General features: G+C 40.3%; 56 protein-coding genes, 1 pseudogene and 1 riboswitch (1 of these 58 running past the window's edge). Of the genes and pseudogenes, 7 read left to right on the top strand and 50 right to left on the bottom strand.

The genetic code is table 11. The annotated features are described in order from the left end of the window. Window positions 1-929 carry the 5' portion of an MBL fold metallo-hydrolase gene (locus GPDM_RS06240; protein ID WP_008430019.1) on the bottom strand. Its footprint begins 19 nt before the window's first position, so only the first 929 of its 948 coding nucleotides appear in the window; the start codon lies at window positions 927-929; its stop codon lies off the left edge, out of view. Between the two features lie 365 nt (window positions 930-1,294). On the opposite strand from GPDM_RS06240, the gene proC reads away from it, so the two are divergent. Next, window positions 1,295-2,104, top strand: coding sequence for a pyrroline-5-carboxylate reductase (proC, locus tag GPDM_RS06235; protein WP_192806496.1), 810 nt, complete (start codon window positions 1,295-1,297; stop codon window positions 2,102-2,104). Between the two features lie 48 nt (window positions 2,105-2,152). Next, a complete protein-coding gene (gene namA, locus GPDM_RS06230) occupies window positions 2,153-3,169 on the top strand; it encodes an NADPH dehydrogenase NamA (RefSeq protein WP_008430017.1) in 1,017 nt (338 codons plus the stop codon). A gap of 403 nt (window positions 3,170-3,572) precedes the next feature. Here namA and rnz read toward each other — a convergent pair whose 3' ends face one another. Together rnz and GPDM_RS06220 are read right to left on the bottom strand one after the other, a co-directional pair. Beyond that, window positions 3,573-4,517, bottom strand: coding sequence for a ribonuclease Z (rnz, locus tag GPDM_RS06225; RefSeq protein WP_008430015.1), 945 nt, complete (start codon window positions 4,515-4,517; stop codon window positions 3,573-3,575). A 7-nt stretch (window positions 4,518-4,524) separates the two neighbouring features. Then, window positions 4,525-5,760 carry a DNA polymerase IV gene (locus GPDM_RS06220; RefSeq protein ID WP_039863015.1) on the bottom strand — a complete coding sequence of 412 codons (1,236 nt, stop codon included), beginning with the start codon at window positions 5,758-5,760 and terminating at the stop codon, window positions 4,525-4,527. Between the two features lie 197 nt (window positions 5,761-5,957). Between GPDM_RS06220 and GPDM_RS06215 the strand changes: the two genes are divergently transcribed. Then, on the top strand, window positions 5,958-6,323 hold the full coding sequence (locus tag GPDM_RS06215; RefSeq protein ID WP_008430012.1) for a DUF5412 domain-containing protein: 366 nt from the start codon (window positions 5,958-5,960) through the stop codon (window positions 6,321-6,323). 65 nt (window positions 6,324-6,388) lie between these two features. On the opposite strand, the gene GPDM_RS06210 is transcribed toward GPDM_RS06215, so the two are convergent. From GPDM_RS06210 to mce, 4 genes are all read right to left on the bottom strand, one after another. Beyond that, window positions 6,389-6,913: a hypothetical protein gene (locus GPDM_RS06210; RefSeq protein ID WP_008430011.1), complete on the bottom strand. Its 525-nt coding sequence runs from the start codon at window positions 6,911-6,913 to the stop codon at window positions 6,389-6,391. A 149-nt stretch (window positions 6,914-7,062) separates the two neighbouring features. Continuing rightward, window positions 7,063-8,181 (bottom strand): M20/M25/M40 family metallo-hydrolase, encoded by a 1,119-nt coding sequence (locus tag GPDM_RS06205; protein ID WP_008430010.1) that lies wholly within the window; start codon window positions 8,179-8,181, stop codon window positions 7,063-7,065. 21 nt (window positions 8,182-8,202) lie between these two features. After that, on the bottom strand, window positions 8,203-9,744 hold the full coding sequence (locus GPDM_RS06200; protein ID WP_008430009.1) for an acyl-CoA carboxylase subunit beta: 1,542 nt from the start codon (window positions 9,742-9,744) through the stop codon (window positions 8,203-8,205). A 15-nt stretch (window positions 9,745-9,759) separates the two neighbouring features. Further along, entirely contained in the window at window positions 9,760-10,158 is a 399-nt protein-coding gene (mce, locus tag GPDM_RS06195; protein WP_008430008.1) for a methylmalonyl-CoA epimerase, read from the bottom strand. Between the two features lie 167 nt (window positions 10,159-10,325). On the opposite strand from mce, the gene prli42 reads away from it, so the two are divergent. Continuing rightward, window positions 10,326-10,421, top strand: coding sequence for a stressosome-associated protein Prli42 (prli42, locus tag GPDM_RS16630; RefSeq protein WP_008430007.1), 96 nt, complete (start codon window positions 10,326-10,328; stop codon window positions 10,419-10,421). A gap of 104 nt (window positions 10,422-10,525) precedes the next feature. On the opposite strand, the gene GPDM_RS06190 is transcribed toward prli42, so the two are convergent. The 13 genes and pseudogenes from GPDM_RS06190 to GPDM_RS06130 all read right to left on the bottom strand — a co-directional run bounded on the left by GPDM_RS06190 (window position 10,526) and on the right by GPDM_RS06130 (window position 27,628). Continuing rightward, window positions 10,526-11,518: an aromatic acid exporter family protein gene (locus GPDM_RS06190; protein WP_008430006.1), complete on the bottom strand. Its 993-nt coding sequence runs from the start codon at window positions 11,516-11,518 to the stop codon at window positions 10,526-10,528. Window positions 11,519-11,573: 55 nt separating this feature from the next. After that, entirely contained in the window at window positions 11,574-12,014 is a 441-nt protein-coding gene (locus tag GPDM_RS06185; RefSeq protein ID WP_008430005.1) for a BrxA/BrxB family bacilliredoxin, read from the bottom strand. A 65-nt stretch (window positions 12,015-12,079) separates the two neighbouring features. Further along, window positions 12,080-13,147, bottom strand: a complete 1,068-nt coding sequence (meaB, locus tag GPDM_RS06180; RefSeq protein WP_008430004.1) for a methylmalonyl Co-A mutase-associated GTPase MeaB — start codon at window positions 13,145-13,147, stop codon at window positions 12,080-12,082. Continuing rightward, the gene (gene scpA / locus GPDM_RS06175; protein ID WP_008430003.1) at window positions 13,147-15,294 is read right to left on the bottom strand and encodes a methylmalonyl-CoA mutase; all 2,148 of its coding nucleotides are present in this window, start codon (window positions 15,292-15,294) and stop codon (window positions 13,147-13,149) included. The genes meaB and scpA overlap by 1 nt, the downstream gene beginning before the upstream one ends. Next, window positions 15,294-16,988, bottom strand: coding sequence for a methylmalonyl-CoA mutase family protein (locus GPDM_RS06170; protein ID WP_008430002.1), 1,695 nt, complete (start codon window positions 16,986-16,988; stop codon window positions 15,294-15,296). Before GPDM_RS06170 ends, scpA begins: the two co-directional genes overlap by 1 nt. 97 nt (window positions 16,989-17,085) lie before the next feature. Next, window positions 17,086-18,393, bottom strand: a complete 1,308-nt coding sequence (locus GPDM_RS06165) for a dihydrolipoamide acetyltransferase family protein (RefSeq protein WP_008430001.1) — start codon at window positions 18,391-18,393, stop codon at window positions 17,086-17,088. Window positions 18,394-18,718: 325 nt separating this feature from the next. Then, complete coding sequence (locus GPDM_RS06160) at window positions 18,719-19,702, bottom strand: alpha-ketoacid dehydrogenase subunit beta (protein ID WP_008430000.1); 984 nt, start codon at window positions 19,700-19,702, stop codon at window positions 18,719-18,721. Beyond that, window positions 19,702-20,706: a thiamine pyrophosphate-dependent dehydrogenase E1 component subunit alpha gene (locus tag GPDM_RS06155; protein ID WP_008429999.1), complete on the bottom strand. Its 1,005-nt coding sequence runs from the start codon at window positions 20,704-20,706 to the stop codon at window positions 19,702-19,704. The genes GPDM_RS06160 and GPDM_RS06155 overlap by 1 nt, the downstream gene beginning before the upstream one ends. A gap of 13 nt (window positions 20,707-20,719) precedes the next feature. After that, window positions 20,720-22,148: pseudogene (lpdA, locus tag GPDM_RS06150) on the bottom strand (dihydrolipoyl dehydrogenase). 30 nt (window positions 22,149-22,178) lie between these two features. Continuing rightward, window positions 22,179-23,261, bottom strand: a complete 1,083-nt coding sequence (buk, locus tag GPDM_RS06145; RefSeq protein WP_008429998.1) for a butyrate kinase — start codon at window positions 23,259-23,261, stop codon at window positions 22,179-22,181. Window positions 23,262-23,421: 160 nt separating this feature from the next. After that, the gene (locus GPDM_RS06140; RefSeq protein ID WP_008429997.1) at window positions 23,422-24,516 is read right to left on the bottom strand and encodes a Leu/Phe/Val dehydrogenase; all 1,095 of its coding nucleotides are present in this window, start codon (window positions 24,514-24,516) and stop codon (window positions 23,422-23,424) included. 25 nt (window positions 24,517-24,541) lie between these two features. Next, window positions 24,542-25,450, bottom strand: a complete 909-nt coding sequence (gene yqiS, locus GPDM_RS06135; RefSeq protein WP_008429995.1) for a phosphate butyryltransferase — start codon at window positions 25,448-25,450, stop codon at window positions 24,542-24,544. Between the two features lie 132 nt (window positions 25,451-25,582). Then, window positions 25,583-27,628 carry a sigma-54 interaction domain-containing protein gene (locus GPDM_RS06130; RefSeq protein WP_008429993.1) on the bottom strand — a complete coding sequence of 682 codons (2,046 nt, stop codon included), beginning with the start codon at window positions 27,626-27,628 and terminating at the stop codon, window positions 25,583-25,585. A gap of 125 nt (window positions 27,629-27,753) precedes the next feature. On the opposite strand from GPDM_RS06130, the gene GPDM_RS06125 reads away from it, so the two are divergent. Beyond that, the gene (locus GPDM_RS06125; protein ID WP_008499061.1) at window positions 27,754-27,987 is read left to right on the top strand and encodes a DUF2627 domain-containing protein; all 234 of its coding nucleotides are present in this window, start codon (window positions 27,754-27,756) and stop codon (window positions 27,985-27,987) included. 271 nt (window positions 27,988-28,258) lie between these two features. On the opposite strand, the gene GPDM_RS06120 is transcribed toward GPDM_RS06125, so the two are convergent. From GPDM_RS06120 to GPDM_RS06030, 20 genes are all read right to left on the bottom strand, one after another. After that, window positions 28,259-28,993 carry a glycerophosphodiester phosphodiesterase gene (locus GPDM_RS06120; RefSeq protein WP_039862986.1) on the bottom strand — a complete coding sequence of 245 codons (735 nt, stop codon included), beginning with the start codon at window positions 28,991-28,993 and terminating at the stop codon, window positions 28,259-28,261. Between the two features lie 267 nt (window positions 28,994-29,260). Continuing rightward, a complete protein-coding gene (locus GPDM_RS16935) occupies window positions 29,261-29,392 on the bottom strand; it encodes a hypothetical protein (protein WP_272941508.1) in 132 nt (43 codons plus the stop codon). A gap of 249 nt (window positions 29,393-29,641) precedes the next feature. Beyond that, window positions 29,642-30,421 (bottom strand): sporulation transcription factor Spo0A, encoded by a 780-nt coding sequence (spo0A, locus tag GPDM_RS06115; protein WP_008429987.1) that lies wholly within the window; start codon window positions 30,419-30,421, stop codon window positions 29,642-29,644. A 57-nt stretch (window positions 30,422-30,478) separates the two neighbouring features. Next, on the bottom strand, window positions 30,479-32,176 hold the full coding sequence (gene recN, locus GPDM_RS06110) for a DNA repair protein RecN (protein WP_008429985.1): 1,698 nt from the start codon (window positions 32,174-32,176) through the stop codon (window positions 30,479-30,481). A gap of 17 nt (window positions 32,177-32,193) precedes the next feature. After that, window positions 32,194-32,643, bottom strand: a complete 450-nt coding sequence (gene ahrC, locus GPDM_RS06105; protein WP_008429983.1) for a transcriptional regulator AhrC/ArgR — start codon at window positions 32,641-32,643, stop codon at window positions 32,194-32,196. Between the two features lie 190 nt (window positions 32,644-32,833). Continuing rightward, window positions 32,834-33,655 (bottom strand): TlyA family RNA methyltransferase, encoded by an 822-nt coding sequence (locus tag GPDM_RS06100; RefSeq protein ID WP_008429981.1) that lies wholly within the window; start codon window positions 33,653-33,655, stop codon window positions 32,834-32,836. Then, window positions 33,652-35,562, bottom strand: coding sequence for a 1-deoxy-D-xylulose-5-phosphate synthase (dxs, locus tag GPDM_RS06095; protein ID WP_407918604.1), 1,911 nt, complete (start codon window positions 35,560-35,562; stop codon window positions 33,652-33,654). The genes GPDM_RS06100 and dxs overlap by 4 nt, the downstream gene beginning before the upstream one ends. Before the next feature lie 85 nt (window positions 35,563-35,647). Then, a complete protein-coding gene (locus GPDM_RS06090; protein ID WP_008429977.1) occupies window positions 35,648-36,529 on the bottom strand; it encodes a polyprenyl synthetase family protein in 882 nt (293 codons plus the stop codon). Beyond that, complete coding sequence (gene xseB / locus GPDM_RS06085; RefSeq protein WP_008429975.1) at window positions 36,526-36,762, bottom strand: exodeoxyribonuclease VII small subunit; 237 nt, start codon at window positions 36,760-36,762, stop codon at window positions 36,526-36,528. The genes GPDM_RS06090 and xseB overlap by 4 nt, the downstream gene beginning before the upstream one ends. Beyond that, the gene (gene xseA / locus GPDM_RS06080) at window positions 36,755-38,116 is read right to left on the bottom strand and encodes an exodeoxyribonuclease VII large subunit (protein ID WP_008429974.1); all 1,362 of its coding nucleotides are present in this window, start codon (window positions 38,114-38,116) and stop codon (window positions 36,755-36,757) included. Before xseA ends, xseB begins: the two co-directional genes overlap by 8 nt. Before the next feature lie 78 nt (window positions 38,117-38,194). Beyond that, entirely contained in the window at window positions 38,195-39,061 is an 867-nt protein-coding gene (folD, locus tag GPDM_RS06075) for a bifunctional methylenetetrahydrofolate dehydrogenase/methenyltetrahydrofolate cyclohydrolase FolD (RefSeq protein ID WP_008429971.1), read from the bottom strand. A gap of 14 nt (window positions 39,062-39,075) precedes the next feature. Next, the gene (gene nusB, locus GPDM_RS06070) at window positions 39,076-39,465 is read right to left on the bottom strand and encodes a transcription antitermination factor NusB (protein WP_008429969.1); all 390 of its coding nucleotides are present in this window, start codon (window positions 39,463-39,465) and stop codon (window positions 39,076-39,078) included. 206 nt (window positions 39,466-39,671) lie between these two features. Further along, a complete protein-coding gene (locus tag GPDM_RS06065; RefSeq protein WP_008429967.1) occupies window positions 39,672-40,067 on the bottom strand; it encodes an Asp23/Gls24 family envelope stress response protein in 396 nt (131 codons plus the stop codon). Between the two features lie 15 nt (window positions 40,068-40,082). After that, complete coding sequence (accC, locus tag GPDM_RS06060; RefSeq protein ID WP_008429965.1) at window positions 40,083-41,432, bottom strand: acetyl-CoA carboxylase biotin carboxylase subunit; 1,350 nt, start codon at window positions 41,430-41,432, stop codon at window positions 40,083-40,085. Window positions 41,433-41,458: 26 nt separating this feature from the next. Next, window positions 41,459-41,962 carry an acetyl-CoA carboxylase biotin carboxyl carrier protein gene (gene accB / locus GPDM_RS06055; protein ID WP_008429963.1) on the bottom strand — a complete coding sequence of 168 codons (504 nt, stop codon included), beginning with the start codon at window positions 41,960-41,962 and terminating at the stop codon, window positions 41,459-41,461. A 125-nt stretch (window positions 41,963-42,087) separates the two neighbouring features. Beyond that, complete coding sequence (gene efp / locus GPDM_RS06050) at window positions 42,088-42,648, bottom strand: elongation factor P (RefSeq protein ID WP_008429961.1); 561 nt, start codon at window positions 42,646-42,648, stop codon at window positions 42,088-42,090. A gap of 18 nt (window positions 42,649-42,666) precedes the next feature. Further along, window positions 42,667-43,725, bottom strand: a complete 1,059-nt coding sequence (locus GPDM_RS06045; RefSeq protein ID WP_008429959.1) for a M24 family metallopeptidase — start codon at window positions 43,723-43,725, stop codon at window positions 42,667-42,669. Between the two features lie 5 nt (window positions 43,726-43,730). Next, on the bottom strand, window positions 43,731-44,171 hold the full coding sequence (gene aroQ / locus GPDM_RS06040; RefSeq protein ID WP_008429957.1) for a type II 3-dehydroquinate dehydratase: 441 nt from the start codon (window positions 44,169-44,171) through the stop codon (window positions 43,731-43,733). 135 nt (window positions 44,172-44,306) lie between these two features. Continuing rightward, a complete protein-coding gene (locus GPDM_RS06035; RefSeq protein ID WP_008429955.1) occupies window positions 44,307-46,865 on the bottom strand; it encodes a vitamin B12-dependent ribonucleotide reductase in 2,559 nt (852 codons plus the stop codon). A 186-nt stretch (window positions 46,866-47,051) separates the two neighbouring features. Next, window positions 47,052-47,831 carry a lipoate--protein ligase family protein gene (locus tag GPDM_RS06030; protein ID WP_050789204.1) on the bottom strand — a complete coding sequence of 260 codons (780 nt, stop codon included), beginning with the start codon at window positions 47,829-47,831 and terminating at the stop codon, window positions 47,052-47,054. A 156-nt stretch (window positions 47,832-47,987) separates the two neighbouring features. Between GPDM_RS06030 and GPDM_RS06025 the strand changes: the two genes are divergently transcribed. Continuing rightward, window positions 47,988-48,371: a rhodanese-like domain-containing protein gene (locus GPDM_RS06025; protein ID WP_008429951.1), complete on the top strand. Its 384-nt coding sequence runs from the start codon at window positions 47,988-47,990 to the stop codon at window positions 48,369-48,371. A gap of 156 nt (window positions 48,372-48,527) precedes the next feature. Here the strand turns inward: GPDM_RS06025 and gcvPB are convergent, their stop codons facing one another. The 10 genes from gcvPB to comGA all read right to left on the bottom strand — a co-directional run bounded on the left by gcvPB (window position 48,528) and on the right by comGA (window position 57,108). Then, a complete protein-coding gene (gene gcvPB / locus GPDM_RS06020; RefSeq protein ID WP_008429950.1) occupies window positions 48,528-49,991 on the bottom strand; it encodes an aminomethyl-transferring glycine dehydrogenase subunit GcvPB in 1,464 nt (487 codons plus the stop codon). Next, window positions 49,984-51,351: an aminomethyl-transferring glycine dehydrogenase subunit GcvPA gene (gene gcvPA, locus GPDM_RS06015; RefSeq protein WP_008429948.1), complete on the bottom strand. Its 1,368-nt coding sequence runs from the start codon at window positions 51,349-51,351 to the stop codon at window positions 49,984-49,986. The genes gcvPB and gcvPA overlap by 8 nt, the downstream gene beginning before the upstream one ends. Window positions 51,352-51,378: 27 nt before the next feature. Beyond that, window positions 51,379-52,479, bottom strand: a complete 1,101-nt coding sequence (gene gcvT, locus GPDM_RS06010; protein ID WP_008429946.1) for a glycine cleavage system aminomethyltransferase GcvT — start codon at window positions 52,477-52,479, stop codon at window positions 51,379-51,381. 172 nt (window positions 52,480-52,651) lie between these two features. Beyond that, window positions 52,652-52,743: riboswitch (glycine riboswitch) on the bottom strand. Window positions 52,744-52,870: 127 nt separating this feature from the next. After that, a complete protein-coding gene (locus GPDM_RS06005) occupies window positions 52,871-53,398 on the bottom strand; it encodes a shikimate kinase (protein ID WP_039862982.1) in 528 nt (175 codons plus the stop codon). A 199-nt stretch (window positions 53,399-53,597) separates the two neighbouring features. Continuing rightward, window positions 53,598-54,041 (bottom strand): competence type IV pilus minor pilin ComGF, encoded by a 444-nt coding sequence (comGF, locus tag GPDM_RS05995; RefSeq protein WP_050789203.1) that lies wholly within the window; start codon window positions 54,039-54,041, stop codon window positions 53,598-53,600. Next, window positions 54,029-54,292, bottom strand: a complete 264-nt coding sequence (locus GPDM_RS05990; protein WP_100069870.1) for a hypothetical protein — start codon at window positions 54,290-54,292, stop codon at window positions 54,029-54,031. Before GPDM_RS05990 ends, comGF begins: the two co-directional genes overlap by 13 nt. A gap of 25 nt (window positions 54,293-54,317) precedes the next feature. Beyond that, window positions 54,318-54,755, bottom strand: a complete 438-nt coding sequence (gene comGD / locus GPDM_RS05985) for a competence type IV pilus minor pilin ComGD (RefSeq protein WP_272941512.1) — start codon at window positions 54,753-54,755, stop codon at window positions 54,318-54,320. Next, window positions 54,742-55,056, bottom strand: a complete 315-nt coding sequence (comGC, locus tag GPDM_RS05980; RefSeq protein WP_008429935.1) for a competence type IV pilus major pilin ComGC — start codon at window positions 55,054-55,056, stop codon at window positions 54,742-54,744. Before comGC ends, comGD begins: the two co-directional genes overlap by 14 nt. Window positions 55,057-55,067: 11 nt before the next feature. Continuing rightward, window positions 55,068-56,111, bottom strand: a complete 1,044-nt coding sequence (comGB, locus tag GPDM_RS05975; protein WP_008429934.1) for a competence type IV pilus assembly protein ComGB — start codon at window positions 56,109-56,111, stop codon at window positions 55,068-55,070. After that, entirely contained in the window at window positions 56,065-57,108 is a 1,044-nt protein-coding gene (gene comGA / locus GPDM_RS05970; protein WP_008429932.1) for a competence type IV pilus ATPase ComGA, read from the bottom strand. Before comGA ends, comGB begins: the two co-directional genes overlap by 47 nt. A 311-nt stretch (window positions 57,109-57,419) precedes the next feature. Here comGA and GPDM_RS05965 point away from each other — a divergent pair, with 311 nt between their 5' ends. Then, window positions 57,420-57,662, top strand: coding sequence for a DUF2626 domain-containing protein (locus GPDM_RS05965; RefSeq protein WP_006830462.1), 243 nt, complete (start codon window positions 57,420-57,422; stop codon window positions 57,660-57,662). The last annotated feature ends 9 nt before the right edge of the window (window positions 57,663-57,671 follow it).

The following is a 57,671-nucleotide window of genomic DNA, read 5'->3' as shown; positions in this document are numbered from 1 at the left end:
AAAATGCCATCGTCACCCATTCGTTCAACAAGTAACCCGTCTTCTAATAAATAATCAATTTGACCAATTGTTTCAGATAAAGTTAAACCAAGTTCTTTTTCATAAGCGTGTGCAAACAAGTCTTTTGTTAGTTCATAAACAGTTCGCTCTTCTTCGCCTATTAAACCGAGTGCTTTCATTGCCCGTTGATGCTGTTTCGCTAAGCGCGTGGTGATCAATTCATGAGCATTGTATACTTCTTCACCGTGGCCACTATAAATCACGTCAACTGGCATTGTTAATAAACGACTGAGGGATGCATTGTATTGAAGCAAAGATTTTGGCCGTCCTGCTGTTGGATCTAATGGCGGTTCTATAAGCGGATTAGACGATACTTTTGCGATGACATGGTCCCCTCCAATCATTTCACCTGTTTTGCTGTTCCAAAACGATAGATGGCTTTGGGCATGTCCCAATGTCTCAAGAACTTGCCAATCTGGATGCCCTGGCAATACATCTCCTTCATTAATTGTCTTATCAAGTGGACGATTGCCCATTAAGTTTAACGGTCGTTTCATTTTCTTAACCCAAAATTGCAAATCGCCTGGAACTCCTTCTTCTTTTAACCGCTCCAAGTAAAATGCATCGTGATAGTCAAAGAATTGTTGGTCACGGCGCAGCCACGGATCGTTGTATGGATGACCGTATAGTTTGGCATTTTCAAAACCATCAATCCACCCTGCGTGATCTGGGTGATGATGCGTTAACACCACTTGTTCCACATCTTCAGGTTCGGCTCCAAATTCTTTTAATCCAGCTTTAATGGCGAGCCATGCTTCTGGCGTTTTAGGTCCAGCATCGATTAACGTCAGCATGTCTCCTTTTATTAAATACGAATTCACGTCTCCTACCGCAAAAGGTGTCGGAATAATAATCTTATGTAAACTCACACTATCAGCCCCTTAAAATGAATCACTATTCATCTATCATACATGGAAAATTCCGTGCCGTCACTTCTTGAGGTTATTTGACAAAGCCCTGCTTTATCCTCTATAATTTAATAACATATGTGAGCGAAGATAAAGATCAGTACACAAAGTGAAGGTGTAAAGAGAGTGTTGCTATAGCTGAAATGCGCACCCCCTCTCCTTTGTCGAACCTGCTTTTGAGCTGCCGTGAAAACACGGCCGTCTGTCCGCGTTATGGATATCGAGTGGTGTCTTTATGGCAAACTTAGGTGGTACCGCGGAAACAGAGCGTTTTCGTCCTTGTATAACAGGGACGAATGCGCTTTTTATTTTGAGGAAAGAGAGTGATGAATATGAAAATCGTTTGTGTAGGAGCCGGATCAATGGCCGAGTCTATGATTCATGGCTGGATTAATAAACGCATTATGAAACCAGAAGAAATTTCGGTGATGAACAAATCAGATCAAGACCGTCTAGAATTTTTAAGTGACGAATATGGCGTAAATATCGTTTGCCAAGAAAAAACCGAATTAAAAGATGCAAACTTCATTTTGTTGGCAATGAAGCCAAAAGATGTAGAGGTTGCACTTAGCGGGATAAAAGACAAATTAACTGGCAATACCGTAATCGTATCTGTTGCAGCAGGTGTCTCAATCGACACAATCCAAAAACATGTGGGTGATTTCCCCGTTGCGCGTGCGATGCCAAATACTTCTGCAAAAATCGGTAAATCTGCGACAGGTGTTGCCTGGAGCAAACATGTATCTCTTGAACAGCAACATGAACTGCGTAAGTTATTGTCTTCAATCGGTGGTGTCACAGTTGTTGAAGAAGAACAATTACATGCAGTAACCGGTGTTGCGGGAAGTGGACCTGCCTATATCTATTATTTTGCAGAAGCCATGACTGAAGCGGCTATCGCCAATGGTTTATCAAATGCGGATGCAAAAAAATTGGTGCGCCAAACTTTTGCTGGGGCAGCTGAAATGCTCCAACAAGAAGATTTCGCAGAATTGCGCCAAAAAGTGACAAGTCCAAATGGCACTACGGCTGCTGGCCTCAATTCTTTAGCAGAAAACAACTTTAAAGATATTGTTAATCAATGTGTAACAAGTGCTGCGGAGAGATCAAAAGAGCTTGGAAAAGAATTTAAATAAATCTTTCTGTATACTTTATAGTTGTATCTACTAGAAGGAGGACAGTACATGGCTAAGTTATTTGAACCATTCGAGATAAAAGAAACTGTTTTTAAAAACCGGATTGTTATGGCACCGATGTGCATGTATCAAAGTGACAAAGAAGATGGACAAGTAACTGACTGGCACCGTATCCACTACCCAACACGGGCAGTTGGAGGTATCGGTCTAATTATTACCGAAGCGACAGCAGTTCAACCTCAAGGCCGTATTTCTGCAAGAGATCTTGGCATTTGGGATGATGCTCATATTGAAGGTCAATCCGAAATAGTTCGTTTAATGAAACAAAGCGGAGCTAAAACAGGAATTCAATTGGCGCATGCCGGGAGAAAAGCTACTGTTGATGGCAATATCTATTCAGCAAGCGCGCTTGCTTTTGATGATAGTTATAAATTACCGAAAGAAATGTCTTCTCAAGACATTGAAGAAACCATAGAAGCTTTTCAACTTGGAGCAATTCGGGCAAAAAAAGCAGGATTTGATGTGATTGAACTTCACGGTGCACATGGCTATCTACTCAACCAGTTTTTATCTCCTTTAACGAATCAGCGAACAGATGAATATGGTGGCAGTGCTGAAAACCGCTACCGATTATTAGGAAAAGTGATTGATGCAGTAAATGAAGTTTGGGACGGCCCGTTATTTGTCCGTATCTCAGCTCATGACTACAGTGAAGGCGGCATGACTGCCGATCAATATGTAGAAATGTGTCAATGGATGAAACAACAAGGCGTCGACTTGGTTGATGTTAGCTCAGGAGCTGTTGTCCCCGCTCGCATTCCAGTATTCCCTGGCTATCAAGTGCCTTTTGCTGAAACCATCAAAAAAGAGACACCAATCGCAACAGGTGCCGTTGGTTTGATCACTAGTCCGTTGCATGCAGAAGAAATTCTTCAAAACGATCGTGCGGATATGGTCTTCCTAGCCCGCGAACTGCTTCGCGATCCTTATTGGGCATATACAGCTGCTAAAGAGCTAAACGCTGAAATAACCGCTCCAGAGCCGTATAAGCGCGGTTGGCTATAAGGCAGTTGCAAAATGCTTCAAATTTAGTATACTTAAGATAACGCAAAAAACCGAATGCTTTCGCATTCGGCCAGCTGTATGCCGCTACGAGAGCGGTTGGCTGGAATACAGGCTTAAAAAGTAACCGTCATTCCACGCCACATGGGACGGTTATTTTTTTTTGTTAATGACCAAAATCATGGAAACGACAAGTGTTAATGCGCTAATCGTTAATCCGATACTCGTAAATACGAGACCGAATGATTCGGCAATGGTCATGTTACCACCCCCTTTCCTCGGGAATGGCCAAACCGCCCTCATACAGCTGTAACTTTATTTTATCACAAAAGGAACATATGTTCTATTATTTCCAGAAATAATTTTGCTTTTATCCAAAAAAAGCCATCTATTTAAGATGACTTCCTCATTTTTTCCTTATTTTTTTCTCTTGTTGTAGCCATTCAAATTCTGCAAAATCATGTGCAATAAATCCTCTCGGATGTTTTTCTTTCATTTGCTTTAATAAAAACTTTTCATCTTCAGGTAAAAAACGAGCACTAATGTGATTCATGATTAACGTATTCGCTCCTGCTAGTCGAGCAGTTTCAGCAGCGTCATAGACAGTTGCATGACCATATTCTGCCGCCATTTTTTTAGCAGTTGCGTCAAAAGTTGCTTCGTGTACTAACACATCTGCACCGCGACCTAATTCTACTGCGGTTTTACAAAAACGCGTGTCGCCTAAAATCGTCATTACAAATCCGGGTTGTTCAGGTTCTGTTACGTCACCACTCCGCACCCACTGACCATCGGCAAGCTCGATGTCTTGTCCTGTTTTTAGCTTTGCCAATAACGGGCCTTTAGGGACACCAAGAGACAAGGCTTTGTTGATAAGCAGTTTTGGTGGTAATGGTTTTTGTGTAATACGAAATCCGTAAGATGGAATTACATGATCTAATAAACGCGTTTCCACTGTCATCAATTCGTCTTCAAATATCATTCCTTCAGATAGTTCGTGGTAAACAATCGGATACGTTAAATGAGTTCGACTAAGTGTTAACGTCATTTGGATATATTCTTTAATGCCTACAGGTCCATAAATTTCAAGTGGCTCTTCACCTGCTTGAAATGACCGAGATCCAAGCAAACCAGGTAAGCCAAAAATATGATCGCCGTGCATATGTGTAATAAAGATTTTTTCAATCTTGCGCGGTTTTACTGTAGTCCGAAGAATTTGATGTTGTGTTGCTTCGCCACAGTCAAACAACCAAACGGTTCCCCGTTCTTCAAGCAATTTCAGTACAAGTGCGGAAGTGTTCCGTTGTTTAGAAGGCATTCCCGCTCCAGTACCTAGAAATAATAACTGCATACTTTCCCTACTTTCTTTCGTGATCATCCAAAAAATCTTTACTAAAACTTGTTTTTGAATCGTAGTTGGTTTTTTTTATTTTGGTGCCTCGTGTCAAAACACTTTTTCCGAATCGACTTTCAAGTTTAGCCATTAAATCTAGAATCGGTTCTTCTTTTACATGATCTTGAAAATTAAAGATCGATAATTGTTCGGTCATATCGCCTTTACTTGCCACATTAGATACCGTTACTCCAATCAACCGTAACGCTTCCCCGTTCCAATGTTTAGTGAACAATTGCCATGCCGTTCGTTGTATGTCGTCAGCTTTCCAAACCGTATTGTTTAAAGTGATGCTGCGTGTTCTGTTTTTCCAATCCGAACTACGTGTTTGAATACTAACAGTGGACCCGGCTAATTCTTTCGCTTCTAAACGATTGGCCACTTTCTCACTAAGTTGACGAAACAATGCTCTTAAACTTTGTTCATTTGTTTCATCTACTGGCAAAGTAGTCGACGTTCCCACACTTTTTGTGTCGTAAATGGAATCTGGGTCTACTGGACGGTCGTCAATTCCATTTGCTCGCTCTCTGAGGCGCAAGCCGTTTTTTCCCATTTTTTCTTTGATCAAGCCTTCGTTGGCAGTAGCTAACTCACCAATTGTTTCGATTTTTAAGCTTTTTAAACGTGCAGCTGTACTGTCACCAATCCCGTGCATCTCGATGACGGACTTTGGCCACAGCAAATCTTGGATACTACGCTTACGCAATACAGTAATTCCCATTGGTTTTTTCATGTCAGATGCTGTTTTAGCCAAAAACTTATTCGGTGCAATGCCGATTGAGCAAGGCAAGTCCAAGTCCGCCAACAGCCGTTGCTGGATTTCATCCGCAATTTCCAATGCATGACGCGTTTCGATCAATTCGGTTACGTCGACATAGCCTTCATCAATAGACACCGGTTCCACTAAATCCGTATATGTACGTAAAATTTCAAACATCGCTTTTGATGCCGCTCGGTACCGTTCAAAATTTGGTGGCAGCAACAACAGCTCAGGAAATTTCCGTTTCGCTTCATGTACTTGCATCGTCGTATAAATGCCATGTGCTCTTGCTTCGTAAGAGCATGTGACAATAATCCCTTTTCGCTCTTTCGGATTTCCCGCAATGGCAATCGCTTTTCCTTTTAATTCTGGATTATGCGACTGTTCAACAGAAGCATAAAAACTATTCATATCAATATGAAATATCACTCTGCTTGCCATAGCACTGTCTCTCATTTCCTTTTCTTTTAGTGTATCAAAAAAAGAGAGAACATACATCCTGATGGATTCCATTTCCAATCGAAAAAGCATAAAGAAAGAATGGTTAAAAACCTAAAAAGCATTTTGGATTTTCTACGTATTTTAAAAAGAAAAGAACTTAACTTTGTTTTTATCGTTTTAATTAAAGAGGTGACAAAATGAAGAAGATTTTACTCATAAGTTTAAGTGGATTCTTAATTATTTTAGGGTTACTAGGATACGGAATTTATTGGGCCTTTTTTGATATGCAGAGATTGCCAGAAGGGCGTTTTCTAACGGAAGCCGTTTCGCCAGATGGCGACTACACAGTTCGAGCCTATGTTACGGATGGCGGAGGTGCAACGGTCGCTTTTTCGGTTCGAGCTGAGTTGGTTTTTAATGACGAAGATAAAAGAAAGAAAAATATTTACTGGGCATATAGAGAAGAAACAGCTACCATCAATTGGATCGACAATAACACTGTAGAAATTAATGGCCGTCATTTAAATGTTCCAACTGAAAAATACGATTTTAGAAATAACTAACACATAAAAAAGCGTATTGAAAAAAACCTTATGAAAGATTCTTTATCAATAACGCTTTTTGTGTGTTAATCTCCTGAACTTTGTTCTACTGTTTCGAACATTCTTGAAAACACCTCTTGGATATTTTCTTCGTTCTCTTCATCATTGTATAAACCGTACCGTCCTGTTCTTTGTTCATTATTAGGTGTGTGCAAAAAGCTTGTTGCATAGTAATCATGATCAGGAATTTCTTTTGCATCTTCATAACTTAAAGCTGCATCCGTAAAAGGATATGCACCTTTGTTATTTCCAATGAAAAAGAAAGGTTTGTGTGTTTCTGTATAAATTGACGCGTACTGACTTTCAGCAGCGTTTAACAGGCTTTCTTCCATAACAAAAACAGCATCATATTTTCTTAACTCTTTTTCATTAAACTCCTCAAATGTAATTTCCTGAAAATCCACTTGCTGTTCTTTAACTTCTGGTGCTTTTCCTAATACTGCAATGCTTAAAGCTTTTCCATCATACTGTTCAAATTCTGGTTTTGGCGAACATCCAACTATCAAGAAAACTAAACTTGCCACCAAAAAGACTTGTCTAATTGTGATCATAATCGTTTACCACTCCTAAATGTGTAAATTCTTCTTTTAATTATGTAAACTCAATTAGCGTATTAAAAAACCAACAAATCCATTTGCAATTTGTTGGTTTTTTGTAGTTTAACTATACACCCTGTTTTTTCCCATCATCACTCTATTATTTACTTATGTGTTGACTCTTTCACAATCTCAACCAATAATTCGGTCAATTTTTCGAGTTCTTCGATTGGCATACGTTCATTTTTAGTATGAATTTCTTCGTAGCCAACACAAAGATTGACGGTCGGAACCCCAAAACCGTTGAATATGTTTGCATCACTGCCTCCACCACTTGTCAAAATAGGAGACGGACGTCCAATATTAGCTGCAGCTTTTTGGGCAATTTCCACAACAGGATCCATATCATCAAAATGGAAACCTGGGTACATTAATTGCACTTTTGTTTCTGCACGTCCTCCCAAATTTTCAGCCACTTGTTCAAAAACTGATTCCATATGAATGGTTTGGGTTGCTAATTTGTCTTCGCTAATTGAACGAGCTTCCGATAAAATACGGACTTCGTCACAAACAATGTTCGTCGCGCCGCCACCTTCAAAATGTCCAATATTCGCAGTTGTTTCTTCATCGATCCGCCCTAGCGTCATTTTAGCGATAGCTTTTGCAGCGATACTGATTGCTGAAATGCCTTTTTCAGGTGCTACTCCTGCATGAGCTGTTTTGCCGTAAATGGTCGTCCACAGTTTTGCTTGGTTTGGGGCAGCTGTTACAATTCCGCCTACCTTGCCATCACTGTCTACTGCATAGCCATACTTGGCAATTAGTAAAGAAGAGTCTAACTCTTTTGCCCCAACTAAACCACTTTCTTCTCCAGCCGTAATAACCAATTGAATATCACCATGCGGAATTTCTTGCTCTTGGAGCACACGAATCATTTCAAATAAAGCAGCGATACCGGCTTTATCATCCGCTCCTAAAATAGTTGTTCCATCCGAATAAACATAGCCATCACGAATTTCAGGTTTAACGCCAACTCCCGGCGTTACTGTATCCATATGAACTGTAAAGTAGATAGCCGGAACTTCACTTAAGCTACCACGTAAGGTCGCAATAATATTTCCTGCGCCATGCCCAGTTACTGCAGCAGATTCATCAATTACTACATGAAAACCCATTGCTTCAAGTTTAGTTTGCAATATAGCCGAAATTGGCCCTTCATGTTTTGTTTCTGAATCGATTTGAACTAGTTCTAAAAATTCATTGATCAATCGTTCGTTATTCATCTAAAACACTCCTTCTATATCTTACAGTGGCATATTGCCGTGTTTTTTTGCAGGTCGTGTATCTTTTTTATTGCGCATCATTTCTAATGCTTGGATCAATTTAATCTGCGTTTCGCGTGGATCGATCACATCATCGACCATTCCTCTTGCAGCCGCAACATATGGATTCGCAAATTTCACACGGTATTCTTCAATTTTTGCTGCGCGTGTTTCTTCTGGGTTTTCGCTTGCGGCAATTTCACGTGCAAAAATAATATTGGCTGCTCCATTAGGTCCCATAACCGCGATTTCAGCATTTGGCCATGAATAAACCAAATCAGCTCCAATAGACTTAGAGTTTAACGCGACATAAGCTCCGCCATAAGCTTTTCGTAAAATAACCGTCATTTTAGGAACAGTTGCTTCTGAATAAGCATATAAGATTTTTGCCCCGTGACGAATAATTCCGCCATGTTCTTGTTTAATTCCAGGGAAGAATCCAGTCACATCTTCAAATGTGATCAATGGGATGTTAAACGAATCACAGAATCGGATAAAGCGCGCTGCCTTATCAGAAGAATCTATATCAAGTCCGCCCGCCATTACTTTTGGTTGGTTACACACTAATCCAACGGTTTCGCCTTTAATGCGAGCGAGACCAATGACAATGTTACGTGCAAACTCTGGTTGCACTTCCATAAAGCTATCTTTGTCCACTACTTGGTCGACTACTTTACGCACATCATAAGGACGAATTGCTTCAAAAGGCACGACATCTGCTAAATCAGGACGATAATCGTCTTCATCTCCACCTTCAAGACGAGGAGGCATTTCCGTATTATTTTGTGGCAAGTAGCTAATCAATTGACGAACCATTTCAAGCACTTTTTGTTCTGAGTCTCCTCGGAAATGTGCATTCCCGCTAATTGCTGTATGTACTCTTGACCCACCGAGATCTTCAGAAGATATTTTTTCGCCAGTTACTGTTTCGATAACTTTAGGTCCCGTAATAAACATTTGACTCGTTTTATCAACCATAAAGACAAAATCTGTAATCGCTGGTGAATAAACCGCTCCACCGGCAGAAGGCCCCATAATTACTGAGATTTGTGGGATAACGCCCGAATAAATCGAGTTGCGGTAAAAAATTTGACCATAGCCATCAAGTGATAAGACACCTTCTTGAATACGTGCGCCACCTGAATCGTTTAAGCCGATAAACGGTGCACCATTACGAGCTGCTAAATCCATAACATTGGCAATTTTTTTCGCATGCATTTCCCCTAAAGCTCCACCAAAAACCGTAAAGTCTTGAGAAAACAAGTAAATCGGTCTACCGTTTACTTTCCCGTATCCTGTAACAACCCCTTCACCAGGTCCTTTAGCCATGCCGAAATCAGTTGTGCGATGTTCTACAAATGGACTTAGCTCTACAAATGAACCTTCATCAAGCAATAAATCAATACGTTCACGTGCTGTTAGTTTGCCTTTTTCGTGTTGCTTGTCGATGCGTTCTTCGCCACCCCCAAGTTCAATCTCACGTTTGCGATCATATAACTCATTAATTCGTTCGTAAATATCCATTTTCCCCACTCCTAATCACTCTTTTTCACAAAGTTCGTATAATACCCCGTTCGATGATTTTGGATGCAAAAAGGCCACCATTGCTCCACCAGCTCCAGGTTTCGGCTTGTCGTTTAATAGTTGTACACCTTTTTCACGTAATTCTTCCATTCGCTCTTCAATGCCAACGACTCCAAAAGCAATATGATGAATGCCTTCGCCTTTTTTCTCTAAAAATTTGAAGATAGCGCTTTCTTCAGCCATTGGTTCGAGCAATTCCAATTTGACGTTGCCCGCATCAATAAATGCCACACGCACTTTTTGAGATTCTACTTCTTCAATTTTCATAAGTGGGAGGCCGAGCGTATCCGTGTAATAAGGAAGGACAGCATTCAAATCCCGTACAGCAATTCCGATATGATCTACTTTTTTCATCCCATTTTCACTTCCTTTTTTGACTTCTCTCTTATTGTACAGATTCGCCGCCAAAAACTCTAGCTGTTCGTGAATATTCGGAAACCTACAGCGTGTCTCTTCAATTTCCCACGAATCTATGATATGATTTGCTCAATAGATTTGTTTGATAAAGGAGTTTATCACTAATGAGAAACGCTGCATTCCGTAAGTTTATTGTTTATGCAATGATTGCTATTATGTTGTTATCAAGCTTTATGTTTGGCTTGAGCTTTGTACTTTAATAAGTAAAAAAAGGACATTCCGAAAAATTCGGAATGTCCTTTTTTAGTTTGTAACGGCTGCTTCCACTTTTCTAGTGGCTAGCTCCTCGGGTCATAAGTCAGAGCTAAACAGGCACTTCCGCTTTTCTTGTATGAAACCCTTTGTAGGATTGTTTGATTTCTAGATAGGCTTCCATTTCGTGAATGACTTGATATAACTCAGCCATTGCTAAGAATTTTTCGTGGCTATCAGGAAGAGGCAACTCGGCAAAGTTTTCTTTTACTTTATCCAGCTTTGAAATATAACGATAAGCGGTATTGCCTGAGTGTACATGTTCCGATAAATCTTCTAAAAAATCAGCGACTAAGTCGGTTTGATCGACAATAGCCGGCAAAGCCGTAATTTTTGGTAGGATGCGCTCGATAATTTCAAGCTGCTGTTCGCGCATTTCGAAATAATGATAGTATTTGTTATCGTGACGCGTAATGTGATTTTCTACATCTTGATAGGCAAGTGCTTTTGCTTTTTCTAATAACTTTCTCGCTTCCATCAATTCCTTGCCGCTCCACAACGAGTCTCTTTCACGTAAGTAAACGACAATTTCTCGGAAAATAGAGGCGTACAATCCTTCAATTTCATAGCGATAATTTTCCAGTTTTTTCTCGATACTCGGCATATACATATTCACCGCTAATGCAGTACCAAATCCAATCACCATTAAAGCTATTTCGTTAGTTAACAAGTCAAAACTTAGCTGTTTAGCATCGTAAATATGCATCAAAATAACGGAGCTCGAGACGAACCCATCTTGAAATCGTAAAGTAACCAGTAAAGGAATAAAAAGAACAATTAGCACACCAATAATAATTGGGTGATAGGCGATTCCTTCAAAAAAGATGAGTGCATAAACAATACCGATTAAACTGGCGATAAAACGAGAAAACGCCGCACGAATTGATTTTTTCTTTGTGGGTTGAATGCAAAGAATCGTCAAAATTCCGGCAGATACATAATAATCGAGTTGCAACAATTGCGCTAAATAAATAGCTATTGCTACACCTAACGCGGTTTTCATTGTGCGATACCCAATTGAAAATGGCTTTAAATTCAGTTTCATTGTCCCCTCCAACTATTGACATGAAAAAAATGCCCCTATTAAGAGGCATTTCTTGTTAAACTTCGTCGCAATGCTGTTCGAAAATTGCTTGAATATGTGTAATAACAGACATTGGATCATGACCTTCAATTTCGTGACGACCAATTTCATCAACCATTTTTCCATCTTTTAAGAAAACGAAAGACGGCGAAGATGGTAAGTGATCATCACCAAAAATTGCACGTGCTTGAGCAGTTGCTTCTTTATCTTGTCCGGCAAAAACCGTAAACAAGTTATCTGGGCGTTTGTCGTAATGAATCGAATGCAATGCAGCTGGACGAGCAATACCGCCGGCACATCCACATACAGAGTTAATCATTACTAAGCTCGTTCCTTCTTTAGTTAAAGCTTCGTTCACATCTTCAGCTGTTTCCAACTGTGTATATCCACCATCAATCAATTCCTGGCGCGCTTGTGTAGCTATATCATTCATCAGGAAGTTAAAGTCCATGCTCATCAAATACCACTCCTTATTAGTGCTTTCTTAATCATAGCAGGTGTTTAGCAGACTTGCAAAAAAGCCTACTCAAAAAGTCGCACAATCGCTTGAGCTACTGTCAACTCGTCATCAAGCACTTGTTTTTCTAGTACTTTAACCAGCTCTCTACGACTGGCATCATCAAAAAAGCGGCTATGAAGCTCATCTGTAATCATGGAGCGGAACCAATCTTTTGTCTGTTCCTGTCGGCGTTTTTTCCAGTATCCACTCGCTTTTACTGCCGTTTCAAACTCTTGAATCAGCTCCCAAACATCAGGTATGCCGGTACTATCAATAGAAGAAGCAGCAATCGGTTTAGTCGTCCAGCTTTCTGTCGCAGGTTGTAGAAAATGCAGCATTTGTTTGTATTCCGCAACGGTTTTTTTCGCTAAACGTGCGTTTTCGCCGTCTGCTTTATGAACTACAATCGCATCTGCTAATTCTAATATTCCTTTTTTCATGCCTTGCAGTTCGTCACCAGCTCCTGTTAAAACAAGCAACAGGAACATGTCGACCATACCACGTACTAAAGTTTCACTTTGACCGACACCTACTGTTTCCACCAAAATAATATCATATCCCGCTGCTTCACACAGCAACATTGTTTCACGCGTTTTCTTATGCACACCACCGAGTGTCCCGGCAGTTGGTGAGGGCCTGATAAAAGCTTTCGGGTTACGTGCAAGCTGCTCCATACGGGTTTTGTCGCCTAGTATACTGCCACCCGTTAGTGAAGAGCTTGGATCAATCGCTAGCACTGCTACCCGATGACCAAGACTCGTTAACATTTCACCAAAGGTTTCAATAAACGTACTTTTCCCCGCTCCTGGTACACCGGTTATACCAAGACGTAAACTATTACCCGTGTCAGGCAGTAATTGATTTAATAGTTCTTGGCCATTTTGTTTGTGTTCAGGATTTGAACTTTCTAGTAAAGTTATTGCTTTTCCCAGATATAAACGCGATCCACTTTTGACCCCTTTTGCAATTTCTTGAATATCCAGTTTACCGGAATCGGGTTTTTTAAACTTTTTCCGTGGCAAAGTTTTCATGCCATCATGCGCTTCATGAACACCTTCCATTACACGCCTGGAGTTTTTTTCGTGGCTCATCAGTCTGCCACTTCCTCATAACCAAGTTGCACATAGATTTCTTCAATTACTTTCTGTGCAGCAACGGGAATTACTGTACCTGGACCAAAAATAGCACTCGCTCCATTATTACGTAAAAACTCGTAGTCTTGTGCAGGAATAACCCCACCCACCACAATCAATATATCTTCTCGACCAATTTTTGCAAGTTCTGCTTTTAAGTCTGGCACTAGTGTCATGTGACCTGCCGCTAGTGAGCTCACGCCAATAACATGCACATCATTTTCCACTGCTTGCTGAGCTGTTTCTGCAGGTGTTTGGAACAACGGTCCAATATCCACGTCAAAGCCCAAGTCCGCAAATGCCGTCGCAATGACTTTTGCTCCGCGATCATGACCATCTTGACCCATTTTCGCAATCAAAATACGTGGACGACGTCCTTCGTTTTCGATAAAGTCTTCGGTCATTTCTTTCACGATTTCCATTTCTTGCTGATTAGAGAAATTCGAACTATAAACGCCACTCACTGAACGAATCACCGCCTTATGTCTTCCAGATGCTTTTTCAATAGCATCGGAGATTTCGCCAAGAGATGCTCGGAAACGGGCTGCTTCAATAGCATAAGCTAAAATATTATCTTTTCCACTTTGTGCGGCTTGTGTTAATTTTTCTAGCGCAGCTGCCACTTTTTCGTTATCTCGATTGGCTTTCATGTGCTCTAAGCGTTCGATTTGTGTTTTACGAACCATCGTATTATCAATATTTAAAATATCAATCGGATCTTCTTGATCTAAACGGTATCGGTTCACACCGATAATGGTTTCTTCATTTGAGTCGATTTGCGCTTGTTTTTTCGCTGCAGCTTCTTCAATACGCATTTTTGGTAAGCCCGTTTCAATTGCTTTTGCCATGCCGCCAAGTTCTTCAACTTCTTCGATCAATTCCCACGCTTTATCTACCAACTCTTTTGTTAGTGATTCGACATAATACGATCCACCCCACGGGTCAATCACATTCGTCATCATGGTTTCTTCTTGAAGAAATAATTGCGTGTTACGTGCAATTCGTGCTGAAAAATCAGTTGGCAACGCAATTGCTTCGTCAAGTGCATTGGTATGAAGTGATTGCGTATGACCCATAGCTGCTGCATTTGCTTCAATTAACGTGCGCGTAACGTTATTAAATGGATCTTGCTCGGTTAAACTCCAGCCCGATGTTTGTGAATGCGTTCGTAAAGCAAGGGCTTTGTCATTTTTCGGATCGAATGTCTTCATCATTTTCGCCCAAATTTCACGTCCTGCACGCATTTTGGCAACTTCCATGAAATAGTTCATCCCAATGCCCCAGAAGAACGATAAGCGCGGTGCAAAATGATCAATATCAATCCCTGCTGCAAGACCTGTTCGGACGTATTCTAAGCCATCTGCAAGTGTATAAGCTAACTCGAGGTCTGCTGTTGCTCCTGCTTCTTGAATATGGTAACCCGAAATTGAAATTGAGTTGAATTTCGGCATATGAGTGGATGTGTATTTAAAAATATCCGCAATGATTTGCATCGACATGGCCGGTGGATAAATATATGTGTTGCGAACCATATATTCTTTTAAAATATCGTTTTGAATTGTTCCTGCCAACTTGTCTGGAGATACTCCTTGTTCCTCAGCCGCTACGATAAAGAATGCCATAATTGGCACAACCGCACCGTTCATTGTCATAGAAACTGACATTTGATCTAACGGAATGCCATCAAACAAAATTTTCATATCTTCCACACTATCAATAGCAACGCCAGCTTTCCCAACATCGCCTACTACTCGTTCATGATCTGAATCATAGCCGCGATGCGTCGCTAAATCGAATGCCACGGACAAACCCTTTTGTCCCATCGCTAAATTGCGGCGATAAAAAGCGTTACTTTCTTCTGCTGTTGAAAATCCCGCATATTGGCGCACCGTCCATGGCCGTGATACGTACATTGTCGGATAAGGTCCACGTAAATTAGGCGCAAATCCTGGCATACTTTCTTCTAGAAATTCAGTATCGTCTTTTGTATAGATTTGCTTAATGTCGATGCCTTCATTTGTCGTGAAAGCATTTTTGTGTTCAAATGATTTTGTTGCAGTAGCTAAATCAGTTAACGTTATTTTGGAAAAATCGGGCTTAGTCATTATTGCGCCTCCTTTCCTAATGCAAGAATTTTCTCAAGCTTAGAAGTGATGTGTTTACCCGAATAGATTGTGTCTTTAATACCGAATTGTTGCCATTCGGCTAATTGTTCTTTCGGGTATTTACCGGCAAGATCAATGTTTACTTGCGTATTTAATTTTGGAACCAAGTTAGCGATAGCTTCTTTCGATCCGCATAGTACGGCATAGTCCAGGTTTTCATTTGCTAAAAACTGATTGATTTCTTCAGCTGTCTGCAAATGTCCACTTACTTTCGCTTCAACTCCGCCAACTGCAAGAAATCCAGATACAAAATCCACTTGAGCTTTTATATTTTTTAACGGTTCCACTAAAATAATTGCAGATTTTAAGTTTGTCGCTTTGCTTTGTGCACGAAGCTTTTCAAAAGGCGTCGCTAATCGTTTGGCTGTCATATATTCGATGTGACCATCATCTGTTTTAATATTTTTTACGGTTTCTTGTGGATTCGCATAAATATTTGTGCCAATAAGCGATTGTTTACGTGTTGCTACATTTTTTTCTCGCTCGATCCATTTTGCTTGAATATCGTCTGTCAGCCACCCAGATTTAACAGCTTCAGAATAGCCACCAATATTTTCGATTTCCAAGAAATAATTCCATGCTGCTTCAACATATTCTTTCGTTAATGTTTCGATAAAATAAGATCCTGCAGAAGGGTCTACTACATGCGATACATGTGCTTCTTCTTTTATCACGAGCTGCACATTACGCGCAATGCGTCGACTTGATAAATCGGGCTCTGTTAAAAAGTCATGCGGATGAACCGTATGCGCATCTGTCCCACCAAGAACTGCTGCAAACGTTGAGTTTCCTGCGCGTAACAAATTGACATAAGGATCAAGCTTCGAATATGAACGAACAGAGGTTTCTGTATATATTGGAAGCGTCGGCGTTTCACCTCCGTAGGCAGAACAAAAAGTTTGCCACAATACGCGGAATGCGCGCAATTTAGCAATTTCTTGGAAAAATTGCGTGTCTACTGCAAAACGAATCCATGTATTTTTAGCGCTTTCAGTAAAGTTCACATCAACCATTTGTTCTGACAAAATACTCAGTGCGACTCCTAGTTCATGTACCGCTGTTCCGCCAGCGTGATGTATCGGAATGGTATCTACTAGTTGTGTACGCACGTTTTCTGGTGCGTTAACGGGTTCTTCTGAAAAAATAACCCCTTGTAACTGGGCAAGTTTTTCTGGCGCGATAAAATCAAACACTCGCAGCACATCTTGGTCATCTCCCGACAATTTAAAGTAAAGTGGGTAGTCTACAAGGAGTTGAGCCAATTCATTTAGTTGTTCGTCTGTCCATTCAAATTTTCGGAAACCAGAATAAACGACAGTTTCATTTCCACGGGAAAGATCGTCTTTCATTAAGTTCAAGTATTCTGCTGCAGAGTCTGCTGTCACTTCTTGAGACACGAGCCAACTCGATTGATGCTTGCCATGTTGTATAGCTGCTACTTGAGCAGGTACATAGCTACCCAATCCATCGAGCATATCTTTTGTATATAAAGGTTCAAGCGTGACATCTTCAATTGTAGGCGTTTTCAAAGTTTCTTCAAAAGGCTTTCCTTTAATCGCTTTTTCAGCTGCTTGTTGCCATTCACTATATGTATGAGTTGGAAATTTTGTGTTTTTCATCGATTCGATTGTCAAACTATTCCCTCCTTAAAGGCTATCTACTTTCATTTTACCCGACTAGGCGCAGACATTAAAGAAAAAAAAGCTTGAAGTCCGAAGACTCCAGCTTTTCTTAATAAACAGATGTATTTTCTTTTGACATGTTTTCTAAAATTTCTTTAACACGTGCTAAAAACTGACCGCAAACAAGTCCGTCAAGAACACGGTGATCTAGTGATAAACAAAGGTTAACCATATCACGTGCAGCAATCATTCCGTTGTCCATAATGACAGGACGTTTAACGATTGACTCGACTTGCATAATGGCAGCTTGTGGATGATTGATAATCCCCATCGACTGAACAGAACCAAATGAGCCCGTGTTGTTAACCGTAAATGTTCCACCTTGCATATCCGCAGACTTCAATTTACCTGAACGTGCTTTAAGCGCCAGTTCGTTTACTTCTTTGCCGATTCCTTTTACTGATTTTTCATCAGAATTTTTGATAACCGGAACAAATAGTGCACTATCAGAAGCTACAGCGATTGAAATATTGATATCTTTTTTCTGGATAATTTTATCGCCAGCCCACATAGAATTCATCATTGGGAATTCTTTTAACGCTTGTGAAACAGCTTTAACGAAGAATGCGAAATACGTAATGTTAAAGCCTTCTTTTTTCTTGAATTCGCCTTTAATGGAATCACGGTATTGAACTAGGTTTGTTACATCTACTTCAATCATCATCCATGCATGCGGTGCTTCGTGTTTGCTTTTCAGCATGTTCGCCGCAATTGCTTTACGTACGCCAGAGACTGGAATTTCGATATCGCCAGGCGCGCTTTCAATTGGAGCAGAAGCAGCTTTTGGTGCAGCAGGAGCTGAAGTCTGAGCTGGTTGCTCTTGTTGAGCGGGAGCTGTATCTGCAGCCGGTGCATCTCCAGCTTTTGGTATGTTGCCGCTGTCGATCAATTTCATTAAATCTTTACGCGTGATGCGGCCTTCGTTTCCTGAGCCTTCTACTTGCGCTAAATCAATGTCGTTGTCTTGAGCTAGACGCAACACAGCTGGTGAGTAACGTCCTTTTGCTCCAGATGGTTTTGCAGGAGTTGAAGAAATTTTTGCCTCTTCTTTATTACTTGCTGGTGCTTTTTCTTCTGTCGCAGGCTTTTCTTCAGCTGCTGGCTTAGAACCGCCACCTTCAACTTCGATCGTACAAACGATTTCACCTACTGCTAACGTTTCACCTTCTGAAGCAATCAATTCTTTAATAATTCCTGTAAAAGAAGATGGAACTTCCGCTGTTACTTTATCTGTATTAACTTCAGCAAGCGGGTCGTATTTATTTACATGGTCGCCTGGCTGGACGAGCCACTTTTCAATTGTTCCTTCTGTAACACTTTCGCCCAACTGAGGCATTTTTATGTTTTCAATAGCCAAGGGATTTCCTCCTTTACTTGATCGAACGGTTTTGTAAGTGCGCCTTATGCCCGTCGAATCTACATGGGCGCTTACGCTTTTTTTGTCTAGCTTAACCGGCCAACTCCTCGGGTCATAAGCCTCCCTGGCTGGGCGGCAAAAAGCGCCGCTTCGCCAGTGCGTCTTATGCCTGTCGGAGCTGGGCGGCCGGTTCAACTTTCTTTTTGTCTAGCTTTACCGGCCAACTCCTCGGGTCATAAGCCACTCTGGCTGTGCGGCAAAGAGCGCCGCTTCGCCAGTGCGTCTTATGCCTGTCGGAGCTGAGCGGCCGGTTCAACTTTTCTTTTTAAAACTCTGCTAGTTCTTTCATTGCTTTTTCTACTTTGTCTGGGTTGATCATGAAGAATTTTTCCATAGTTGGTGCGTATGCCATTGCTGGAATATCGGGTCCAGCTAGACGTTTAATAGGAGCGTCTAAGTCGAATAGGCAGTTTTCAGCGATAATCGCTGCTACTTCTCCGATGATGCTTCCTTCTTTGTTATCTTCTGTCACTAAAAGCACTTTACCTGTTTTCTTCGCAGCTTCGATAATACCTTCTTTATCCAATGGATAAATTGTGCGTAAGTCTAAAACATGCGCAGAAATACCATCTTCAGCTAAACGTTCTGCTGCTTGAAGCGCAAAGTGAACTGCTAAACCGTAAGTGATAACTGTAATATCTTCACCTTCGCGTTTCACGTCTGCTTTACCGATTTCAATTGTGTAATCTTCTTCTGGCACTTCTCCTTTAATCAGACGATATGCACGTTTATGTTCAAAGAACATGACCGGATCTTCGTCGCGAATTGCTGCTTTTAGAAGACCTTTCGCATCATATGGTGTAGACGGGATTACAATTTTCAATCCAGGCTGGTTTGCAAATACCGCTTCTACAGACTGTGAATGATAAAGAGCCCCGTGAACACCGCCGCCAAATGGTGCGCGAAAAACAATAGGACAGCTCCAGTCGTTGTTTGAACGGTAACGAATACGGGAAGCTTCAGAAATAATTTGGTTTACAGCAGGCATAATAAAATCCGCAAATTGCATTTCTGCAATCGGACGTAAACCATACATCGCAGCTCCAATTCCGACACCAGCAATTGCTGATTCCGCAAGTGGTGTATCTAATACGCGATCTTCTCCAAATTGATCATACAGGCCTTGAGTCGCTTTAAAAACTCCACCTTTTTTACCAACGTCTTCTCCGAGAACAAAGACGTTTTCGTCACGCTCCATTTCTTCTTTCATGGCAAGCGTGATGGCATCTATATAAGACATAATAGCCATTATTCGTCTCCTCCTTCTTCGGCATAGACATATTTCATCGCATGTTCTGGTTCTGCATACGGTGCTTCTTCTGCATAATCCGTTGCTTCGTTGACAATCACCATGATGCGATCATTAATTTCTTTTTCAAGTTCATCGTTCATCACACCGTTTTCTTTCAAATAAGCACCAAATGTCAAAATTGGATCTGTTGACTTTTGCGCTGCCAATTCGTCTGCTGAACGGTATTGACGATGATCATCATCTGAAGAGTGAGCAGTCATTCGTTCAGAAACCGTTTCGATCAAGCTCGGGCCTTCACCGCGACGCGCACGATCAGCTGCTTCTTTAACATGCTTGTAAACTTCAATTGGATCGTTTCCGTCAATTGTCACACCTGGCATTCCGTAACCAATTGCACGATCAGAAACGTTTTTACAAGCTAGTTGACGTTCTACTGGAACTGAAATTGCGTATTTATTGTTTTCAACCATAATAATAACTGGCAATTTATGTACACCAGCAAAGTTCATGCCTTCATGGAAATCGCCTTGGTTAGAAGAACCTTCTCCAAGTGTTGTGAATGTAATGAAATCTTTTTTCTTCATTTTTCCTGCTAACGCAACGCCTACTGCATGTGGCAATTGTGTTGTTACAGGTGAAGAACCTGTCAAAATCCGGTTGCTTTTTTGACCAAAGTGACCAGGCATTTGACGGCCACCTGAGTTCGGGTCTTCTGCTTTAGCAAAAGCTGAAAGCATCAATTCTTTTGGCGTCATACCAAAATGAAGAACCACGCCGATATCACGGTAGTAAGGCGCGATATAATCTTTTGAGTTATCTAGTGCAAATGCTGCGCCAACTTGAGCCGCTTCTTGCCCTTGACAAGAAATTACGAAAGGAATTTTACCTGCTCGGTTTAATAACCACATGCGCTCATCTACGCGACGAGCCATTAACATCGTTTCATACATTTTTAAAACATCTTCATTTGTCAAACCAATTTCTTCGTGTTTTGTAGCCATTATATTTCCCCCTTTAACTGTGGATTGCTTTTCCGTCAACTGCCAATGCCGCTTCGCCCATTACTTCTGAAAGTGTCGGGTGCGGATGAATTGTTTCAGCGATTTCCCATGGAGTTGCGTCCAACACCATCGCTAGACCTGCTTCCGAAATCATATCTGTTACGTGCGGACCTATCATGTGCACGCCAAGAATATCATTCGTTTCTTTGTCTGCAATAATTTTAACAAATCCATCAGACTCTCCATACACCAATGCTTTACCAATTGCTTTAAAAGAAAATTTCCCAACTTTAACATCGTGTCCTTTTTCTTTTGCTTGGTCTTCTGTAATACCAACACTTGCTGCTTCTGGACTTGAATAAATGCAGCGAGACACTAAGTCATAATTCATCGCATGTGGATTGTTGCCTTTAATGTGCTCGATCGCTGTGATGCCTTCATGTGAAGCAACATGCGCCAATTGAAGGCCCCCAATCACATCACCGATTGCGTAAATATGAGACTCTTTCGTTTGGAAGGATTTTTTCACTTGAATAAAGCCTTTTTCAACAATAATATCTGTGTTTTCAATGCCGATATTTTCAACATTCGCTTGACGGCCTACAGAAACGAGCATTTTTTCAGCAGAAAAACTTTCGTTTTTTCCATTGATTTCAGCTTGAATCGTTACGCCATTTTCACCTGTTTCCAAAGTATCCGCCATTACTTTTGCACTTGTTGCAAACTTAATGCCTTTTTTCTTCAACAGTTTCAACATTTCTTTTGAAATGTCTTTGTCTTCTGTCGGAATAATACGATCTGCATATTCAATAACAGTTACATCTACACCGAAATCATTGAGCATGGATGCCCATTCAATTCCGATAACACCGCCACCCACAATTAAAATAGATTGTGGCAAAGTTTCCATTTTCAATGCTTCATCTGAAGTCATAACAAATTCGCCGTCAATTGTTAACCCTGGCAATGTGCGAGGGCGTGAACCTGTAGCGATAATCACGTTATTCGGGATCAGCATTTCGTTTTCTTCTCCATTTTTCATTTCAACAGAAATAGTTCCTGCATTTGGAGAAAAGATCGATGGTCCAAGAATTCTTCCAATGCCTTCGTATACATCAATTTTGCCTTTTTTTCATTAATCCTTGCACACCTGCATGCAATTGATCCACTATGCTTTGTTTACGCTGTTGGACACGCGAGAAATCTAGTGTTACTTCCCCAGTTTGCACGCCAAAGTCAGCTGCGTGATTTTTTGTTGTTGAATATACTTCCGCACTGCGAAGCAAAGCTTTACTTGGAATACACCCTCTATGTAAGCACGTTCCACCAAGTTCACTTTTTTCAACGATTGCTGTTTTTAATCCAAGTTGCGCTGAGCGAATTGCAGCTACATAACCGCCTGTTCCGCCACCTAAAATAACAACATCATAATTTTGAGCCATAGATTTATCCCCCTTTATCAATTTCATTGTTTAAAATGAATAGGTCTTCACTCGTTCTTCGCCGTTTAATACGCGAACTGCCCCTTCAGCTAAAGCTTGAAGTTCATTTTCGCCAGGCTGAATTTCAATATCGGCAATCCAGCTTATACGCTCGGATATCGCTTCTACAAAGCTATTACCGTGAGCTAATCCACCTGTCAAAATAATGGCATCGACTTTGCCTCTTAATACAGCACTAGCCGCACCAATTTCTTTGGCAATTTGATAAGCCATTGCGTGATAAATTAATGCTGCTTTTTTATCGCCTGCTAAAATTCGTTTTTCTACTTTAACAACATCATTTGTATCAAGATAGGCAACAAGTCCACTATTTCTGACGAGTTTTTTTAAAACTTCTTGACGGCTAAATTGTCCAGAAAAACATAATTCCACCAAATCGCCTGCCGGTACAGTTCCTGCTCGTTCAAGACTAAATGGACCATCGCCGTGTAAACCGTTATTGACATCAATTACCCGGCCACCTTGATGTACACCAACCGTTACCCCTGACCCCATATGAGCAACAATTAAATTGACGTCTTCATATGAACGACCAATTTTTTTGGCATAGTGACGGGCTACTGCTTTTTGATTGAGTGCGTGGAAAATAGATTTTCGTTCAATAGATGAAAATCCTGAAATACGCGCAACAGGATCTAATTCATCTATAACAACCGGATCTACGATAAATGCAGGGATATTCAAAGCATCTGCAATTTCATGTGCAAGAATACCACCTAAGTTAGAAGCATGCTGTCCGGAATACCCTACCTTCAGATCTTCTATCATTTTTTCATTGACCTCGTAAGTTCCACCTTCAATCGGTCGCAATAAACCACCTCTACCGCAAACCGCAGCCAAGTTGGAAATATTCATACCTTCTTCGTCTAAAGACTCCAAAATGGCGTTTTTTCTATACAAACGTTGATCGACAATGCTCGAAAAATCACTTAATTCTTTTGGCGAATGCTGTATGGTTTTTTCCATAATCAAAATATCGTTATCAAAAACTCCAATTTTAGTCGATGTGGAGGCCGGATTAATGACTAAGATACGATTTAATTGTCTTGGCACATTGTCCCCCTCCATTTCGCTTTATTGATCGAATTTGGAACCCGTATTTCGGCTAGATAAAACAAGAAGCCAGGCGTACTTTGCCTGACTTTCTACAGAGGCCATGCCGAGTACGGCTAAAGCGGTGCGGAAAAGATTCCACACACGCGAATTGGTCTTTTTATCTTCTGCTTAAAATATTATGTTCGTTTCTCAAAAATTGAGATCTTGATTTGCGGACGCGTTCAATGCGCTCTTCAGCCATACGGTCTGCTGCGATATAGCTTGGGATGTTATCGCGTTTAGCGATTTCAAAGATTTTTGTAATGCTGTCGTAAATTGTTTCAACGCGTTTCATCGCACGTTCGTTGTTGTATCCGTATAATTCGTCAGCTACGTTAATAACACCGCCTGAGTTGATTACAAAGTCAGGAGCGTAAACAATACCACGAGCTTCTAATTCATCACCGTGACGTTGTTCTTTTAATTGGTTGTTTGCAGATCCTGCAACAACTTTAACTTTCAATTGCGGAATTGTAATGTCGTTAATAATCGCGCCCATTGCACATGGTGCGAAAATGTCCGCTTCTTGTGAATAAATATCGTTTGGTGCAACTGCTGTTGCGCCAAATGCTTTTACTGCACGGTTTACAGCTTCTTCGTTAATATCCGTAACGATTAATTTTGCGCCTTCTTTGTGTAGGTATTCGCAAAGTGGGTAAGCTACGTTACCAACACCTTGAACAGCTACCGTTTTGCCTTCTAGAGAATCGTCGCCAAATGCTTCTAAAGCAGCAGCTTTCATCCCGATATATGCGCCGTAAGCTGTTACTGGAGATGGGTTACCTGATGAGCCGAATGCTGGTGAAATTCCTGTAACGAAATCAGTTTCATCATGGATTAAATCCATATCAGCAACTGTTGTTCCAACATCTTCAGCAGTTATGTAACGACCGTTTAGCCCTTGGATAAAGCGACCGAAGGCACGGAACATTTCTTCGTTTTTGTCTTTTAATGGATCTCCGATAATAACTGTTTTACCGCCACCTAAGTTAAGGCCCGCTGCTGCATTTTTATAAGTCATTCCGCGACCTAAACGAATCGCATCTTCAATTGCTTCTTCTTCTGTTGCATAATTCCACATACGCGTACCGCCAAGTGCTGGCCCTAAAGTTGTATCATGGATGCAAATAATTGCTTTTAGTCCTGAACTTTTATCTTGGCAAAATACTAATTGTTCGTAGTCATGTTCTTCCATCTTTTTGAAAATTTCCATTGTTAATTCCCCCTAATAATAGTTCCTAATTTAATGATGAATAAATGGCCAAAGCCAATGAATACAATTTACTTTCAGCACTGTCAGCACGTGACGACAAAACAATTGGCGCTTTCGCACCCGTCACTATACTGCCCACTTTTGCTTTAGAAAAAAAGACGAGTGATTTATACAAAATATTGCCTGATTCAATAGATGGAACAAGCAGAATGTCGGCTTTACCGGCATTGTTTCCTGCAATTTTTTTGTTTTTAGCCGCATCAACAGATATTGCATTGTCGAGTGCAAATGGCCCATCAACTATACAATTTTTGATTTGGCCGCGCTGATTCATGGTGGTAAGTGCTGCTGCATCAAGTGTTGCTTGCATGTTCGGATTAATAACTTCTACCCCTGCTAAAGGAGCCACAATCGGATTTTCAATACCGATTGAACGAGCAATGTGAACAGCGTTTTCGATAATTTGAACTTTCTGAGCTAAGTCAGGACTGATATTCATTCCTGCATCTGTCACAAAAATGAGTCGATCAAATCCAGCTACTTCAAATGCAGCAACGTGGGACATCACTGAACCTGTCCGCAATCCAAAATCGCGATTTAATACTGCCTTTAAGAGAACAGCGGTTGCGAGTTGCCCCTTCATCAAGATATCGCTTTCTTTCTTGAATACGGAAGTAACAGCTGCTTGAGCAGCAGATTCTTGACTGCTGACATGACAGAGCACAATATCCGGGTGATTGAGCAATTGCGGAAAATTGTTCTTCATCATGTTCGTCACTGCATTTTCATCGTCATATAATCGAAAGTACGCCATTTTCCGTTCTACAGCCATACTAATTGCTTCAAGCACAAACAAGTCAGCTGCCGCCGCAACTGCGACAGTATGATTTGTTCCACTCGGAATATTTTCGATTAACTGCTTTAATGTGGCCAATGTTACTCACCTCATTCTTCTTAATTAAAACAGAACGAAACGCCATATATAAGAGATGAAAGCGTTTTATTTTCGATTCCGGCTATGAAACATTGCAATTTATTGCAAAACCCTGCAAATTGTTGCAAAACATCACATTAAACCGTATTTCTCTAATTTGTAATACAAAGTCCTTAATGAAATCTCTAATTGTTTAGCCGTTTTCGATTTATTGCCCCCTGCTTGCTTTAACGCATGATGCAAAATTCCACGCTCTACTGTATCCAATTGTTCTTGCAAAGGCATCGACGATTGAATGAGCACTTCGTTTTTCGCTTCAGGTACTTTCAACATGTTAAGCGGAATATGTTCTTCTGTTAATATTCGGTCGTTCATCTGCATAAAAATCATCGACTGACTCAAAACGTTTTCGAGTTCACGTACATTGCCCGGCCAATCATAAACACGTAAATATTGAAGCGCTTTGTCTGAGATAGATTCAACATTGCGGCCATATTCTTGATTTAATTTTAATAGGAGGCGCTCTGATATTCTTGGAATATCTTGTTTACGGTTCCGCAAAGGGGGAATTAAAATCGGCATCCGATTTAAACGATAATAAAGATCTTCACGAAACTTCCCTTCAAGCAATGCTTTTTCCATATTGGCATTTGTCGAGGCAATTACCCGAACATTAACAGGGATTGGTTTGCTACCTCCAATACGTAAAGTTTCATGTTCTTGCAATACCCGCAGCAATTTACTTTGTAGCATAGGTGACAATTCACCGATTTCATCTAGAAAAATACTGCCGTTATTTGCTTCTTCAAATAATCCCCGCTTTTCTCCCGTCCTGCTCCCCGGGATCGTTCCTTCTTCGTATCCAAAAAGTTCACTATCTAACAACTCTTCAGAAAGTGCAGCACAGTTTACTCGGACAAACTTATTGTATTTTCGTTCACTAGCACTATGGATAGCATGAGCAAACAATTCTTTACCCGTACCAGACTCACCGCGCAGTAATACGGTAACCAATGTTTGCGCTGCAAGTTTGGCTTGTTGCAATGATAATTGCATCTCAGATGACAATCCGATAATGTCATCAAACGTATATTTGGATTCCAATGTTCGAATAATGCTTCGAGCTCGGTCTAATTCTTTCATTAAAGAGCGAATTTCTGTTGTGTCGTGAATAACGCCAACGCTACCTTTTAATTTGTTGTCAACAATAATCGGGGCAACATTCACGATGACTTCTCGATTTGCTGGTCCTACTTTTAAGTTGACGCCTCGAACCGGTTTCCGAGTTTGCAACGCTTTTAAGTGCATACTTTCGCCCTCAGATATATCAGCAGAAGCTGGATGACCGATAACATCTTTCATCTGCAGTCCGGTAATTCGCGTATAAGCTGGATTAACCAGTAAGCCATTGCCTTTTTCATCAACTACCGATATGGCATCATCACTCGATTGAATAATGGCTTCTAACATCGTCTGAATTTCTTTTAAATCCGTAATTTCTTCTGCTAGTGCAACGACTTCAGTAATATCTTTAAATACCGCAAACGCTCCGATGATTTGTCCATCATCTCCTATCATTGGAAAACGCGAAGTGACTATTCTCGAACCGTTTCTTAACTGCAACTCTTTATTTATTTCAACACGACCGGTTTCATAAGTTCTTGGCAATTCACTTAATGAAATAAATTCATGAATATGTTTGCCGATTGTTTCCTCAACGGTAACTTCTAACATTCTAGCGGCACTTTTGTTCATAAACGTAATATGACTTGTCTTATCTATGCCAATCATGCCTTCTTCAATCGAATTAAAAATGATTTTTTCTCGATGACTTTCTTTGCTAAGACGACTAATAAAATGCTCTTTTTCTTCTAATAGCCTGACCAATACATTCGCAAGACTACCAGGAATAATAACTGTTTTTTCAAGGAAATATTCTTTAAGTTCTTGGTAAAGAAACTCACTTCCTGTTACGTTAAACACGATATCAATGTCTGTCTTGTTAAATTCCCGAAAATCAGTTGCAACGGAAATTCCATGAGATTGTGCAGTTTTTATCGCAGGTGCATCTACTGTTAAATCGACTACACCTTGCACCCGTAAATAATCTGATTCCAAGAGTGTGTTTAATATAGCCGACCCGCCAACTCCGCCACCCACAATCAAGACGTTTTGCATATTATTTCAACCTCTTTTCTGCAGTCATGCAAATAATTGCATCAATATTTTAAGCGTACATCAGGAAGGTTTTCTTGACAACTTTAACCGAATTGGAAACAATAGATACAGAAGGATGTGGAAGTATGGGTCGTCTTGTGGCGTTTATTATTTTGCTGATTCCTGGAATCATGGCGGCGTATGGGATTAAGTTGATGCGCGATACTTTATTCAATAAATTATTAGAGCCTTATCCGGCTCTTTGGCTTCAATTTACGCTTGGTACTATTTTTGTCGTTCTCGGTATCGGATTTTTTGCAGGTTTCCTGTTAAACCGCGATCGAAAAAAAGGCAATGTATCAAAAAGATTCCAGAAATAAAAAGAAATACTGAAGAAAAGCCGCCTAATTTAGGCGGCTTTTTCCATTTACTGGCGATACTGTCGGGATTGCGTGAAATACTGTCCGAATTGGATAAAATACAGTCGAAAACGTGTCCAATACTGTCCAAAATCAAGAAATACTGTTCAATCCGAAATTTGATGATAGTTAGCAAGAGAATTTTTTATCGATACATATTCAATTTACGCTTTTACTTATTCAGCAGGACTACTAAGCAAGGAGACATCTCCCTTCTAAAGTTAAAATGGCATCACCCAATAAAGGGTGATGCCATTTTTCTTTTAACGCGATCTGGGTAATCAGTAATAATACCGATCATTTGAGGCTCTAAGAGACGCGTGAGCGACTCTGAACCAAGAATCCCGTATAAGCGTACTTTCTTGTTTAGTTTCAATATGTCCGTCCACATAGGCTTGCCTAACAGCCGTTTATGAAGGTGAATGCTGTCCACCCAGTCCATTTCCTTCGAATAAGCAAGTTGCTTATTTTTCTTAACAATCCACGCCATTTCAGTAGATGGCATTAATTGCTTCATCTCTTGAAGCAATTGTGAATTAAATGAAGATAAATGGATGTCTTCCATTCCTTCTAACATAGCAGCAAGAACTTGAGGTCCTTTTGGATTTTTCGCAAAAGATCCTTTCAGCTCTACATTTAGGGGGATTTTCTTTTTCTTCGCCCATTGAAATACTTCATAAGCTAACGGAATTTGATGCTGCTGAAATTTCCGCATCCATCTTCTACCGACACGCAACTCTTTTATATCTTCATAATCAAGCGTATCAATGTCTTCATTAATACCAGTTAAACGCCTTAAGTTATCATCATGGTATACGACCACGACACCGTCTTTAGTAATTTGTACATCAAGTTCGATACCCACACCTAATTCACATGCTTTGATAAAAGCATCCCATGTGTTTTCTAGTGCATATCCTGAAGCGCCTCGGTGTGCATACACTTTGACTTCAGACAATAAAATCATCCTCTTCCGTTTCTGAAATCTACTGAACCTGCAAAACGACTACTCTTTTTGTTTTACTGACCCTTTTTCTTCAGTTTCACTACCATGTTATCATCTCTTATCTAAAACTAAAAGCAATGCCGGTTGTTGATGGCGTTTTTGGTTTTGATTTTAAAAAAACCTTATGTAGAAGACTACATGGTAAGCTTTTAACAGCTTTGTCCAAAAAAAATCCAATGAGCGATTTGCTCATCGGCTTAGTAATCTATAAGTTGATCTTACCGTTTATTACATGGACATCATTGTGGAAAATGCGATAAGAAGGCTGACACAATAAACACCATAAAAATAAAGACGGTCAACGACAGTTCCTTCGTCATTGCCTAAAAAGTAGTCATCAATTTGCCTAATTAATTGCAATTGCGATCGCCTCTTTTCATTTCACTGGATTCGTCGTTTCTCACACCATTGCAGTTCTCTATTATCTCGTTGTGATAACTCTGTCTTATCCTTTTCCTTCTTTTCACCTTTTTCAAACCATAACTTTAATTTAAAATATCATTAAATTTCTGAAAAGTAAATTATTTTCAAAAAAGTTTTTATTCCCTATAAAAAATCCCTTGAACTTTCTCATCGTTTTTTAACGATAAGGAGGTTCAAGGGCTTTTATCAATGTGATTTTTCTCGTTTTTCTTGATTTTCTACTTGCAAACTGTCTGCCACCATGGCAATAAATTCCGAATTGGTTGGCTTGGATTCTAAATGCGCTACGCTATAGCCAAAGATTTCGGAAATATGATCCACGGTTTCATGTCGCGTCCAAGCTTGCTCAATAGCATGGCGAATAGATCGTTCAACTCTTGACGGGGTTGTATCAAATTTAGTCGCAATGCCAGGGTATAGTTCTTTTGTAATCTTGTTTAAAAATCCGGGTTGTTCTAATACCAATGAGACTGCTTCTTTTAAATAACTATAGCCTTTTAAATGAGGAGGTATGCCGATATCTTTAACCATATTCGTAATAATATCTTCTCTCGTCGGTTTAACCTCAGGTTCATCTGGTGTGTTGCTACGCTTATTCATAATGTGATTGATCTGCACTACTAAACGATCGGTCTCAAATGGTTTCATAATAAAGTAAGAAGCTCCGTAATCGGCAGCCTGACTCATAATTGATTCTTGCCCAAATGCCGACAGCATTATAACGTCAATTCCTTGTAACTTATCATTTTCCTTTATCGCATCTAATACGGCGATACCGTCAAGATAGGGCATAATGATGTCTAACAATAAAATGTCGATTTCTTCACTTTTCAACATTTCTATGCAAGTTTTTCCGTTATAGGCAACATTTACAACTTCCATATTCGGTTGTAAATTTAAATAATCTTTCATCAGCCCGACCAATTCGCGATTATCATCTGCAATTGCGATTTTTATTTTTTCCATTGGACTCTCTCTCCTTGGTGACTGACTCTAGTAGGTGTTTAGACTATCTTTACGATTTTACTTCATCAATAGTTTACGATCTGCAGCTAAAGAAAGTAATTCTTTAGCGTGTTGTAAAGTCAAGTCAGTAATTTCGGCACCTGATAGCATGCGACTCATTTCCTCTGTACGTTCGCTACCGTCAAGTTCGGTTACAGCCGTAGTAGTTCGTTGCTTGTCTACTCTCTTTTCTATAAACAAGTGCTGATCAGCCATCGCAGCGACTTGTGGTAAATGAGAAATACACAATACTTGAGAATCAACTGAAATAGCTGCAATTTTTTCTGCAATGGCTTGTGCCACACGTCCGCTCACACCAGTATCCACTTCATCGAAAATAATTGACGTAATTCCTTGATGTTTTGAAAATATTGTTTTCAATGCCAACATCATACGTGATAATTCTCCACCTGACGCCACTTTAGTTAACGGTTTTAACGGTTCACCAAGGTTTGTGGAAATATAAAACGTAATTGCATCATGTCCATTTCGATCAAATCTGGCGTTCGGCAAAATATCAAAATTTACTTCAAACGAAGCTTTCGCCATATGAAGTTCTTTTAACTGCTCCATAATCGCTTTTCCTAAGCTTTTTGCAGCTTTTTTTCTCAAAATGGTTAGTTCTTCCGCTTCAACACGCAAGTCTTCTGTCAGTTCTTTTAATTTTTCCTGATCTAACTGTAAACGCTGATCACGGTTGACTAATTTATCCAGCTCATCTGCCTGCTTTTCATGATACAGCAAAATATCTTCAACGGAAGTGCCATATTTTCTTTTCAGCGATTGAATAACAGCTAAGCGTTGTTCAATTTCGTTTAATCGGCTAGGATCAAATTCCATATCATCTAGAATACGTTTTATTTCACTGCCAGTGTCTTGTATCAAATAAAAAGCACTAGACAAGGTTTCGGAGGACCCTGTGAAGGTCTCATCAACCGCGGCTGCATGTTCAAGTTCAGACATAGCAGAACCAACCCAGTCCAAACCTTTACTTTCACCTTGAATGGCTTCGTGGGCAGCTGAGATTGATTCGTAAATTTTGTTGAAATTTTGCATTTTTTTACGTTCTAGTACGAGTTCTTCTTCTTCACCAATTACTAATTCAGCTGCTTCAATTTCTTGCAGTTGAAATGTTAACAAATCGATTCGTTGAGCAATTTGCTGCTCATTTTCTGTATAGGAAGAAAACTCGCGCTTTAATTTCGTATATTTATCAAATGTATGGCTATAACTTTCTTTGGACTTCGCTAAAGATTTGCCTGCAAATTGATCCAATAAGTATAAATGTTGTTTTTCATCCATCAACTCTTGGGTTTCATGTTGGCCATGAATATCAATTAACGAAGCTCCAACTTCACGCAAAATCGATATCGTTACTAGTTTACCATTAATTCGACAGACATTTTTGCCTTTATCGTTTAATTCTCTACGCAACAAAATATCGCCATCACTTTTTGTGATGCCGAATTCATCGAGTTTGCGAAATACGGGATGCTGTTCATCTTCTAAGGAGAATAGTCCTTCGATTTCAGCTTTTTTTGCCCCATGTCGAATAAACTCTTGGCTTCCCCGCCCACCTGCTAACAGGTGAACGGCATCGATGATAATGGATTTACCCGCACCGGTTTCACCTGTTAATACCGTTAATCCTTCTGCAAAGCTAACGGTCAAGGCATCAATAATGGCAAAATTGCGTATATCTAATTCCCGAAGCATATACCGTTCACCTCTTCTTAAAGCATTTCAATTAAACGTTGTTTTAAAACTTCGCGATGTTCGGTATCTCTGCATATGATTAAGCATGTATCATCACCACAAATTGTCCCAAGAATTTCTTCCCAGTCCAAATGGTCAATTAATGAACCAATCGCATGTGCATTACCAGGCAATGTTTTCATCACTAAAAAATGACTGGCTCCATCAATGCTTACAAAAGCATCTGTTAGCGCACGATGTAATTTTTGCATTGGATTAAAACGTTGATCCGCTGGCAAACTGTATTTATAACGGCCATCTTGTAATGGCACTTTCACTAAGTGTAATTCTTTGATGTCTCGTGACACTGTAGCTTGTGTAACTTCATAGCCAGCTGATTTTAATAATTCGACTAACTCGTCTTGTGTTTCGATTTCACGATTTGAGATTAAATCACGTATTTTTATATGGCGCTGTCCTTTGTTCATGGTGCTCCCCCTTGAATGAATAATTATTCTATATACTTTATATCCTACAGCTTTTTCATGCATAAAACAAGAAAAGCTTCCATCTATACGGAACAAACCACATTTAGAGGATGAGCAGGTTCCACATTTTTACGTTAGTTTTGTATTCCCGGTTTGAGATTAAAAAAAACACACTCCTTCCGGAATGTGTTTACAAGATTTCATGTGCTTGTTTAACTGTTTCATCAATCAATAACTCTGAGATGGAATCAATCTCATGACCTTCCATACTCGATTGAAGATGAAATAAAAATTCGATATTGCCTTCTCCACCTGTGATAGGTGAAAACGACATGTTTTTCACATGAAATCCCGATTCCACTGCGAATTTACCAACTTTAATCAAGACATCTCGGTGTATTTTCGGATCACGTATAATTCCTTTTTTCCCAACATTCTCTCTCCCCGCTTCAAACTGCGGTTTTACGAGTGCAATAACATCACCACCCGGGACAAGAACTTGTTTTAACACTGGAAAAATAATTCGCAATGAAATAAAGGAAACATCAATTGATGCAAATTCAGGCAATCCTTGAACAAAATCTTCTGGTTTTGAATGCCGGAAATTGACACGTTCCATCACAGTTACGCGTTCATCTTGTCTGATTTTCCACGCTAATTGATTGTAACCAACGTCTAACGCGTAGCAATGCTTTGCCCCATTTTGAAGAGCACAATCTGTAAAGCCGCCAGTAGAAGAGCCAATATCAAGCATCAATTTGTCTGCGACCGACAAATCAAATTTCTCTAAAGCTTTTTCTAACTTTAGGCCTCCACGACTCACGTACTTTAAATCATTGCCTTTCATTTGCAAAGCTGCATCTTCTAGAATCTTTTCACCCGGTTTATTCATGCGTTCCGAACCCGAATAAATGATTCCAGCCATAATTGCTCGTTTTGCTTTTTCACGTGTTTCACAGATGCCTCGCTCAACTAGCAAGACATCTACACGCTCTTTTTTAGGTTTGTTCATAGAATCGTTGTACCTGCCTGCTTTTTGGATTGTGCGCGTTCTTTGATGACACGCACCACTTCATCACTGTTTAAATGAATTTCATCCATTAATTCAGCGACATCTCCATGTTCGATAAAGTGATCTGGAATTCCGAGACGATCGATAACCGAGCCGCGATATTGTTGCTCTTGAGCAAACTCAAGAACTGCACTACCGAATCCTCCTTGAAGAACTGCTTCTTCAATAGTTACGATTGGAATATTACGCTTGAATATACTATGCAACATTTCTTCATCCATCGGTTTAATAAATCGTGCATTGACGACTTCTACTGAAATGCCTTGTTCTGCCAATTGTTCGGCAGCTTTTATCGCCATTGGAATGGTTGTCCCAAATGTTAGAACCACTGCATCTGTACCTTCTTGGAGCACTTCCCATGAACCGATTGGTAAAGCTTGTAGCTCTTCGTCCATCGCTACACCCAATCCGTTTCCTCGTGGGTAACGAAGTGCAATTGGACCGCCATTGTAATCAATCGCCGTTTTAACCATATGTTGGCCTTCGTTTTCGTCTTTAGGCATCATAATGACCATGTTGGGTAAATGACGCAAGAACGCAATATCAAACACACCTTGATGTGTTTCGCCATCTGCTCCTACAAGACCTGAACGATCAATACCGATAAAAACATTTAAATTTTGACGGCAAATATCATGGACTACTTGATCATATGCACGTTGTAAAAATGTCGAATAAATTGCTAGGAATGGTTTCATGTCTTGTGTTGCAAGTCCCGCAGCCATTGTAGTTGCGTGTTGCTCGGCAATTCCAACATCGTACATGCGCTCTGGAAATTCAGAAGCAAATCCTTCTAATTTTGAACCAACTGGCATTGCCGGTGTAATCGCTACAATGCGTTCGTCAGTACGTGCTAGTTTACGGACTGTTTCTGCTACCAATCCGCTCCAAGAAGGTGCTTTTGACGATGATTTTACTAAATCACCAGTTTCCATTTTATAAGGACCTGTCCCATGCCACGTTCCAATTGTATCTTGTTCTGCAGGTAAAAAGCCTTTACCTTTTTTCGTAATAACATGTAGCAAAACAGGACCTTTTGTTTTCTTCGCATAACGTAAGTTGTCTTCTAGTTCTTCCAAATCATGTCCGTCGATTGGCCCTAAGTACGTAAAGCCCATTTCTTCAAAAAACATGCCTGAAACGACCAAATACTTTAACGAATCTTTTACACGCTCAGCAGTAGAGGCTAAACGATCGCCAACGGCAGGAACTTTTTTCAATAGATACTCTAAATCGTCTTTTACTTTATTGTATTTTCCAGCTGTCCGCATACGACCAAGCATGCTGTGCATTGCACCAACATTTGGAGCAATTGACATTTCGTTGTCGTTTAGAATAACGGTCATATCCGTTTTCGTATGGCCAATATGGTTTAACGCCTCAAAAGCCATACCGCCCGTTAATGCGCCGTCTCCAATGATTGGAATGACGTAATTGCTATCTTTTTTAATATCACGTGCTGCCGCCATCCCCATTGCTGCGGATAATGATGTTGAACTATGTCCAGTTTCCCAAACATCGTGATCGCTTTCATTGCGCTTCGGAAAACCGCAAAGACCTTTAAATTGACGCAAAGTGTCAAATTGGCTAGCTCTTCCCGTAAGAATTTTATGGACGTATGATTGGTGTCCTACATCCCAAATAAATTTGTCTGACGGGCTATCGAATACTTTGTGTAAAGCCACCGTCAATTCTACTACGCCGAGATTCGGACCAATATGTCCACCTGTTCTTGATAAATTCTCTATTAAAAACCGTCTTATATCTTCACTTAATACTTCTAGCTGTTTTGTGTTCAGCTCTTTTAAGAAAGATGGACTAGTAATCGAATGTAGATCCAATGCCATCACGCACCTTTTTTAAATTTTCCTTCAGACTGTCTGTACATATTATATCAATACTGAGCAATTGTACAAATCAGAGCCTTAAAAATCAGTTTTTTCTTTGCACAATTAATTGTGTGAGCTCCAATAGCAATGTTTTTTCGCCGTTTAATTTATTTAGAGCATTTATAGCTTCAGAAGCGTGGTAGTCTAATTTTTCTTTTGCTTTTGGCAACGTTAACAAACTTGGATATGTGCTTTTTTCACTTGATTCATCTTTGCCAGCCGTTTTCCCAAGTTCCTGAGAAGTTCCTGTCACATCCAAAATATCGTCTTGAATTTGGAAAGCTAACCCTAAATGCTGACCAAATTGACTAAGCGCGATAATTTCATCATTTGTTGCTTGTGCTAAAATGCCACCAGCCAGTATGCTGAAAGTTAACAAAGCACCGGTTTTTAAGCGATGAACTTGCTCTAACTCTTCAAGCTGTAATTGCTTTTCTTCGCCTTCAATGTCCAATACTTGGCCACCGACCATGCCTTCAGCACCGGCAGAAACACTCATTAAATCGATTAAACGCACTTTGTCATCACTCGATACATGCTCAAGACGAGCCACCACACCAAAGCTATAAGTTAATAAGGCATCTCCTGCAAGAATCGCAACTGCTTCGCCAAACACTTTATGGTTTGTCGGCATGCCGCGACGTAAGTCGTCATCATCCATACTTGGCAAGTCATCGTGGATCAATGAGTACGTGTGAATCATTTCAATGGCAGCTGCTACTTTTAATGCATCCGGATGCTCTTTCCCAGTCATTTCATGTAGAACAGCTAATAGCAAAATTGGGCGAATTCGTTTTCCGCCTGCTTGCAATGAATAATGCATCGATTCTTTTAGTGAATCTGGAATGGATAAAGAAAGAATTAATTGTGCCATTTCCTGTTGGATAAGCGGTTCGTAATGAGAACGGAATTGGGTTAAATTCATTTTGCATTCCCGTCCATTTCTATGTTAGCTGGCACTTCTTTGCCATCTTTCATCATCGTCACTAATTGACTTTCTGCATTTTGTAATTTATCGTGGCAAACTTTCGAAAGTTCCATTCCTTTTTGATAAAGCGTCAATGCCTGTTCGAGTGGCACATCCCCTTGTTCGAGTTGACGAACAATTTCTTCAAGTTGTTCCATTGCATCATTGAACATAATTTTCTTCTCAGTCATCGTTTCCGTCTCCTTTAGGTGCTGGATTTATCTCATTGACCGTTGCTTGAATGGTTCCGTCTTGCATAGCAAGCGTTAATTTGTCGCCTGCTGTAACTTGTTCAACACTTTTAACAACAGCTCCTTCTATATAAGGAATAGAATACCCCCGGTCCATAATTTTTAACGGACTGAGTGCATCTAATGTTCGAATCGCCGAACTTAATTGTCTTGAATGATTTTTCAGCAATTGCTTTATTTGATAATCAAGTCTTCTCGCTAGTTCTGTGACATCCGTTTCAGATTGACGAATTTGCTGCAACGGCATACGCGATTTCAAGCGCTGATCAAGCGTTCGGTAATATTCTTTCGAACGGTTTAAATGTTGCAAAGATTCTCTTTGCAACGAATCAGTAGCACGCTCGACTCGTTCAATAAAGGGCCGATACAGCCGTTCCGGGTAAGCCAGCGGATAAGACGATGTTAATCGGTGCAACGCCTGTTTTTGCTGACTCACGGCGCTAGAAACATTGCGGTACATTTGACTTCGGTAACTTGAAATCCGCTCTAGCAGCTCTGCTTGACTGGGTACTGCAAGTTCCGCGGCAGCAGTCGGCGTAGGCGCTCGCAAATCAGATACAAAGTCAGCAATTGTGGTATCGGTTTCATGACCAATGGCCGAAATAATGGGGATTTCAGAAGAAAAGATCGCACGTGCTACCGCTTCTTCGTTAAATGCCCATAAATCTTCAATAGAGCCACCACCGCGCCCCACAATCAATACATCAAAATCATCTTTGTTGGCAGCTTGAATCGACTGAACAATCGATTGCACGGCACCACTTCCTTGCACAAGTGCCGGGTACAATACAACATTGGCCAATGGATAGCGACGATGAAGTGTGATGATAATGTCGCGTACTGCTGCTCCTGTTTGAGCAGTCACTACCGCAATTCGTTTTGGAAAACGTGGCAAGCGCTTTTTATGAGAAGCGTCAAATACACCTTCTTTAGCTAATTTTTCTTTTAATTGCTCAAACGCTAAATAATAATCTCCAATACCATCGACTTGCATAGACTGCGCATACAATTGATATTGACCAGATGCTTCATAAACCGTTACATCTCCACGAATGAGCACCGTCATGCCACTTTCAGGCTTAAACTTTACGGATTTTGCGCTTGCTGAAAACATAACACCAGGTAAACGTGCTGAATTGTCTTTTAAGGTGAAATAAATATGTCCACTGGTGTGAATTTTAACATTGGATAGCTCGCCTTTCACATATACATCGCGAAGATGGGGATCGGCATCAAATTTCTTTTTTATGTATTTAGTTAATGCTTTTACACTTAAGTACGGGTCGGCCGACACATTTTCAACCCCTATCTGTGAATTTAAAAAGCTGTTTTTCGGAAGAAAAACAGCCCCATTGCTATTTATTTTACATGCTTATTGTTGTTTTGTCTTTACAGACCCTTTTTCAGCGGATTGTAATGTATTTCCCATTAACATCGCGATCGTCATAGGTCCAACGCCGCCAGGTACAGGTGTAACAAAACTAGCTGTTTCTTGAACATCTTCAAAGTCTACATCGCCACATAATTTACCGTTTTCATCACGATTCATCCCAACATCTATAATAACTGCACCGGGTTTAATGAACGTATGGTCGATAAATTTGGCACGTCCAATAGCAGCGATTAAAATATCGGCTTGCTTTGTAAATTCAGCCAAATCTTTTGTTTTTGAATGGCAATACGTCACAGTTGCGTCTTTTTGCAGCAGTAGTTGTCCAATTGGCTTTCCAACAATATTACTGCGACCAATAACTACAGCATGCTTGCCTGCAGGGTCGATGTCGTAATGAGCAAGTAACTCCATAATGCCATGCGGCGTACAAGGTAAAAAGGCTTCTTTGCCAATCATCATGTTACCGACTGAAATCGGATGAAAGCCATCTACGTCTTTTTCAGGACTGATCGCTGAGATCACTTTAAATTCATCAATTTGTTTAGGCAATGGCAATTGAACAAGAATTCCATGTATATAGGGATCGTTATTCAATTCATCAATTGTTGAAAGCAACTCTTGTTCAGTCAATGTATCTGGATATTGATGCAAGTCTGAACGCATACCAAGTGCTTCGCATGTTTTTTTCTTGTTTTTTACATATGTAAGAGAGGCGGAGTTTTCTCCAACCAACACAACGGCAAGTCCTGGGATGATTCCTTGCTTCGCCAATTTTTCCACTCGTTGTTGTACTTGAATTTTAATTTTTTGGCTTACCGCTTTTCCATCAATCAATTTTGCAGTCATGTTTACTCCTCCAATTAATTTGCAGTTTTGTCTGTAAACTTCGATAAAACACCGTTAACAAATCGGCTAGATTTGTCGTCTCCAAATGTTTTACACAATTCAATTGCTTCGTTCATTACAACGCGTGCTGGTGCATCTTCCATGTATTCAAGTTCAAAAATTGCCATACGTAAAATTGTACGCTCAATTTTTGGCAACCGTTCGATCGACCAGTTTTCAAGATGGTCCACCAATTTTTCATCAATTGTTGCCATATTTGTATACGTGCCTTGTACTAACAAGTCGTAAAAATTATCATTTTCTCCAGCCATCACATGATCCATTGCCTCATTGATGGTTAGTTCAGTTCCTTCTAATTGAAATAAGGTCTGAAGCGCTTTTTCGCGTGCTTCGTGTCGTTTCATAAGTTATCCGGTCTCCTTTTCACAGCTAATTACCCCTCATTATACAGGTATTCCGGTAGAACTTCCATGTTTGAAATGTTCGGTCAATAATATCGAACATCACCAAAAGCTATAGTTTGCTACAGGAATATTTTTGGGGGGGTGCCAACAAAAACAAAGAGAAGGCTGTCCTGGAGCCTTAAAGGACTCCTGGACAGCCTTGCTGCTTATTCTGCTGCTTGAGACTCGAAATGGACACCTGTAATATGGACGTTTACTTCTTGCGTTTGAAGTGACGTCATATTTTCAAGCGTTTGACGAACCTGCTCTTGAATTTTTAATGCGGTTTTAGGAATTGACACACCATAATTGATGACACAATACACATCAATCGCCAATCCTTCTTCCGACAATTCGGTTTTAATGCCTTTGCCATGAACTTTTTTTCCTAAACGCTCTACAACGCCAGAAGCAAAGTTTCCGCGCATGCTAGCAACTCCTTCAATATCTGTTGCTGCAATACTCGCAATAATTTCTAACACTTCTGGAGCAACTTCAATATTACCTAAGTCTTGTGCTCCATTTGATTTCATGCGTAAATAAGGTGCCGTTTTTTCAGCCATCTAAAAAGCTCCTCCTTAAGATCCCAACACGTCGTATTTCTCAAGGAATTTCGTGTTGAAATCTCCCGATTTAAATACTTCGTGATCCATCAATTTTGAATGGAACGGAATCGTTGTAAACACGCCTTCAATGACAAATTCATCTAATGCGCGCTTCATTTTTGCCACTGCTTCTTCGCGTGTATCTGCGAATGTAATCAATTTCGCTACCATCGAATCGTAATATGGTGGAATCGTGTAGCCTGAATACATAGCAGAGTCGATTCTTACGCCCATACCACCTGGAGGCAAGTACATTTCGACTTTACCTGCTGATGGCATAAAGTTTTTAGCTGGGTTTTCTGCATTAATGCGGCATTCGATTGACCAGCCTTTAAACATTACGTCTTCTTGTTTATAAGCTAGTGTTTCACCAGAAGCCACTCTTAATTGCTGTTGGATCAAATCTATTCCCGTAATCATTTCTGTTACAGGATGCTCTACTTGAATACGTGTGTTCATTTCCATAAAGTAGAATTTTTGATTGACAGCGTCAAAAATAAATTCTACTGTTCCTGCACCGCGGTAGTTAACAGCTAGTGCAGCTTTTACTGCAGCTTCGCCCATTTCTGAGCGCAACTCTGGTGATAATGCCGGTGAAGGCGCTTCTTCTACCAGTTTTTGCATACGACGCTGAATAGAACAATCACGTTCACCTAAATGAATCGCATTGCCATGAGAATCAGCTAGTACTTGGATTTCAATGTGGCGGAAATCTTCGATAAATTTCTCGATATAAACTCCAGGATTCCCAAAAGCAGCTGCTGCTTCTTTTTGAGTCATTTTCAAACCAGTAACAAAATCCTCACGAGTACGTGCAACACGGATTCCTTTACCGCCACCACCTGCTGTCGCTTTAATGATCACTGGGAAACCAATTTCATCTGCAATACGTAAACCGTCTTTTTCATCTGCTACAATCCCCGTCGAGCCTGGTACAACAGGAACGCCCGCTTTGCGCATCGTTTCGCGCGCCACATCTTTTGTACCCATACGTGAAATCGCATCTGCAGTTGGTCCAATAAACATCATATCGCAAGCTTCACAAAGTTCAGCAAAACTTGCATTTTCAGCTAAAAACCCGTACCCCGGATGGACGCCATCACAATTTGTCAGTTTAGCAACTGACATGATATTAGAAAAATTTAAATAGCTGTCTTTCGATAACTTCGGACCGATGCAATACGCTTCATCTGCAAGTTCAACATGAAGAGCTTCTTTATCAGCTTCTGAGTATACCGCAACCGTTTCGATATTCATTTCTTTACAAGCACGGATAATCCGAACTGCGATTTCTCCACGGTTTGCAATCAATACTTTTTTCATCGTTTTCATCGCTATCTCCCCTTTCCTCAGTTTGCTTTCACGAGGAATAAAGGCTGGCCGTATTCGACAAGCTGACCATCTTTTACAAGAATCTCAGCGATTTCCCCATCTACTTCAGCTTCGATTTCGTTAAATAATTTCATTGCTTCTACGATGCAAACTACGTGATCAGCCGAAACTTTTGTTCCCACTTGTACGTAAGGTGCTTCATCAGGTGATGGAGACTCATAAAATGTTCCAACCATTGGTGATAAAATTTTATGGTAATCCGCATTGTTATCAGCCGGTACTTCTGGCGCTTCTGAAGACACTAATGTTTCAACTTCTGGTTCTTTAGCTGGTGCTGGCGTGCTCGTTTCTACAGCTTTTTGCACTTGTGGTGCTTGTTCAGTTGAAGAGCTTGTTTGTTGAGTTTGGCCAGAACCATTTTTCTTCATTTTAACTTTAACGCCTTCAAACTCATAAGAGAACTCATCAATAGATGACCCATCTACCAATTTGATAATTTCACGGATTTCTTGGATTTTCATATTTATCATACTCCCCTAATATGTATTTAACTGATTTCTATACCATTTTAGACTTTTTAAGGCTATTTTGAAATAGCTAATCTGACTTTTTAAAAAAAGGCCTCTAATAGAAGAGGCCTTTTTTATTATTGAGCTCGAGAAACGTAAGAAGAATCAGTTGTGTTGATGATCAATTTATCGCCTTCGTTAATAAAGAATGGTACTTGAACAGATAAGCCAGTTGATAATTTCGCTGGTTTAGAACCACCACTAGCTGTGTCGCCTTTAATACCTGGATCCGTTTCAACTACTTCTAAAACGACCGTGTTTGGCAATTCAACACCTAGAACTTCTCCTTGGAATTGGATTACTTGCACTTCCATATTTTCCTGTAAAAACTTCAATTCATATTCAATGTTTTTTTCTGGCAACTCAATTTGATCGTAAGTTTCCATGTCCATAAATGCATGCATATCGCCATTAGCATATAAATACTGCATTTTAGAATTGTCGATTTGTGCTTTAGCAACTTTTTCACCTGCACGGAATGTCTTTTCAGTGACACTTCCTGTACGAAGATTACGAAGTTTCGAGCGCACGAATGCAGCGCCTTTACCCGGTTTTACGTGTTGGAATTCCATTACGCGCCAAATTCCGCCATCTACTTCAATTGTGACACCTGTTTTAAAATCGTTTACTGAAATCATTATAGTTCCTCCGTTTGTTTATAAAATGCGAAGCTCTTTTGTGGAGTTAGTCAACCGTTCATTTCCTGACTCGGTTATCAGTATATCATCTTCAATGCGGACTCCGCCAATTCCTTGCAGATAAATTCCTGGTTCAACCGTGACAGCCATACCTGGCTCTAGAATTGTCTCTGATTTAAAAGACAATCCTGGGCTTTCGTGAACTTCCAAGCCAATTCCGTGACCTGTTGAATGACCAAATGCTTCGCCATAACCTTTAGACTTAATATAATCTCGAGCAATGGCGTCTGCTTCAATACCGCTCATTCCCGGACCAATTTTCTCCACACCTAATTCTTGCGCCTTTAATACAATATCATAAATTTCTTTCATTTGCTCTGATGGTTCGCCAACTGCGACTGTACGGGTAATGTCTGAAATATAGCCGTTATATAACGCACCAAAATCCAGTGTGATCATGTCGCCTTTTTCAATTACTTTATCTGTTGCTACACCGTGAGGCAATGCAGAGCGCAGTCCAGAAGCCACAATAATATCAAAACTAGAAGAAGTTGCACCTTGTTGTCTCATGAAAAACTCCAACTCATTGGAAACTTCTAGTTCCGTCAACCCCGGGCGGATAAAACCGCAAATATGTTCGTATGTATCATCTGCAATTTTAGCAGCCGCTTTTAATACCGCTACTTCCTCGGCTGTTTTAACCATGCGGATTTTTTCAATCAAATTACTAATTGGTTCTAATTCACATGCTAATTTTTCTTTATACTGCGCAGCTTGCGCATATGTCATATAATCTTGTTCAAAAGCAAGCGTCTCAATATCCATCGATTTGACCGTCTTTACCACTTCATCCATTAGATTTTTTTCCGCTTGGATAACATCAAATTCTTTCACTTGTTCTCCTGCTTGTTCGGTGTAACGGAAATCTGTAATGAATACGGCTTTTTGTTGTGTGACGATTGCTAAGCCAGCCGTTCCTGTGAATTCAGTAATATAACGCAAATTATAAGGACTAGTAACTAGCACAGCTTCTACTTCACGTTGTTTCATTTCATCGCGTAATTTTTGAAGTTTCAATGTGTTCAACCTCTCTCTTGGTTTAAAATCAGCGCTTGTAACGCCAGTTTGTAGACATCTTGACCAAATCCTACAATTTGTCCCATCGTTACCGGAGATATATACGAATGGTGTCGGAATTCTTCTCTTTTGTGAACATTCGAGATATGTACTTCAATCACAGGTACTTGAATCGCCGCAATCGCATCTCTTATCGCGATACTCGTATGTGTATAGGCACCCGCATTTAAAACAATTCCCGTTAAGCCTTCATCGCCTGCTCCATGAATCCAGTCAATCAATTCTCCTTCATGGTTCGACTGTCGGCAAATCAATTCAATATGATGACGGTATGAAAATTCTACCAGATCTTGTTCTAACTCTTCTAAGGTAAAAGTTCCATACGCTTCTTTTTCCCGTTTGCCCAGGCGGTTTAAATTCGGACCGTTCAAGACCAGCACACGCATTCCATCTTCTCCTTCCTTTTATACATTCTTCATTATTTTAACATATCGGAAAAATCGAGCAACTATTTATAAAAGCGCTTACGTTTAGACTAAACAAAAAAGCGGGATGGCGAATTCGCCATCCCGCTCGTTCTATTACAATCCACATTTTAACTGAGCGTTACAATTTGTACATGTATTGCATCCACCCATTTCTTCAACTGTTCCTTTTCGGCAAACTGGGCAAGTATCGCCCACTTCAGAACCGATTGTCACATTTGTTGAACGAAGATCTTGAATAGTGTCGATCAAAACAATCGGACGTTTTCCTGTATCTTCTTGTTGTTGTTGTTCTTCGAAATTATTATCTTCAGCTTTTAAAGTTAGAACTTGTGAATCACGGCTGCCATCGACATAAACCGTACCACCTTTTGCTCCACCTTTGTACAAACGTTCATATACGCCTTCAACTTGTTCAACAGTATAACCCCGAGGTGCGTTTACCGTTTTCGAAATCGATGAATCAATCCAGCGTTGGATGATGCATTGAACATCTGCGTGCGCTTCTGGCGCTAAGTCCATTGACGTCACAAATGCTTTTGGCAAGTTTTCTTCGTCTGCTTCAGGGTTGTTTTTCAAGTATTCACTTACAATATCAGCCTTAACCTCGATAAATTTACCAAGGCGACCACTACGGTAGTAAGTAAATGAATAATAAGGCTCAAGTCCTGTCGAAACGCCAACCATTGTACCGGTAGACCCTGTTGGAGCTACTGTTAATAAGTGTGAGTTGCGAATTCCTTTTTCAAGAACCGCTTCGCGAACATGTTCTGGCATGCCTTGCATAAATCCAGTTTCCGTAAACGCTTTGCGAAGTGCCGCCGTTTCTTCATCTGAATTCCCAACTAAGAATGGGAAGCTGCCACGTTCTGCTGCTAAATCAGTCGAAACTTCATATGCTGCAGTGGCAATCGTTTTGAAGATTTCATCTACAAGTTCATTGCCTTCCGGTGAACCATATTCTCTGTCACAGTAGATTAGCAAATCAGCTAATCCCATAACTCCAAGCCCAACACGGCGTTCGCCAAGTGCTTGTACTTGGTTTTCTTCAAGGAAATATGGTGTTGCATCAATAACGTTGTCTTGCATGCGGACGCCAACTCGAACTGTTTCTTTCAAGCTTTCAAAATCAACCGTTTTTGTTTTCGGATCTGCAAACTGTGCCAAGTTGACTGCGGCCAAGTTACACACAGAATACGGAGCTAACGGCTGTTCACCACAAGGGTTTGTTGCAACGACTTTTTGGCCATACGCTGCAGCATTTGTTTTTTCATTAGCATTATCGATAAAGAAAATGCCCGGTTCTGCTGAATATGTTGCGCAAATATTGATCAAGTTCCATAGTTCACGCGCTTTCATCGTACGGTAAACGCGGACGCCGTGGCCCATACGTTCCCATTCACGAACATCGCCAACTTCTTGCCATTTTTCATTGTAAACAGCCATTTCATCTTTTGAATAAGATTCAACTGCTGGGAATCGCAATTCAAAATCAGCATCATTTTCAACAGCTGTCATGAAATCACTCGTTAGCGTTACAGAAATATTCGCGCCAGTTAAAAATTCTTCGTTATGAACAGAATACGTACCGCCGTCCCGCAATTTCGATTCTGCATCACGCATAATTTTCTCATTAAATCCGCCCATACCTGGAATTGTTCGGTAGTTTAAAATGCCTTGATACATTGCTTCTTCTTGAGCAGATAACGCTTTGAATTTCAATTTATCATGAGCTAATTTTTTAATCGTTTCATCTTGCGTGTTTTCGATCAAATAACGCAAAATACGTGGATTTTGCATTTTTGAAATGATAAATTCTGCAATATCTGGATGCCAGTCTGCAAGCATGATCATTTGAGCACCGCGTCTTGATCCACCTTGTTCAACAAGATGCGTCAATTTCGCAATATCATCCAACCAAGATACTGATCCTGATGATTTGCCGTTAACTCCACGAGCTAATGTATTACGTGGACGAAGTGTAGAACCATTTGTTCCTACACCGCCACCACGACTCATGATTTCCATTACTTGTTTGCGATGATCTGAAATACCTTCGCGCGAATCTGCTACAAATGGCATTACGTAACAGTTGAAATACGTTACATCTGTATCTGCTCCTGCTCCGTAAAGAACACGTCCAGCTGGAATGAATTTCAATCCAACCAATTGCTGATAAAATTTCTCAAACCATTCTTGACGCTTTTCAGGTGTTGTTTCTACTGAAGCTAATCCCGTTGCATTACGTTTCGCAATTTGCTCGTAGAACACTTCCATCGGCTTTTCAATCACGTCGATTGGGCGATTGACAATGCCTGCTTCTTGTTCTTGCGGATTGTCGATTGCACTTCTGTAATCTTCTTCAATCCAAACTTGAGCTTTGTTTGCTTGTGTATCAATTGACACAATATAACCAAGTCCACGAGCTGGAAATTTCGGATCTTCTTTAACAGTTAAAACAACAAAATCGCCTGCTTTAAGTGTCTTTTTCTCTGTATCCTTAAATGAATAACGATCAATCATCACAAGGCGGGATACCCCTTTGTGCGTTACTTTCATATCTGGTGTAATTTCGTGCACTTGGGGAAACGTTTTGATATCTTCGTTTAAAGCTTGTGCGTTTAATGAATATTGGGATTGTGTGGCGGATACCATTTGACAATTCCTCCTTTATAATATATGGAGTCGGATACTATATATAGTATTACTTCGATTCCCATCATACTACATATTGAAACTTGTTTACAATAACAAGTTTCTGCTGAAAAATTCGAGCCTTTTGAAAAGCTTTATTTATCAAGGTTTTTCACGTGGCATGACGAAAAAATAAGGCTAAAGACTCTACGCCCGAAAATTCCATTCAGAATTTGCATATTTTTTTTCCTCTAAAGCCTTGACTTCAGCAAGTTGTTGCTCTGTCAATATGTAGGGCTCTAATTCAATTGATAGGGCTTGTTCGAAACCAGCTTTAAATGCTATGACGCATTCTTCGGCAGTTGCAGGTTTTGCACGCAATGAATTGATCGCGACTGCTTTTTCAGGAATTTTGATGCGCATACGTTCTTTTGCTTCTTCATTTTGGAACTTAAAAACCGACAAGAGCTTTTCAGCATCCAAGTCGATTAAAATAGCACCATGTTGTAAAATAACACCTTTTTGGCGTGTTTGTGCACTGCCGGCCACTTTTTTCCCTTCAACAACCATTTCATACCAACTTGGCGCATCAAAACATACGGCTGACTTCGGCTTTTTCAAATCCGCCCGTTTGTCTTCGGTATCCGGCACTGAAAAATATGCTTCCAATCCTAAATTTTGAAACCCTTTTAACAAACCTTCACTTAATACTCGATATGCTTCTGTAACAGTTTCGGGCATATCCGGATAAGCTTCGCTAACAATGATGCTGTATGTAAGTTCGTGCTCATGAAGCACGCCTCGGCCTCCTGTTGGTCGACGAACAAACCCAAGTCCTAATCGTTCCACAGCTTCCATATCAATTTCTTTTTCTACTTTTTGAAAATAACCGATTGAAAGGGCTGCAGGCTGCCAACCATAAAACCGTATTACAGGTGGAATAAGTCCTTCGCTATGCCAATTTAGCAATGCTTCATCGAGCGCCATATTAAAAGAAGGGGTGCCTTCCCCTGAATTTATAAACACCCATTTTGGATATTTCACAAGATCGCCTCCTATTTCCGATAATTAGTGTAACATTGGCATTGAATATCCGTCATCTCTTCTCTTATAATAAAAGAAGATGAGAAAGGGGCAAGATCATTGGAATTTTTGTACATTACGATCGCAGTACTATTAGCAATCATCATTTATGCGGTAATCATGTATTTCCGCATGAAAAAAGCTGTCACGAACTTGACACAAGAACAATTTATCGAGGGCTACCGCAAAGCGCAATTAATTGACGTACGCGAGCCAAAAGATTTTGCGGCAGGACATATTCTTGGAGCGCGTAATATTCCACAATCACAATTACGTCAGCGCTACAAAGAAATCCGCGAAGACAAACCGGTTTATTTATATGACCAAAACGGAGCACGTAGCGGCCGGGTTGCCATTTTCTTAAAGAAAAAAGGCTATAACCAATTGTTCCAACTGCAAGGCGGGTTCAAACAATGGACTGGCAAAATCAAATCTAAAAATTAATCTTTAAAACCCTTCCACACATTGCTGGAAGGGTTTTTCAATCTTCAAGACTAACACCATCCAAAACGAAGAAAAGCCGCTCAGAGACATTTTAAAATGGGTTCTTTCGAATAAAAAAACGTGTTGGCCTTAGTGGCCAACACGTCTTTTTGTTTTCTATTCAGCTTTACGGTAACGAAGCACAGGTTGACGTGCTGCTTTTGTTTCGTCCAAACGATTGATAACTGTTGTATGCGGTGCGTTTTGGACGATTTCTGGATTTTCTTCTACTTCTTTCGCAATTTGAATCATCGCGTCAATAAAAGCGTCCAATGTTTCTTTCGATTCGGTTTCGGTTGGTTCGATCATCATGCCTTCTTCTACATTTAACGGGAAGTAGATTGTTGGCGGATGATAGCCAAAGTCAAGTAAGCGTTTTGCCATATCCAATGTGCGGACGCCTAACTTCTTCTGACGACGACCACTTAATACGAATTCATGCTTGCAATGACGGTCGTATGGCAAGTCGAAATGAGGTTGCAGTCTGCGCATCATATAGTTAGCGTTTAACACGGCGTATTCTGTTACAGCCTTCAAGCCATCAGGCCCCATTGAACGAATATACGTATAAGCACGGACGTTAATTCCGAAGTTACCGTAGAACGGTTTTACACGACCGATTGAATCTGGACGGTCATAGTCAAACGTATATGCTTCGTCTTTTTTCACCAATACGGGTTTTGGCAAGTAAGGCATTAAATCTTTTTTCACGCCAACAGGACCAGATCCAGGTCCACCGCCGCCGTGAGGTCCTGTGAATGTTTTGTGCAAGTTCAAGTGAACCACATCAAAGCCCATATCTCCAGGACGCGCTTTTGACATAACCGCGTTTAAGTTGGCACCGTCATAATACAATTTCCCGCCAACTTCGTGAATAATTGCAGCCATTTCTAAAATCTGCTCTTCAAACAAGCCGAGTGTATTCGGATTAGTTAACATTAATGCCGCAGTGTCGTCTCCAACAACGCGTTTTAAATCTTCTAAATCGACAAGTCCTTGGTCACTCGATTTAACCGTTACTGTTTCAAAGCCAGCAACTGTTGCAGAAGCAGGGTTTGTTCCGTGTGCTGAATCGGGAACAATAACTTTTGTACGTTTGAAATCTCCACGGGACTCATGGTAAGCACGGATCATCATTAAACCAGTCCATTCGCCGTGTGCGCCTGCAGCTGGTTGTAACGTTACTTCGTCCATGCCTGTAATTTCTTTTAAGTGCTCTTGCAAATCAAACATCAATTCAAGAGCTCCTTGAACTGTTTTTTCATCTTGTAACGGATGAATGTTCGCAAATCCTGGGAAACGTGCAACAGATTCATTGATTTTCGGGTTGTATTTCATTGTGCAAGAACCTAGTGGATAGAAACCCGAATCCACACCGTGGTTACGGTTCGATAAGGCTGTGTAATGACGCATAATATCAAGTTCCGATACTTCAGGCAGTTCTGCTGCTTCCGTACGGATTAAATCAGTTGGTAAAAGCTCACTCAAGTCAACTTCTGGTACATCAAGTGTCGGCAAACTGTAGCCGACGCGGCCTTCTTTCGTCAATTCAAAAATTAGCGCTTGGTTGTCCTTATGCATGAGTAGCCCCCACTTCCTGTTTTTTCGCAGCAATTTCCTGCACGAATGCATCGATTTCTTCTTTTGTCCGTTGTTCAGTAACCGCAACTAACATATGATTTGGGAATTCGTCATAACTTAGTCCAAGGTCATAACCGCCGATCATATCTTTTTCAAACAAACGGTCGTTTAATTGCTTCACAGATTCTTTTGTTTTCACAACGATTTCATTGAAATGAGCGCCTTCAAAAACAATTTCAAATCCAGCTTTTTTCAATTGTTGCTTCATATAATGTGTTTTGACAATGTTTTGTTTGGCGATTTCTTGTGTACCGACTTTGCCAAGTGCTGTCATAGCAACAGATGCAGCTAATGCATTTAATGCTTGGTTCGAGCAAATATTCGATGTCGCTTTATCGCGACGAATATGTTGTTCACGTGCTTGCAACGTTAATACAAATCCACGACGGCCTTCTTCGTCCGTTGTTTCGCCGACTAAACGACCTGGAACTTTGCGCATTAGTTTTTTCGTTACTGCAAAATAACCACAGTGAGGTCCGCCGTATGCTTCAGGAATTCCAAAAGGCTGTGCATCTCCTACTGTAATGTCTGCACCCAGTTGACCTGGAGCAGTAAGCGCACCAAGTGCTAGTGGATTTGAAGAAACGGATAGCAATGCGCCAGACCCGTGAACAATCGGCTCAATTTCTTTTAAGTTTTCAACTTGACCGAAAAAGTTTGGATATTGAATCATCACAGTTGCGACGTTGTCATCCATCATTTCTTTTAACGCATCCAAATCGGTATGACCATTTTTTAATGGAATTTCGATTACATCAATCGACTGACCAAGTGCATAAGTGCGAACAACATCGCGTGATTCTGGATGAACTGCACGTGACACCAAGATTTTCTTACGTTTAGTGTGTCCTGCAGCAAGCATTCCTGCTTCAGCAAGAGCTGTTCCGCCGTCATACATAGAAGAGTTGGCAATCTCCATACCTGTTAATTCACTAATCATTGTTTGGAATTCAAAAATCGCCTGTAGTTCACCTTGTGAAATTTCTGGCTGGTACGGTGTATACGCCGTATAAAACTCAGAACGCGAGATGACGTGGTCGACAATAATCGGTTTGTAATGATCGTAAACACCCGCACCTAAAAAGGATGCATAACGGTTTGTGTCCGCATTTTTAGCTGCAATTTGCGCCAACTCTTTTGTTAATGAAGACTCTGATTTAGCCGCTTTAATGTTGTATTCGCCTTTAAAACGAACTTTTTCCGGGATATCTGAAAACAATTCATCAATTGAATCGATACCGATTGTTTCCAGCATTTCTTTTTCGTCTTGAGTTGTCATTGGTAAATAGCGATGTTTCATCGAGTGCTGTCCCCTTTTCAAGTTAAATTAGTTGGATCGTTTATAAAATGGTGTTTCTACTGTTTTCGCTTTTAGTCGTTTATTGCGAATTTCAACTTCCAATTCGATTCCGAGTTCAGCATATTCACTTGAAACTAACGCCAACCCGATATTTTTCTTGAGCGTTGGCGATTGAGTACCCGTTGTTACTTCACCAATCTTTTGGTCCCCTACATACACAGGATATCCATGACGCGGTATGCCTTTATCAATCATTTCAATACCTACTAATTTGCGCGGCACGCCTGCTTCTTTTTGAGCAGCTAATGCTTTTTTGCCAAGAAAATCTTGTTCTTTTTTCAATTTCACAACAAAATTGATGCCTGCTTCAAGCGGGGTGATGTCTTTCGACAATTCTTGACCGTATAAAGCAAGACAAGCTTCAAAGCGCAATGTATCACGCGCGCCAAGTCCTACCGGTAACACTCCTTCAGGTTCGCCTTCAGTTAGAATTTTTTCCCAAAGAGAAACCAAGGCTTCAGGTGCTGCATAAATTTCAAAGCCGTTTTCGCCCGTGTAACCTGTACGCGACAATATCACTTTTTGTCCTGCCACTTCTACGTCGTTTTTAAAACGGAAAGGTTTAATCGTTGAAAGATCTTCCTCTGTTAAGCGCTGTAGCACCTGTTCAGATAAAGGACCTTGAAACGCCAATAAGCCGAAGCGTTCAGATGCATTATCTAATGTCACATCACCAGTTTTTGATGCTTCCATCCAATCAAAATCTTTTTCAATATTGGATGCATTCACTACGAGCAAATAATGCTGATCTGCTATTTTATAAACCAAAAGATCGTCTACTGTGCCGCCATCTTCGTAGCACATCGCTGTATATTGTGCTTGGCCATCTTGAATTTTGGATACATCATTTGTGACGAGATGCTGGAGGTAGTCTAAACTGTCTGCTCCTGTAACGAAGATTTCACCCATATGCGATACATCAAAAAGACCTGCTTTTGTTCTGACCGCTTCATGTTCTTCTTTAATGCTCGAAAATTGCACAGGCAGTTCCCAACCACCAAAATCAATTGTTTTGCCACCGTATTTTGAATAGGTTTCAAAAAGAGGTGTACGTTTTAACTGTGCCAATGATTTTCCTCCTCATTTTACAAATCTTTTCGGCCAGCTTCTACATACATCTGGGCACGAAAAAAGGACAGAGATTTCCCTTTAAAGGGAAATCTCTGTCCTGGAACCTGAAAGTTTACCAAAATGATGGCTTTCCTCGTTGGTAGCTGACATGCAGCATTCTCCAGAGATGCGTCCTGTACGAGTCTTTTTGCCTGAGAGATTCATAACTTTTGTTATTTGCTCCTTCGGCGACGCTTTCGCATTCTCTCCTCGTACAATCATCCGCCCAAATCAAGATTGATTGGTCCAATCCGTTATACAGAATAGTATAACTTTGAATATATCCTAACATTGTTCACTAGAAAGCGCAATCTTTTTTCTGTAACAGGATAAAAAGCGAACGAATTGATTAATTAAAATCAAAACGTTCGCTTTTTAGACGATTCACTTGAAATGCAGCATATTGTGTAATTTGCCGTAATGTACGGAATTCAGTACGAATCGTAATATGTGCAGTTTGTTTATAATCCCGGTAGCGCGCTTTATGCAACGCCTCAATTTCTTCACGAGTCGATTGACGGACAATCGGACGATTAGGATCCCGGTGAATCCGTCGCCAAATTTCTCGGAATGGCGCATCTAAAAACATCACCAATCCAGTATTTCTCATGATTTTCCGATTTTCTTTCCGCATGGTAACACCACCGCCTGTAGAGATGATGCAATAATCGTTTTTAAAATTTTGCAAAAACTGCGTTTCTAGATCTCTAAAATATTTTTCGCCATGCTGCTCAAAAATTTCAGGAATCGTCTTCCCTGTCTGACGAACAATTTCTTTGTCCATGTCATAGAAGGGCAGTTTCAGTAGAAAGCTTAACCTTCTGCCGACCGCGCTTTTCCCGCAGCCCATGAATCCGATCAAATATATTCTGTTCATCCTACCACCCGATACTTACCTCTACTCAGGTATTTATTTTTGCTCTATTTCTATCAGTAATAGTATCGTAGCATGTCTATGCGTATTTTCCAAACCATCATACGTTTTATATTGAATCGAATACAGCGTCAATGAGTGAGATAGCATTAGGAGAGCGGACATAAAAAATACAATTGTGATCGGATAAATGGCCCCTTTTTCATCCAGATGGTTTCGTAAAAACATATTCTGCCTCTTCTATATTCCCTGTAGTAAATTTGATTCGAATTTTCACTTTGTTGCCATCTAACGAAAAACTACACTGGCTTACACGAGTTAACATCACTTCATGTCCTTTCTGGCTTTTTTGCTTGCGCATCATATTTGTGTACAGTTCAATATCAAATTCTTCTACTCGTTGAACAACCCGAATCCCGCTTCCTCCATTAATAACTTCAATCGTGTCACTGCGATGTAAGTAGCTTTGTAAATCGATGACGAACAATTGCCACTCTGCTCGGTGCGGATCTACGTCTTGTTTAAATTGAATAGCAAAACTAAAAAACAAGACGATTAAAGGCAGTAGCGTCATTAATACCATTACATCAAAAATCGATGTCAAAAAAGAAAAACCCTTTTCATCTAGCCGTCTCAGTCGATGCATATACGTCGCCGTTGTTCTTTATAATCCACATAGTCAACACAAAGCTGCTCTTCCATTTCCCAACTATATAAAATATTATTAACTGTTCTCTGACCTTGCAGATTTCCAGTAGTACTTATTTCTCTTGCTGCTTCATGCAAAGTTTCAAATGCGCTAACTCGTTCTTTTTTAACTTGAAGGCTATGCTGAATGCCGATCATTACGGGCAATAAACTGCCAAACAAAATAAACACCATCAATAAACTCACCATCGTCTCTGCCCAAGATATGCCTTGCTCATTCAGAAAACACCACTCTCCCTCCGCCGAGGTGCACAACTAAGGTTTTTTCGCCTCTTGATGTCGAAAACCGGAGAGTACCCGACTGGACAACAGTCCCGTTCTCATTAAAATAAATTTCAGTTAAGTTACTTGTTTTTTTCAATTGAATCGATTGTGGCAATTTACGAGAGACAGCTACTAATTGAAGATCTGTAAAGACTTCGTACGTTCCTTTACTTTCTCGAAATATGATTTTCGCTGTCATGTTTAACGCATAGCTTTGGCTTTGTGCAAAATAAATATCTTGACGGAGAATTTCAAAAAAGCGCTGCTCTTCTTTTTGTACCATGAACGAACGATAGCCAGAAATTGAAATGGCGGAAATTGTTACTAGTACAACTAGTACTAGTAACATTTCCAACAAGGTAAACCCTTTTTCGTTAAGGTTTAGCAGAACTAACGACTCCAGTAGTCGAAATGGTAACTAAATCTCCATTTGGACATTTTGTTTCACCAGCTTTTAAATAGCCCTCAGCCTCAAGATTCTCCATTGTAGGTAAAGCTTTATAATCCATTCGGTACGACTCGACTTGCCCTTGAACCATTTGGACAAACGCTTTACATCCTTTCTCTTCTACTGCAGAAGATTGCTTTGTCACATTCGGTATGGCAATCGCAATTAACACCGTAATAATTAACATAACAATTAGCATTTCGATTAATGTAAATCCTCTTTGATTTTTTAATAAGCGCATATTCTTCCTCCTCAAATGGTATGGACCAAGTTATACATCGGCATTAAAATCGCTAAATAAGCACCGATAATGCAAATCGCAATGATGATAAAAAAGCTTGGCTGAATAATACGTAGCATCTGCTGCGTATGCTGTTCAATTTGTTCCATTAACACTTCACTATAAAGAATGAGCTCTTTGCCTAAAAACCCTGTAATTTCCCCGTGTTGCACAAAAGCAGGCATGTCTTTAGAAACAAACGCAACATGTTCGAGTGACCTAGAAAAACTTTGGCCCATCATCAATTCTTCGTGAGACGTGCGCGCCATAAACTGAATAATTTTATGATAGTTTTGGCGTTGCAACAAATCGAGTGATTGTTGCATTGAGATCCCACTATGCAGCAAAGTGCCAAGTTCACGCGCCAGCAAATGCGACCAGTACAGTTTCATAAAACGGCAGATAACCGGGATCGACAAAAGCCATGTGATTTGTCGCTCGACTGCTTGTTGTTTTAATAGCTGACCGAATACAAATACCGACAAAGCAACACATGCAAAAATTGCGATAAAAAAATCTGGCAAATTCAGTAAATAAGCTGGCACACCGGAAGCTTCTTCTCCGCTTTGCATCGAATTCATCATTTCCGTTAAATTCGGCACATAGCTTGTGCGAAAAAACAAAAATAAGATGGAAGTGAAAATCAGCAAAGAAACTGGGTATATCAATATATTCTTTAATTTCTTTTGCACGCGCTCGGTCCGCGCAAAACTTTTGCCAATACTATCAATCGATTCCGCCAATCTGCCATGAGATTCAGCAATTTCAACTGGAAATAACACATGCTCTTTAAACCCTAAAAATTTTAGTATTTCTGCTGCATTTCCTCCTTCTTTTAAAATAGTCGTGATGCCAACCAAAGATTCTTCTAGCTTTGATGTATGCATTGGCAATAACAAATTCAACGCCACTGGCAATAAATACCCTTCGTTCATTAACACCGCTAGACGTGTCAAAAATTGTTCGCGGTCACGAAGACGGACCTTGTCTGTACGTATAGGAAGGCTCAATCGCACCGATTTTCACTCCTTCTCGCACTTGACCAGCAAAAGACAAATGACTTGGCAACGTGTATATCTTTTTCTGATGTGCGGACATTAACGCTTCTTCGAGCCGTTCACCATCAAGAATTTCATAAAGCGCGCGGTGGCTAGGCTGTTTTTGTTCAACATCTAAAAACAGCGGAATAATTTTTTGCGCAGATATGGCAACTAAAGTTTGGGACATGTCTTCAAAAGACACACCTAAATCATTTAAGCGATGCAAACAGCCAACAGAATGTCTAGCATGTATCGTAGAAAATACTAAATGCCCAGTCAATGCGGCCCGCACAGCGATTTGAGCTGTTTCTGCATCTCGAATTTCGCCAATCATGATAATATCTGGGTCGTGTCGCAAAATTGCTTTTAACCCTGTTGCATAACTAAGTCCCGCTTTTTCATTTACTTGAATTTGTAAAATCGCTTGGTTTTTACGTTCTACAGGATCTTCAAGTGTAATAATGTTTCGACTTAGTTTTTCCGAACAATGCTTTAACAACGAATACAAAGTGGTGGACTTGCCACAACCAGTAGGACCCGTAAACAAAATAAGTCCTTGAGACGCTTCAGACAACTTTTCTAAAAGCCGAGCCGAGTCACGAAACGCTGCCAATTGATAAATGGATTGTGCGGTATCATCCGGCATAATCCGGATGACCATGCTTTCTTTTGTTAATACTGAAGGCAAAGTTGATATTCGAAAATAATGGGATAAGTTGTTGATGGTAAGTTGGAAAGAACCGGTTTGGGGTTTTCGCTTTTCACTTGTATCTAAAAGGGATAGGTATTTGAAATAAGCAATCATGCGATCACCTAGATCAAAGGGGAGTTGTTTTACTTGTCGCAAGTTTTGAAACGAGCGATAAGCAACGGTATAACAAGATGGTTCGGGTTTGATGTGGATGTCTGTTGTGCCATTTTCTGCCGCATCATGCAAGAGGTCCACACAGCGGCGCTCAATAATTGATTGCATATCCACCTCCAGTTTTGACGTGAACAAAGGCCGCCTCTTTGTTCACCCATAGTATAGCTAGCTCTTTTTGAAAAAGAAATAATTTTTGCCAAAATAATTTTTTGAACGTCCATAACAAGCCAAATCTCAAATTTGAAAGAGAATGTATTTTTCATGGACTAGTTGGTTTGCAGAGGACTACGGGATTTATTCAGCTTTTTATCGTACACCTGTTTGTCACAAAGAAAGACCAACTCGTTGTTTACACATTCACTCTTTTTCCTATATAATGAACAAGAGATTATTGTGTTGTGGCAAAGGAGGGATTACCCATGAATAATATGTTCAAATTAATGGGATGGTGGACTGGAATATTTGCAGTTCTCTTTTATGTAGGCGATATGGTTGAAGTATCATTATTAATGGTCGCTAACACCGGATTTTTTGTTCTTCTTGGATTTTTAAATATTTCTGAACGCATGTATTTGTATATTTTTGGCGCCTATTTAACAGTATTTTTCGTAGGCTTCACTTATTACTCTACGTTCATCCACGTTCCTGGTGCTGGACATTAATCAATGCGA

The organism is Planococcus donghaensis MPA1U2, from assembly GCF_000189395.1.
Lineage (GTDB): Bacteria > Bacillota > Bacilli > Bacillales_A > Planococcaceae > Planococcus > Planococcus donghaensis_B.
This window is presented reverse-complemented; position numbering and strand designations above follow the sequence as displayed.

What these genes read in the sequence shown, in the direction of transcription:
- proC (WP_192806496.1), top strand. Translation starts at nt 1,295, where the DNA reads ATGAATATGAAAATCGTTTGTGTAGGAGCCGGATCAATGGCCGAGTCT.
- namA (WP_008430017.1), top strand. Translation starts at nt 2,153, where the DNA reads ATGGCTAAGTTATTTGAACCATTCGAGATAAAAGAAACTGTTTTTAAA.
- rnz (WP_008430015.1), bottom strand. Translation starts at nt 4,517, where the DNA reads ATGCAGTTATTATTTCTAGGTACTGGAGCGGGAATGCCTTCTAAACAA.
- GPDM_RS06220 (WP_039863015.1), bottom strand. Translation starts at nt 5,760, where the DNA reads ATGGCAAGCAGAGTGATATTTCATATTGATATGAATAGTTTTTATGCT.
- GPDM_RS06215 (WP_008430012.1), top strand. Translation starts at nt 5,958, where the DNA reads ATGAAGAAGATTTTACTCATAAGTTTAAGTGGATTCTTAATTATTTTA.
- GPDM_RS06210 (WP_008430011.1), bottom strand. Translation starts at nt 6,913, where the DNA reads ATGATCACAATTAGACAAGTCTTTTTGGTGGCAAGTTTAGTTTTCTTG.
- GPDM_RS06205 (WP_008430010.1), bottom strand. Translation starts at nt 8,181, where the DNA reads ATGAATAACGAACGATTGATCAATGAATTTTTAGAACTAGTTCAAATC.
- GPDM_RS06200 (WP_008430009.1), bottom strand. Translation starts at nt 9,744, where the DNA reads ATGGATATTTACGAACGAATTAATGAGTTATATGATCGCAAACGTGAG.
- mce (WP_008430008.1), bottom strand. Translation starts at nt 10,158, where the DNA reads ATGAAAAAAGTAGATCATATCGGAATTGCTGTACGGGATTTGAATGCT.
- prli42 (WP_008430007.1), top strand. Translation starts at nt 10,326, where the DNA reads ATGAGAAACGCTGCATTCCGTAAGTTTATTGTTTATGCAATGATTGCT.
- GPDM_RS06190 (WP_008430006.1), bottom strand. Translation starts at nt 11,518, where the DNA reads ATGAAACTGAATTTAAAGCCATTTTCAATTGGGTATCGCACAATGAAA.
- GPDM_RS06185 (WP_008430005.1), bottom strand. Translation starts at nt 12,014, where the DNA reads ATGAGCATGGACTTTAACTTCCTGATGAATGATATAGCTACACAAGCG.
- meaB (WP_008430004.1), bottom strand. Translation starts at nt 13,147, where the DNA reads ATGAGCCACGAAAAAAACTCCAGGCGTGTAATGGAAGGTGTTCATGAA.
- scpA (WP_008430003.1), bottom strand. Translation starts at nt 15,294, where the DNA reads ATGACTAAGCCCGATTTTTCCAAAATAACGTTAACTGATTTAGCTACT.
- GPDM_RS06160 (WP_008430000.1), bottom strand. Translation starts at nt 19,702, where the DNA reads ATGGCTATTATGTCTTATATAGATGCCATCACGCTTGCCATGAAAGAA.
- GPDM_RS06155 (WP_008429999.1), bottom strand. Translation starts at nt 20,706, where the DNA reads ATGGCTACAAAACACGAAGAAATTGGTTTGACAAATGAAGATGTTTTA.
- GPDM_RS06140 (WP_008429997.1), bottom strand. Translation starts at nt 24,516, where the DNA reads ATGGAAATTTTCAAAAAGATGGAAGAACATGACTACGAACAATTAGTA.
- GPDM_RS06130 (WP_008429993.1), bottom strand. Translation starts at nt 27,628, where the DNA reads ATGCAAAACGTCTTGATTGTGGGTGGCGGAGTTGGCGGGTCGGCTATA.
- GPDM_RS06125 (WP_008499061.1), top strand. Translation starts at nt 27,754, where the DNA reads ATGGGTCGTCTTGTGGCGTTTATTATTTTGCTGATTCCTGGAATCATG.
- GPDM_RS06120 (WP_039862986.1), bottom strand. Translation starts at nt 28,993, where the DNA reads ATGATTTTATTGTCTGAAGTCAAAGTGTATGCACACCGAGGCGCTTCA.
- spo0A (WP_008429987.1), bottom strand. Translation starts at nt 30,421, where the DNA reads ATGGAAAAAATAAAAATCGCAATTGCAGATGATAATCGCGAATTGGTC.
- recN (WP_008429985.1), bottom strand. Translation starts at nt 32,176, where the DNA reads ATGCTTCGGGAATTAGATATACGCAATTTTGCCATTATTGATGCCTTG.
- ahrC (WP_008429983.1), bottom strand. Translation starts at nt 32,643, where the DNA reads ATGAACAAAGGACAGCGCCATATAAAAATACGTGATTTAATCTCAAAT.
- GPDM_RS06100 (WP_008429981.1), bottom strand. Translation starts at nt 33,655, where the DNA reads ATGAACAAACCTAAAAAAGAGCGTGTAGATGTCTTGCTAGTTGAGCGA.
- dxs (WP_407918604.1), bottom strand. Translation starts at nt 35,562, where the DNA reads ATGGCATTGGATCTACATTCGATTACTAGTCCATCTTTCTTAAAAGAG.
- GPDM_RS06090 (WP_008429977.1), bottom strand. Translation starts at nt 36,529, where the DNA reads ATGAATTTAACCCAATTCCGTTCTCATTACGAACCGCTTATCCAACAG.
- xseB (WP_008429975.1), bottom strand. Translation starts at nt 36,762, where the DNA reads ATGACTGAGAAGAAAATTATGTTCAATGATGCAATGGAACAACTTGAA.
- folD (WP_008429971.1), bottom strand. Translation starts at nt 39,061, where the DNA reads ATGACTGCAAAATTGATTGATGGAAAAGCGGTAAGCCAAAAAATTAAA.
- nusB (WP_008429969.1), bottom strand. Translation starts at nt 39,465, where the DNA reads ATGAAACGACACGAAGCACGCGAAAAAGCGCTTCAGACCTTATTTCAA.
- GPDM_RS06065 (WP_008429967.1), bottom strand. Translation starts at nt 40,067, where the DNA reads ATGGCTGAAAAAACGGCACCTTATTTACGCATGAAATCAAATGGAGCA.
- accC (WP_008429965.1), bottom strand. Translation starts at nt 41,432, where the DNA reads ATGAAAAAAGTATTGATTGCAAACCGTGGAGAAATCGCAGTTCGGATT.
- accB (WP_008429963.1), bottom strand. Translation starts at nt 41,962, where the DNA reads ATGAAAATCCAAGAAATCCGTGAAATTATCAAATTGGTAGATGGGTCA.
- efp (WP_008429961.1), bottom strand. Translation starts at nt 42,648, where the DNA reads ATGATTTCAGTAAACGATTTTAAAACAGGTGTCACAATTGAAGTAGAT.
- aroQ (WP_008429957.1), bottom strand. Translation starts at nt 44,171, where the DNA reads ATGCGTGTGCTGGTCTTGAACGGTCCGAATTTAAACCGCCTGGGCAAA.
- GPDM_RS06035 (WP_008429955.1), bottom strand. Translation starts at nt 46,865, where the DNA reads ATGGTATCCGCCACACAATCCCAATATTCATTAAACGCACAAGCTTTA.
- GPDM_RS06030 (WP_050789204.1), bottom strand. Translation starts at nt 47,831, where the DNA reads ATGGCGCTCGATGAAGCATTGCTAAATTGGCATAGCGAAGGACTTATT.
- gcvPB (WP_008429950.1), bottom strand. Translation starts at nt 49,991, where the DNA reads ATGCATAAGGACAACCAAGCGCTAATTTTTGAATTGACGAAAGAAGGC.
- gcvPA (WP_008429948.1), bottom strand. Translation starts at nt 51,351, where the DNA reads ATGAAACATCGCTATTTACCAATGACAACTCAAGACGAAAAAGAAATG.
- GPDM_RS06005 (WP_039862982.1), bottom strand. Translation starts at nt 53,398, where the DNA reads ATGAACAGAATATATTTGATCGGATTCATGGGCTGCGGGAAAAGCGCG.
- comGF (WP_050789203.1), bottom strand. Translation starts at nt 54,041, where the DNA reads ATGCATCGACTGAGACGGCTAGATGAAAAGGGTTTTTCTTTTTTGACA.
- GPDM_RS05990 (WP_100069870.1), bottom strand. Translation starts at nt 54,292, where the DNA reads ATGGTGAGTTTATTGATGGTGTTTATTTTGTTTGGCAGTTTATTGCCC.
- comGC (WP_008429935.1), bottom strand. Translation starts at nt 55,056, where the DNA reads ATGCGCTTATTAAAAAATCAAAGAGGATTTACATTAATCGAAATGCTA.
- comGA (WP_008429932.1), bottom strand. Translation starts at nt 57,108, where the DNA reads ATGCAATCAATTATTGAGCGCCGCTGTGTGGACCTCTTGCATGATGCG.
- GPDM_RS05965 (WP_006830462.1), top strand. Translation starts at nt 57,420, where the DNA reads ATGAATAATATGTTCAAATTAATGGGATGGTGGACTGGAATATTTGCA.